The sequence below is a fragment of the Leclercia sp. GLN_9 genome, assembly GCF_043105735.1.
GTDB classification, from domain to species: Bacteria; Pseudomonadota; Gammaproteobacteria; order Enterobacterales; family Enterobacteriaceae; genus Enterobacter; species Enterobacter adecarboxylatus.
This window is the reverse complement of record NZ_JBICLV010000024.1, coordinates 1-57671: the sequence shown is the minus strand read 5'-3', so window position 1 is coordinate 57671 and position 57671 is coordinate 1. Positions and strand designations below refer to the sequence as shown.

General features: G+C 54.6%; 46 protein-coding genes and 9 pseudogenes (1 of these 55 running past the window's edge). 22 read left to right on the top strand and 33 right to left on the bottom strand.

What is annotated here, in order from left to right; genetic code table 11:
* A protein-coding gene (gene sul1, locus ACF8PE_RS16775; RefSeq protein ID WP_000946487.1) for a sulfonamide-resistant dihydropteroate synthase Sul1 crosses the window boundary here: on the bottom strand, positions 1-354 show its 5' end (the start). Its footprint begins 498 nt before the window's first position; only the first 354 of its 852 coding nucleotides appear in the window; it begins with the start codon at positions 352-354; its stop codon lies beyond the left edge, outside the window.
* A 101-nt stretch (positions 355-455) separates the two neighbouring features.
* On the opposite strand from sul1, the gene intI1 reads away from it, so the two are divergent.
* The 3 genes from intI1 to ACF8PE_RS16760 all read left to right on the top strand — a co-directional run bounded on the left by intI1 (position 456) and on the right by ACF8PE_RS16760 (position 5307).
* On the top strand, positions 456-1469 hold the full coding sequence (gene intI1, locus ACF8PE_RS16770; protein WP_000845054.1) for a class 1 integron integrase IntI1: 1014 nt from the start codon (positions 456-458) through the stop codon (positions 1467-1469).
* Positions 1470-1774: 305 nt separating this feature from the next.
* Positions 1775-2332 carry a recombinase family protein gene (locus ACF8PE_RS16765; RefSeq protein WP_001162012.1) on the top strand — a complete coding sequence of 186 codons (558 nt, stop codon included), beginning with the start codon at positions 1775-1777 and terminating at the stop codon, positions 2330-2332.
* A 2-nt stretch (positions 2333-2334) separates the two neighbouring features.
* Positions 2335-5307: a Tn3 family transposase gene (locus tag ACF8PE_RS16760; RefSeq protein WP_001138073.1), complete on the top strand. Its 2973-nt coding sequence runs from the start codon at positions 2335-2337 to the stop codon at positions 5305-5307.
* Between the two features lie 20 nt (positions 5308-5327).
* On the opposite strand, the pseudogene ACF8PE_RS16755 reads toward ACF8PE_RS16760, so the two are convergent.
* Positions 5328-6833: pseudogene (locus ACF8PE_RS16755) on the bottom strand (Tn3 family transposase); the annotation flags it as partial.
* A gap of 159 nt (positions 6834-6992) precedes the next feature.
* Between ACF8PE_RS16755 and ACF8PE_RS16750 the strand changes: the two are divergent.
* From ACF8PE_RS16750 to ACF8PE_RS16735, 4 genes are all read left to right on the top strand, one after another.
* Positions 6993-7283: a nucleotidyltransferase family protein gene (locus ACF8PE_RS16750; RefSeq protein WP_061351476.1), complete on the top strand. Its 291-nt coding sequence runs from the start codon at positions 6993-6995 to the stop codon at positions 7281-7283.
* Entirely contained in the window at positions 7280-7669 is a 390-nt protein-coding gene (locus ACF8PE_RS16745) for a DUF86 domain-containing protein (protein ID WP_061351475.1), read from the top strand. Before ACF8PE_RS16750 ends, ACF8PE_RS16745 begins: the two co-directional genes overlap by 4 nt.
* A gap of 150 nt (positions 7670-7819) precedes the next feature.
* The gene (locus ACF8PE_RS16740) at positions 7820-8179 is read left to right on the top strand and encodes a cupin domain-containing protein (RefSeq protein WP_061351474.1); all 360 of its coding nucleotides are present in this window, start codon (positions 7820-7822) and stop codon (positions 8177-8179) included.
* Between the two features lie 22 nt (positions 8180-8201).
* Positions 8202-8759: a recombinase family protein gene (locus tag ACF8PE_RS16735; RefSeq protein ID WP_061351473.1), complete on the top strand. Its 558-nt coding sequence runs from the start codon at positions 8202-8204 to the stop codon at positions 8757-8759.
* A gap of 35 nt (positions 8760-8794) precedes the next feature.
* Here the strand turns inward: ACF8PE_RS16735 and ACF8PE_RS16730 are convergent.
* Positions 8795-9670, bottom strand: a pseudogene (locus ACF8PE_RS16730) (IS5-like element ISKpn26 family transposase); the annotation flags it as partial.
* 53 nt (positions 9671-9723) lie between these two features.
* Here ACF8PE_RS16730 and ACF8PE_RS16725 point away from each other — a divergent pair.
* A complete protein-coding gene (locus ACF8PE_RS16725; RefSeq protein WP_024191312.1) occupies positions 9724-10035 on the top strand; it encodes a hypothetical protein in 312 nt (103 codons plus the stop codon).
* An 89-nt stretch (positions 10036-10124) separates the two neighbouring features.
* On the opposite strand, the gene ACF8PE_RS16720 is transcribed toward ACF8PE_RS16725, so the two are convergent.
* The 10 genes from ACF8PE_RS16720 to ACF8PE_RS16675 all read right to left on the bottom strand — a co-directional run bounded on the left by ACF8PE_RS16720 (position 10125) and on the right by ACF8PE_RS16675 (position 21883).
* Positions 10125-11210 carry an iron-containing alcohol dehydrogenase family protein gene (locus ACF8PE_RS16720; RefSeq protein WP_001148851.1) on the bottom strand — a complete coding sequence of 362 codons (1086 nt, stop codon included), beginning with the start codon at positions 11208-11210 and terminating at the stop codon, positions 10125-10127.
* A gap of 33 nt (positions 11211-11243) precedes the next feature.
* Entirely contained in the window at positions 11244-12401 is a 1158-nt protein-coding gene (locus ACF8PE_RS16715) for an alpha-hydroxy acid oxidase (protein ID WP_000217345.1), read from the bottom strand.
* Positions 12398-13564 (bottom strand): histidinol-phosphate transaminase, encoded by a 1167-nt coding sequence (gene hisC / locus ACF8PE_RS16710; protein ID WP_000135555.1) that lies wholly within the window; start codon positions 13562-13564, stop codon positions 12398-12400. The genes ACF8PE_RS16715 and hisC overlap by 4 nt, the downstream gene beginning before the upstream one ends.
* A 58-nt stretch (positions 13565-13622) precedes the next feature.
* Complete coding sequence (hutU, locus tag ACF8PE_RS16705) at positions 13623-15305, bottom strand: urocanate hydratase (protein ID WP_000993475.1); 1683 nt, start codon at positions 15303-15305, stop codon at positions 13623-13625.
* Positions 15306-15348: 43 nt separating this feature from the next.
* Positions 15349-16899, bottom strand: coding sequence for a histidine ammonia-lyase (gene hutH / locus ACF8PE_RS16700; RefSeq protein WP_000741484.1), 1551 nt, complete (start codon positions 16897-16899; stop codon positions 15349-15351).
* Positions 16900-17013: 114 nt separating this feature from the next.
* Positions 17014-17799 (bottom strand): ABC transporter ATP-binding protein, encoded by a 786-nt coding sequence (locus ACF8PE_RS16695; RefSeq protein WP_016240370.1) that lies wholly within the window; start codon positions 17797-17799, stop codon positions 17014-17016.
* Positions 17799-18680, bottom strand: a complete 882-nt coding sequence (locus tag ACF8PE_RS16690; RefSeq protein ID WP_001087990.1) for an ABC transporter permease — start codon at positions 18678-18680, stop codon at positions 17799-17801. Before ACF8PE_RS16690 ends, ACF8PE_RS16695 begins: the two co-directional genes overlap by 1 nt.
* Positions 18681-18691: 11 nt before the next feature.
* Complete coding sequence (locus ACF8PE_RS16685) at positions 18692-19678, bottom strand: ABC transporter substrate-binding protein (RefSeq protein WP_000069054.1); 987 nt, start codon at positions 19676-19678, stop codon at positions 18692-18694.
* A 238-nt stretch (positions 19679-19916) separates the two neighbouring features.
* Positions 19917-20513 carry a HutD family protein gene (locus tag ACF8PE_RS16680; RefSeq protein WP_000148344.1) on the bottom strand — a complete coding sequence of 199 codons (597 nt, stop codon included), beginning with the start codon at positions 20511-20513 and terminating at the stop codon, positions 19917-19919.
* The gene (locus ACF8PE_RS16675; protein WP_001112072.1) at positions 20510-21883 is read right to left on the bottom strand and encodes a formimidoylglutamate deiminase; all 1374 of its coding nucleotides are present in this window, start codon (positions 21881-21883) and stop codon (positions 20510-20512) included. The genes ACF8PE_RS16680 and ACF8PE_RS16675 overlap by 4 nt, the downstream gene beginning before the upstream one ends.
* 241 nt (positions 21884-22124) lie before the next feature.
* Here ACF8PE_RS16675 and hutC point away from each other — a divergent pair, with 241 nt between their 5' ends.
* From hutC to ACF8PE_RS16655, 4 genes are all read left to right on the top strand, one after another.
* Positions 22125-22925 carry a histidine utilization repressor gene (hutC, locus tag ACF8PE_RS16670; protein ID WP_001294851.1) on the top strand — a complete coding sequence of 267 codons (801 nt, stop codon included), beginning with the start codon at positions 22125-22127 and terminating at the stop codon, positions 22923-22925.
* 153 nt (positions 22926-23078) lie between these two features.
* Positions 23079-24341 (top strand): imidazolonepropionase, encoded by a 1263-nt coding sequence (gene hutI / locus ACF8PE_RS16665; protein WP_001515701.1) that lies wholly within the window; start codon positions 23079-23081, stop codon positions 24339-24341.
* Complete coding sequence (gene hutG, locus ACF8PE_RS16660) at positions 24338-25162, top strand: N-formylglutamate deformylase (protein WP_000058769.1); 825 nt, start codon at positions 24338-24340, stop codon at positions 25160-25162. The genes hutI and hutG overlap by 4 nt, the downstream gene beginning before the upstream one ends.
* A 231-nt stretch (positions 25163-25393) precedes the next feature.
* Complete coding sequence (locus ACF8PE_RS16655) at positions 25394-26071, top strand: carboxymuconolactone decarboxylase family protein (RefSeq protein WP_001181218.1); 678 nt, start codon at positions 25394-25396, stop codon at positions 26069-26071.
* Positions 26072-26116: 45 nt separating this feature from the next.
* On the opposite strand, the gene ACF8PE_RS16650 is transcribed toward ACF8PE_RS16655, so the two are convergent.
* The 3 genes from ACF8PE_RS16650 to ACF8PE_RS16640 form a co-directional block, all read right to left on the bottom strand.
* Positions 26117-27085, bottom strand: coding sequence for an IS5-like element IS903B family transposase (locus ACF8PE_RS16650; RefSeq protein ID WP_392495077.1), 969 nt, complete (start codon positions 27083-27085; stop codon positions 26117-26119).
* 125 nt (positions 27086-27210) lie between these two features.
* Positions 27211-27912: a DsbA family oxidoreductase gene (locus ACF8PE_RS16645; protein ID WP_008502228.1), complete on the bottom strand. Its 702-nt coding sequence runs from the start codon at positions 27910-27912 to the stop codon at positions 27211-27213.
* A gap of 65 nt (positions 27913-27977) precedes the next feature.
* Positions 27978-29084: an alkene reductase gene (locus ACF8PE_RS16640; RefSeq protein WP_006687059.1), complete on the bottom strand. Its 1107-nt coding sequence runs from the start codon at positions 29082-29084 to the stop codon at positions 27978-27980.
* A gap of 212 nt (positions 29085-29296) precedes the next feature.
* On the opposite strand from ACF8PE_RS16640, the gene ACF8PE_RS16635 reads away from it, so the two are divergent.
* The gene (locus ACF8PE_RS16635; RefSeq protein ID WP_008502229.1) at positions 29297-29626 is read left to right on the top strand and encodes a co-chaperone YbbN; all 330 of its coding nucleotides are present in this window, start codon (positions 29297-29299) and stop codon (positions 29624-29626) included.
* 29 nt (positions 29627-29655) lie between these two features.
* Here ACF8PE_RS16635 and ACF8PE_RS16630 read toward each other — a convergent pair whose 3' ends face one another.
* The 4 genes from ACF8PE_RS16630 to ACF8PE_RS16615 form a co-directional block, all read right to left on the bottom strand.
* Positions 29656-29994, bottom strand: coding sequence for a carboxymuconolactone decarboxylase family protein (locus ACF8PE_RS16630; RefSeq protein WP_000888080.1), 339 nt, complete (start codon positions 29992-29994; stop codon positions 29656-29658).
* 4 nt (positions 29995-29998) lie between these two features.
* Entirely contained in the window at positions 29999-30580 is a 582-nt protein-coding gene (locus ACF8PE_RS16625; RefSeq protein ID WP_008502230.1) for a TetR/AcrR family transcriptional regulator, read from the bottom strand.
* Positions 30581-30721: 141 nt separating this feature from the next.
* Positions 30722-31279: an OsmC family protein gene (locus ACF8PE_RS16620; RefSeq protein ID WP_000108589.1), complete on the bottom strand. Its 558-nt coding sequence runs from the start codon at positions 31277-31279 to the stop codon at positions 30722-30724.
* A gap of 184 nt (positions 31280-31463) precedes the next feature.
* Complete coding sequence (locus ACF8PE_RS16615; RefSeq protein WP_008502231.1) at positions 31464-32048, bottom strand: recombinase family protein; 585 nt, start codon at positions 32046-32048, stop codon at positions 31464-31466.
* A 159-nt stretch (positions 32049-32207) separates the two neighbouring features.
* Between ACF8PE_RS16615 and ACF8PE_RS16610 the strand changes: the two are divergent.
* The 3 genes and pseudogenes from ACF8PE_RS16610 to ACF8PE_RS16600 all read left to right on the top strand — a co-directional run bounded on the left by ACF8PE_RS16610 (position 32208) and on the right by ACF8PE_RS16600 (position 36507).
* A pseudogene (locus tag ACF8PE_RS16610) lies at positions 32208-34609 on the top strand (Tn3 family transposase).
* Positions 34610-34643: 34 nt separating this feature from the next.
* Positions 34644-35306: pseudogene (locus ACF8PE_RS16605) on the top strand (IS3-like element ISSen4 family transposase); the annotation flags it as partial.
* A 559-nt stretch (positions 35307-35865) separates the two neighbouring features.
* Positions 35866-36507: a DNA-binding protein gene (locus ACF8PE_RS16600; RefSeq protein ID WP_103181195.1), complete on the top strand. Its 642-nt coding sequence runs from the start codon at positions 35866-35868 to the stop codon at positions 36505-36507.
* A gap of 431 nt (positions 36508-36938) precedes the next feature.
* Here the strand turns inward: ACF8PE_RS16600 and ACF8PE_RS16595 are convergent.
* Positions 36939-38086, bottom strand: a protein-coding gene (locus ACF8PE_RS16595) for an IS3 family transposase (RefSeq protein ID WP_392495076.1) whose coding sequence is annotated in 2 segments (ribosomal slippage) — positions 36939-37849 and positions 37849-38086 — 1149 coding nt in all. Because the reading frame shifts where the segments join, the coding sequence is not laid out codon by codon here.
* Between the two features lie 764 nt (positions 38087-38850).
* Between ACF8PE_RS16595 and ACF8PE_RS16590 the strand changes: the two genes are divergently transcribed.
* Positions 38851-39843, top strand: a complete 993-nt coding sequence (locus ACF8PE_RS16590) for a tyrosine-type recombinase/integrase (protein WP_103181193.1) — start codon at positions 38851-38853, stop codon at positions 39841-39843.
* A gap of 489 nt (positions 39844-40332) precedes the next feature.
* Here the strand turns inward: ACF8PE_RS16590 and ACF8PE_RS16585 are convergent, their stop codons facing one another.
* From ACF8PE_RS16585 to ACF8PE_RS16575, 3 genes and pseudogenes are all read right to left on the bottom strand, one after another.
* Entirely contained in the window at positions 40333-42330 is a 1998-nt protein-coding gene (locus ACF8PE_RS16585; RefSeq protein ID WP_062779882.1) for a choline BCCT transporter BetT, read from the bottom strand.
* A gap of 148 nt (positions 42331-42478) precedes the next feature.
* On the bottom strand, positions 42479-42667 hold the full coding sequence (locus ACF8PE_RS16580) for a hypothetical protein (protein WP_062779880.1): 189 nt from the start codon (positions 42665-42667) through the stop codon (positions 42479-42481).
* Positions 42651-42917: pseudogene (locus ACF8PE_RS16575) on the bottom strand (IS5/IS1182 family transposase); the annotation flags it as partial. The gene ACF8PE_RS16580 and the pseudogene ACF8PE_RS16575, both read right to left, overlap by 17 nt.
* On the opposite strand from ACF8PE_RS16575, the pseudogene ACF8PE_RS16570 reads away from it, so the two are divergent.
* Positions 42916-43006 (top strand): annotated as a pseudogene (locus tag ACF8PE_RS16570) (helix-turn-helix domain-containing protein); the annotation flags it as partial. The pseudogenes ACF8PE_RS16575 and ACF8PE_RS16570 sit on opposite strands and share 2 nt — an antisense overlap.
* 274 nt (positions 43007-43280) lie before the next feature.
* Here ACF8PE_RS16570 and ACF8PE_RS16565 read toward each other — a convergent pair.
* Positions 43281-43370 (bottom strand): annotated as a pseudogene (locus ACF8PE_RS16565) (hypothetical protein); the annotation flags it as partial.
* Between the two features lie 744 nt (positions 43371-44114).
* On the opposite strand from ACF8PE_RS16565, the gene ACF8PE_RS16560 reads away from it, so the two are divergent.
* Positions 44115-44546 carry a hypothetical protein gene (locus tag ACF8PE_RS16560; protein ID WP_103181191.1) on the top strand — a complete coding sequence of 144 codons (432 nt, stop codon included), beginning with the start codon at positions 44115-44117 and terminating at the stop codon, positions 44544-44546.
* A gap of 342 nt (positions 44547-44888) precedes the next feature.
* Positions 44889-45077: a hypothetical protein gene (locus ACF8PE_RS16555; RefSeq protein WP_103181190.1), complete on the top strand. Its 189-nt coding sequence runs from the start codon at positions 44889-44891 to the stop codon at positions 45075-45077.
* A gap of 305 nt (positions 45078-45382) precedes the next feature.
* Here ACF8PE_RS16555 and ACF8PE_RS16550 read toward each other — a convergent pair.
* Positions 45383-46177, bottom strand: a pseudogene (locus ACF8PE_RS16550) (integrase core domain-containing protein); the annotation flags it as partial.
* A gap of 4 nt (positions 46178-46181) precedes the next feature.
* Positions 46182-46589, bottom strand: a pseudogene (locus ACF8PE_RS16545) (SDR family oxidoreductase); the annotation flags it as partial.
* 98 nt (positions 46590-46687) lie between these two features.
* On the opposite strand from ACF8PE_RS16545, the gene ACF8PE_RS16540 reads away from it, so the two are divergent.
* The gene (locus ACF8PE_RS16540; RefSeq protein ID WP_062779780.1) at positions 46688-47587 is read left to right on the top strand and encodes a LysR family transcriptional regulator; all 900 of its coding nucleotides are present in this window, start codon (positions 46688-46690) and stop codon (positions 47585-47587) included.
* A 278-nt stretch (positions 47588-47865) separates the two neighbouring features.
* Here the strand turns inward: ACF8PE_RS16540 and ACF8PE_RS16535 are convergent, their stop codons facing one another.
* The 6 genes from ACF8PE_RS16535 to ACF8PE_RS16510 all read right to left on the bottom strand — a co-directional run bounded on the left by ACF8PE_RS16535 (position 47866) and on the right by ACF8PE_RS16510 (position 56331).
* The gene (locus ACF8PE_RS16535; RefSeq protein WP_000851062.1) at positions 47866-48870 is read right to left on the bottom strand and encodes a LacI family DNA-binding transcriptional regulator; all 1005 of its coding nucleotides are present in this window, start codon (positions 48868-48870) and stop codon (positions 47866-47868) included.
* 29 nt (positions 48871-48899) lie between these two features.
* Positions 48900-50300, bottom strand: coding sequence for a sucrose-6-phosphate hydrolase (locus ACF8PE_RS16530; protein ID WP_062779778.1), 1401 nt, complete (start codon positions 50298-50300; stop codon positions 48900-48902).
* A complete protein-coding gene (locus tag ACF8PE_RS16525) occupies positions 50300-51670 on the bottom strand; it encodes a sucrose-specific PTS transporter subunit IIBC (protein WP_000345203.1) in 1371 nt (456 codons plus the stop codon). The genes ACF8PE_RS16530 and ACF8PE_RS16525 overlap by 1 nt, the downstream gene beginning before the upstream one ends.
* A 135-nt stretch (positions 51671-51805) precedes the next feature.
* Positions 51806-53323, bottom strand: coding sequence for a carbohydrate porin (locus tag ACF8PE_RS16520; protein WP_001393599.1), 1518 nt, complete (start codon positions 53321-53323; stop codon positions 51806-51808).
* A 165-nt stretch (positions 53324-53488) separates the two neighbouring features.
* Complete coding sequence (locus ACF8PE_RS16515; RefSeq protein ID WP_000992321.1) at positions 53489-54412, bottom strand: aminoimidazole riboside kinase; 924 nt, start codon at positions 54410-54412, stop codon at positions 53489-53491.
* 1124 nt (positions 54413-55536) lie between these two features.
* Positions 55537-56331, bottom strand: a complete 795-nt coding sequence (locus ACF8PE_RS16510; RefSeq protein ID WP_004958543.1) for a helix-turn-helix domain-containing protein — start codon at positions 56329-56331, stop codon at positions 55537-55539.
* Positions 56332-56418: 87 nt separating this feature from the next.
* Here ACF8PE_RS16510 and ACF8PE_RS16505 point away from each other — a divergent pair, with 87 nt between their 5' ends.
* Positions 56419-57609, top strand: a complete 1191-nt coding sequence (locus ACF8PE_RS16505; RefSeq protein ID WP_270736580.1) for an MFS transporter — start codon at positions 56419-56421, stop codon at positions 57607-57609.
* The last annotated feature ends 62 nt before the right edge of the window (positions 57610-57671 follow it).

Below are 57671 nucleotides of genomic sequence, written 5' to 3'. Positions count from 1 at the left end.
ATCGGGATAGAGCGCAGGGTCAGGAAATCCTTGGATATCGTTCAGGTAGCCCACGCCGCGCTTGAGCGCATAGCGCTGGGTTTCCGGTTGGAAGCTGTCGATTGAAACACGGTGCATCTGATCGGACAGGGCGTCTAAGAGCGGCGCAATACGTCTGATCTCATCGGCCGGCGATACAGGCCTCGCGTCCGGATGGCTGGCGGCCGGTCCGACATCCACGACGTCTGATCCGACTCGCAGCATTTCGATCGCCGCGGTGACAGCGCCGGCGGGGTCTAGCCGCCGGCTCTCATCGAAGAAGGAGTCCTCGGTGAGATTCAGAATGCCGAACACCGTCACCCTGCTGCGTAACATCGTTGCTGCTCCATAACATCAAACATCGACCCACGGCGTAACGCGCTTGCTGCTTGGATGCCCGAGGCATAGACTGTACAAAAAAACAGTCATAACAAGCCATGAAAACCGCCACTGCGCCGTTACCACCGCTGCGTTCGGTCAAGGTTCTGGACCAGTTGCGTGAGCGCATACGCTACTTGCATTACAGTTTACGAACCGAACAGGCTTATGTCAACTGGGTTCGTGCCTTCATCCGTTTCCACGGTGTGCGTCACCCGGCAACCTTGGGCAGCAGCGAAGTCGAGGCATTTCTGTCCTGGCTGGCGAACGAGCGCAAGGTTTCGGTCTCCACGCATCGTCAGGCATTGGCGGCCTTGCTGTTCTTCTACGGCAAGGTGCTGTGCACGGATCTGCCCTGGCTTCAGGAGATCGGAAGACCTCGGCCGTCGCGGCGCTTGCCGGTGGTGCTGACCCCGGATGAAGTGGTTCGCATCCTCGGTTTTCTGGAAGGCGAGCATCGTTTGTTCGCCCAGCTTCTGTATGGAACGGGCATGCGGATCAGTGAGGGTTTGCAACTGCGGGTCAAGGATCTGGATTTCGATCACGGCACGATCATCGTGCGGGAGGGCAAGGGCTCCAAGGATCGGGCCTTGATGTTACCCGAGAGCTTGGCACCCAGCCTGCGCGAGCAGCTGTCGCGTGCACGGGCATGGTGGCTGAAGGACCAGGCCGAGGGCCGCAGCGGCGTTGCGCTTCCCGACGCCCTTGAGCGGAAGTATCCGCGCGCCGGGCATTCCTGGCCGTGGTTCTGGGTTTTTGCGCAGCACACGCATTCGACCGATCCACGGAGCGGTGTCGTGCGTCGCCATCACATGTATGACCAGACCTTTCAGCGCGCCTTCAAACGTGCCGTAGAACAAGCAGGCATCACGAAGCCCGCCACACCGCACACCCTCCGCCACTCGTTCGCGACGGCCTTGCTCCGCAGCGGTTACGACATTCGAACCGTGCAGGATCTGCTCGGCCATTCCGACGTCTCTACGACGATGATTTACACGCATGTGCTGAAAGTTGGCGGTGCCGGAGTGCGCTCACCGCTTGATGCGCTGCCGCCCCTCACTAGTGAGAGGTAGGGCAGCGCAAGTCAATCCTGGCGGATTCACTACCCCTGCGCGAAGGCCATCGGTGCCGCATCGAACGGCCGGTTGCGGAAAGTCCTCCCTGCGTCCGCTGATGGCCGGCAGCAGCCCGTCGTTGCCTGATGGATCCAACCCCTCCGCTGCTATAGTGCAGTCGGCTTCTGACGTTCAGTGCAGCCGTCTTCTGAAAACGACACCATGTGCAAACGATGTCAGAATAGAGTTAAATTTCCTATTGATTGACATATTCCGTCAAAGGTAATAGATTTCATCCTGACACTTTTGCCTTTGGAGGCATCTTGCAAGGTCAACGCATCGGCTATGTCCGCGTCAGCAGCTTCGACCAGAACCCGGAACGGCAATTGGAGGGTGTTCAGGTGGCGCGGGTGTTCACCGACAAGGCTTCTGGCAAGGACACCCAGCGTCCCGAGCTGGAAAGGCTGCTGGCCTTCGTCCGCGAGGGCGACACCGTGGTGGTGCATAGCATGGACAGGCTGGCACGCAACCTTGATGACCTGCGCCGCATCGTCCAAGGGCTGACACAACGGGGCGTGCGCATGGAGTTCGTCAAAGAAGGGCTGAAGTTCACCGGCGAGGACTCACCGATGGCCAATCTGATGCTGTCGGTCATGGGAGCCTTCGCTGAGTTCGAGCGCGCCCTGATCCGCGAACGTCAGCGCGAGGGAATCGTGCTGGCCAAGCAGCGCGGTGCCTACCGGGGACGAAAGAAATCGCTGAACAGCGAACAAATTGCCGAGTTGAAACGGCGAGTTGCGGCAGGCGACCAAAAAACCTTGGTGGCCCGTGACTTCGGCATCAGCCGCGAAACCTTGTACCAGTACCTGCGGGAAGACTGACCATGCCACGCCGCTCAATCCTGTCCGCCACCGAGCGCGAAAGCCTGCTGGCACTGCCAGATGCCAAAGACGAACTGATACGGCACTACACGTTCAACGAAACCGACCTGTCGGTGATCCGTCAGCGTCGCGGCGCCGCGAATCGATTGGGCTTCGCTGTGCAGCTTTGCTACTTGCGATTCCCTGGCACCTTTTTGGGCGTCGATGAGCCTCCGTTTCCGCCCCTGTTGCGCATGGTGGCCGCGCAACTCAAGATGCCAGTGGAAAGTTGGAGCGAGTACGGCCAGCGCGAACAGACACGGCGGGAGCACTTGGTCGAGCTGCAAACGGTTTTTGGGTTCAAGCCCTTCACCATGAGCCACTATCGGCAAGCCGTGCATACATTGACCGAGCTGGCCTTGCAGACCGACAAAGGCATCGTGCTGGCGAGCGCACTTGTCGAGAATCTGCGGCGGCAGAGCATTATCCTGCCCGCCATGAATGCCATCGAGCGCGCAAGCGCCGAGGCCATCACCCGTGCCAACCGACGCATTTACGCGGCGCTGACCGATTCTTTGTTATCACCCCACCGTCAGCGCCTGGACGAACTTCTCAAGCGCAAGGACGGCAGTAAAGTGACGTGGCTGGCATGGCTGCGCCAGTCGCCTGCCAAACCGAACTCTCGCCACATGCTCGAACATATTGAGCGCCTGAAATCCTGGCAAGCACTTGATCTGCCCGCAGGCATCGAGCGGCAGGTTCACCAGAACCGCCTGCTCAAAATCGCTCGTGAAGGTGGCCAGATGACGCCTGCTGATCTGGCAAAGTTCGAGGTGCAACGACGCTATGCCACGCTGGTAGCGCTGGCCATCGAAGGCATGGCCACCGTCACCGATGAAATCATCGACCTTCACGATCGCATCATCGGCAAGCTGTTCAACGCGGCCAAGAACAAGCATCAGCAGCAGTTCCAGGCTTCCGGCAAGGCGATCAACGACAAGGTGCGGATGTATGGGCGCATCGGTCAAGCGTTGATTGAGGCCAAGCAAAGCGGCAGCGATCCGTTCGCCGCCATCGAGGCCGTTATGCCCTGGGACACCTTCGCCGCCAGCGTCACCGAAGCGCAAACATTGGCGCGGCCTGCCGACTTTGATTTCCTGCACCACATCGGTGAAAGCTATGCCACGCTACGCCGCTACGCGCCGCAGTTCCTGGGCGTGCTCAAATTGCGGGCTGCGCCCGCCGCCAAGGGTGTGCTCGATGCCATCGACATGCTGCGCGGCATGAACAGCGACAGCGCGCGCAAGGTGCCCGCCGATGCGCCAACCGCATTCATCAAGCCGCGCTGGGCAAAGCTGGTTCTGACCGACGACGGCATCGACCGGCGTTACTACGAGTTATGCGCCCTGTCGGAGCTGAAGAACGCGCTGCGCTCCGGTGATGTCTGGGTGCAGGGTTCTCGCCAGTTCAAGGACTTCGACGAATACCTGGTGCCGGTCGAGAAGTTCGCCACTTTGAAGCTGGCCAGCGAATTGCCGCTGGCAGTGGCCACCGACTGCGACCAATACCTGCATGACCGGTTGGAATTGTTGGAGGCGCAACTCGCCACAGTCAACCGCATGGCTGCGGCCAACGACTTACCGGATGCCATCATCACCACCGCGTCAGGCCTGAAGATCACGCCGCTGGACGCGGCAGTACCAGACGCCGCGCAAGCCATGATCGACCAGACAGCTATGCTGCTGCCGCACCTCAAAATCACCGAGTTGCTGATGGAGGTCGATGAATGGACGGGCTTCACCCGCCACTTCACACACCTGAAGACCAGCGACACGGCCAAGGACAAAACCTTGCTGTTGACGACGATCCTGGCCGACGCGATCAACCTGGGTCTGACCAAAATGGCCGAGTCCTGCCCTGGCACCACCTACGCCAAGCTGTCTTGGCTGCAAGCCTGGCACATCCGCGATGAAACCTATTCGACGGCGCTGGCCGAGCTGGTGAATGCGCAGTTTCGGCAACCCTTCGCCGGCAACTGGGGTGACGGCACCACGTCATCGTCGGACGGCCAGAACTTCAGAACCGGCAGCAAAGCAGAAAGCACTGGTCATATCAACCCGAAGTATGGAAGCAGTCCAGGACGGACTTTCTACACCCATATCTCCGACCAGTACGCGCCCTTCAGTGCCAAGGTGGTCAACGTGGGCATTCGTGATTCAACTTACGTGCTTGATGGCCTGCTGTACCACGAGTCGGACTTGCGCATCGAGGAACACTACACCGACACGGCAGGCTTCACCGATCACGTGTTTGGCTTGATGCATTTGCTGGGATTTCGCTTCGCGCCGCGTATCCGTGACTTGGGCGAAACCAAGCTATTCATCCCCAAGGGCGATGCCGCCTATGACGCGCTCAAGCCGATGATTAGCAGCGACAGGCTGAACATCAAGCAAATACGCGCCCATTGGGATGAAATTCTGCGGCTGGCCACCTCCATCAAGCAAGGCACGGTAACGGCTTCGCTGATGCTGCGCAAACTCGGCAGCTACCCGCGCCAGAACGGCTTGGCCGTGGCGTTGCGCGAGCTGGGGCGCATCGAGCGCACGCTGTTCATTTTGGATTGGCTGCAAAGCGTGGAGCTGCGCCGCCGCGTCCATGCGGGGCTGAATAAGGGCGAGGCGCGCAACGCGCTGGCCAGGGCGGTCTTCTTCTACCGATTGGGTGAAATCCGCGACCGCAGTTTTGAGCAGCAGCGCTACCGGGCCAGCGGCCTCAATCTGGTGACGGCGGCCATCGTGTTGTGGAACACGGTATATCTGGAGCGTGCCACCAGTGCTTTGCGTGGCAACGGCACGGCGCTGGACGACACATTGTTGCAATATCTGTCGCCGCTGGGGTGGGAGCACATCAACCTGACCGGCGATTACCTATGGCGCAGCAGCGCCAAGGTCGGTGCGGGGAAGTTTAGGCCATTGCGACCGCTGCCACCGGCTTAGCGTGCTTTATTTTCCGTTTTCTGAGACGACCCCAGGCTGGCGAACTTCGCGGGCGGCACCAGGTAGTCCTCGAAGTCCTTGAACTGGCGTGAACCCTGCACCCAGATGTCGCCCGAGCGCAGCGAGTTCTTGAGTTCCGACAGTGCGCACAGCTCGTAGTAGCGCCGGTCGATACCGGCGTCGGTCATCACCAGCTTCTGCCAGCGCGGCTTGATGAAGTTGGTCGGTGCATCGGCGGGCACCTTGCGGGCGTTGTCGCTGTTCATGCCGCGCAATACCTCGATGGCATCGAGCACATCCTTGGCGGCGGGCGCTGCCCGCAGCTTGAGCACATCGAGGAATTCCGGCGCGTAGCGGCGCAAGGTGGCGTAGCTCTCGCCAATACGGTGCAGGAAATCGAAGTCATCGGGCTGCGCGAGCTTCTGCGCCTCGGTGACGCTCTCGGCGAAAGCGTCCCAGGACATGACAGCCTCAATGGCGGCGAACGGATCGCCGCCGTTCTGCTTGGCCTCGATCAGCGCCTGCCCGATGCGGCCGAACAGCCGCACCTTGGCATTGATCGCCTTGCCGGACGCCTGGAATTGCTGCTGATGCTTGTTCTTGGCGGCATTGAACAGCTTGCCCAAGATGCGGTCGTGCAGGTCGATGATTTCGTCGGTGACGGTGGCCATGCCCTCGATGGCAAGCGCCATCAGGGTGGCGTAGCGCCGCTGCGGCTCGAACTTCGCCAGATCGGCGGGCGTCATCTGGCCACCTTCGCGGGCGATCTTGAGCAGGCGGTTCTGGTGAACCAGCCGCTCGATGCCTGCTGGCAGGTCGAGCGCCTGCCAGGCTTTGAGACGTTCGATATGTTCGAGCATGTGCCGCGAATTCGGCTTTGCCGGTGACTGGCGCAGCCAGGCCAGCCAGGTCGTCTTGCCGTTATCCCGGCGTTTGAGCAGATCGTCGAGGCGGCGGCGATGCGCGTCCGACAGCGGTTCGGCCAAGGCATCGTAGATGCGCCGGTTGGCGCGGGTAATCGCCTCGGCACAAACGCGCTCGACAACATCCAGCGTCGGCAAGATGATGTGTCGGTGTCGCAGAGCGTCGAGGACGCTGCTGGCCAGCACGATGCCCTTGTCGGTCTGCAAGGCCAAGTCGGTCGTGGCATGGACAGCCTGCCGATAGTGCGCCAGGCCGAACGGCTCCATGCCCAGGTACGTCCGCAGTTCGAGCAGGTGTTCGCGCCGGGTTTCCTCCCGCACGGCATACTGCGGCCAACACGTCGCGTCGAGTCGCAGTTGCCGTCCGATCCATTGCAGCAGAGGAACCGGCACGACGGCATCGGGCAGTAGGCCCTGACCGGGGAAGCGCAGTAAGCACAACTGCGCCGCGACACCCAGGCGGTTGGCGTCGCCGCGCCGCTGGCGGATCAGTGACAGGTCAGGCTCGCTGAACGTGTAGTGCCGGATGAGTTCGTCTTGGGTATCTGGCAACGCCAACAGACTGTCGCGCTCTGCGGCGGAGAGGATCGAACGGCGGGGCATGCGGTTTCCTTCTTCTTGAAAACGTTGGTTTGTGACAAGTCCGCCAAGGCAGCCGGCGCGGCACGGGAAATCAAGGCATTGCGCTTCTCGAAAATAGTTCTTGAAATTCTATTCTTGATTGCATATCATCTCAACGAGTTTCGATAAGAAAGGATGCCCATGCGACCCTCCGTTGTGCTTGACATGAAGCGAAGCGCAGTGCGTGAAGCGGTAGGCCGCTTCCGCACCGCGAACCCGCGCGTCTTCGGTTCGGTGCTGCATGGCACCGACCACGATGGCAGCGACATCGATCTGCTGGTCGATGCGCTGCCTGGTGCGACGCTGTTCGACTTGGGTGGTCTGCAAGTCGAGCTGGAATCGCTACTCGGCCTCCACGTCGATCTGCTGACCCCCGGCGACCTGCCGCCGAAGTTCCGGGCCAAGGTACTCGCGGAGGCGCAGCCGGTATGAGCGAGAACCACCGACTACCCGACTACCTGGACCACATGCAGCAGGCCGCAGCCGATGCCTGCGGCTTCGTGGAGGGCTTGGCCAAGGAGGATTTCCTTGAGGACAAGCGAACCCAACAGGCCGTCATCATGAGCCTCATCATCATCGGCGAGGCCGTCACGAAGGTGATGGATGGCTATGCCGAGTTCGCCCAGGCGCACGGGCAAGTGCCGTGGCGCAATATGCGCGGCATGCGCAACCGCATCGCCCACGGCTACTTCGACATCAACCTCGATGTAGTGTGGGACACCGTGCAGGCAGCACTACCTGAGTTGCTCAAGCAACTGCCCGCCGTGCGTCAGGATGCTGACGACGAAGACTGCAACGACTATGGGATGGATCCATGATGGAATCATGAAAGCCATCAGCGAGCGGCTGGAGCAACGCGAGAAGCAGGGCCTCGTTATCGCTTGTATCGCCGACATCTTCTCCGCGTAGGCCCTTGGCTCTGGCGTGTAAAAGAGTTTCCGTATACGTATGAAATGGAGGTTGTCACTATGTCTATTGCAGCAAGAATATTTGCGATTTCGGAGTTTGCCCGCCCATCTGATGGCGAGCCTATTCGATCGGTGGTGCTTGAAACTGAAGAGTCCACAATCGTTGTTTGGCATGTTCGTCCAGGGCAAGAAATTGCCGCTCACGTTCATCCCCACGGTCAAGACACTTGGACTGTTCTTTCTGGTTCTGCCGGTTACTACCAAGGAAGCGGTGTGGTTACCAAGATCCAGGCCGGAGAAATTGCCGTAGCGAAACCTGGGCAGGTTCACGGAGCCATGAACACCGACTCGAAGGAATCCTTCATCTTCGTTTCCGTCGTGGCTCCAGGCAATGCTGGCTTTGCCTTGGCTGAAAAATGATTGACCGGGCACGAGACAAGCCATGTTGATCGGCTATGCGCGCGTCTCGACGCAGGATCAGAATCTTGAACTGCAACGCGAAGCCTTGACCAAGGCTGGATGCCAGAAGGTCTTTGAGGACAAGGTGAGCGGCACGCGGGCCGACCGTCCGGGCTTGGCCAAGACGCTCGAAATGCTGCGCGAGGGTGACACCCTGGTGGTTTGGAAGCTGGATCGCCTGGGGCGCAGCGTCAAACAATTGGTCGATCTGGTCGGCGAACTGCACAAGCAGGGCGCCCAGTTCAAGAGCCTGACTGACGCCATCGACACCGGAACGCCCTCTGGCCGGTTCTTCTTCCACGTCATGGCCAGCCTCGCCGAAATGGAACGCGAGCTGATAGTCGAGCGTACCCGCGCCGGATTGGATGTCGCTCGTCAGCTTGGCCGCAAGGGCGGTCGCAAGCCCAAGATGACCGACAGCAAGATCGAGTCGGCCAAGAAGCTACTGGCCAGCGGCGTGCCGCCCAAGGACGTGGCCAAGAACCTCGGCGTGTCCGTTCCTACGCTGTACCGGTGGGTGCCGGCCTCAGCGCAGGCTTAGCGTACGATTTTTTCCGTTTTCTGAGACGACCCCTATCTGGCTTTCACGAAGCCGAACTGCCGCTTGATGATGCGAAACGGGTGCTCCACCCTGGCACGGATGCTGGCTTTCATGTATTCGATGTTGATGGCCGTTTTGTTCTTGCGCGGATGCTGCTTCAAGGTTTTTACCCTGCCGGGACGCTCGGCGATCAGCCAGTCCACATCCACCTCGGCCAGCTCCTCGCGCTGTGGCGCTCCTTGGTAGCCGGCATCGGCTGAGACAAATTGCTCCTCTCCATGAAGCAGATTACCCAGCTGATTGAGGTCATGCTCGTTGGCCGCGGTGGTGACCAGGCTGTGGGTCAGGCCACTCTTGGCATCGACACCAATGTGGGCCTTCATGCCAAAGTGCCACTGATTGCCTTTCTTGGTCTGATGCATCTCCGGATCGCGTTGCTGCTCTTTGTTCTTGGTAGAGCTGGGTGCCTCAATGATGGTGGCATCCACCAAAGTGCCTTGGGTCATCATGACGCCTGCTTCGGCCAGCCAGCGATTGATGGTCTTGAACAATTGACGGGCCAGTTGATGCTGCTCGAGCAGGTGGCGGAAATTCATGATGGTGGTGCGATCCGGCAGGGCGCTATCCAGGGATAATCGGGCAAACAGGCGCATGGAGGCGATTTCGTACAGGGCATCTTCCATGGCACCGTCGCTCAGGTTGTACCAATGCTGCATGCAGTGAATACGCAGCATGGTCTCCAGCGGATAGGGCCGTCGGCCATTGCCCGCCTTGGGATAAAACGGCTCGATGACAGCGGTCATATTCTGCCATGGCAGAATCTGCTCCATGCGGGAGAGGAAAATCTCTTTTCGGGTCTGACGGCGCTTAGTGCTGAATTCACTATCGGCGAAGGTGAGTTGATGGCTCATGATGTCCCTCTGGGATGCGCTCCGGATGAATATGATGATCTCATATCAGGAACTTGTTCGCACCTTCCCTGGAGCACCTCCACCAACAAGGGATTATCCAGCCCCATCCTGCCGGTGAGGTTGCTCTGTCCGCCGCCGAGTTTGAAGTGGAGAACCCGTACGCCACAGCCAGGCGCTGGAGCGCGCTCTTCGACCTCCCGATGACAACGCGCGCGGGCAATCCGGCGCTGCGTATTGGCGATAAGTATTTCCAGTTCAATCAAGGGAACAGCAACGCGCTGGTGCAACTCGATTTTCTCACCGACACGGCGGCGCTCAAGGGTCAAACCATTTTGGTGGGCGAAGGGCGTTATGCGTTTCACTGACTCACAATGGGCACCTGCGCGAACGAAGACCGACAACAGGGAAACAGCGTATTCACGTTTTCCACCATCGGGATACGCTGCTGAGGGTACTACAACAACCCGGCCTGATGTTCCACACGCGCAATGGCGCTATACAGTGCGCCCGCTGTGACCGGAGCCGGCATGTTCGCCATATCCGGCGCATGCAATGCCATATCAATAATCCCCGCCAGTTCCGTGCTGTCCAGTTCAGCAATTTCCCGCAGGCTGAGCGGGATAGCGCACGCGCGGGCCAGGCCAATGGCCTCCAGCAATTCCTCATCGCTGCGGTTCTCCAGCGCCAGCAGGCAAAGGTTGCCAAATCCCACCAATAAGCCATGACCAAATTCGCGGGTTTTATCGCATACGGTAAACCCCTCATAAATTGCATGAGCGGCAGCAGCATGTGCCCCACTGCTCATTAATGAGGTCAGTCCGGCAAACATAAATATCGCATCCAGTACTTGCTCCAGCGCAGCATCGGGCACCCCTTTGCGAACTGCATCGCAGGCGGCGGGGCCGTGGGTATTGATCAGGTCATAGCAGATACGGCTGTTGGCAATGGACGCCCGGGCGATACCGCTGTGATTGTCCAGCCCGGCGCTGATAGCGCGAAACTCGTACCATTTCGCCAGTGTATCGCCAAGGCCTGCCGCCAACCAGCGCAGCGGCGCGGCGGCTATGATTTCTGTGTCAATAATCACCACAGCAGGCGCCTGATTCAGTGGAAAGAGATCCCGAAAATGGCCGTCATCGTGATAACGGACAGTGAGTGGCGTCACCGCCGCGCAGGTTGCCGCAATGGTTGGCACGGTGACCACCGGGACACGGGTCTCCACGCCCACGGCTTTACTGGTATCCAGGGCTTTTCCCCCACCCACGCCAATGACCAGGTCTGCGCCGGTGGCCTGCACCACTTGCGCCAGACGATGAATATGGCTTTCGCTGCACACGCCGCCAAACCACTCCCGGCCAACCACCGTCACCGATGATGCCGCCAGTTGATAGCGGATATGCGCTTCCACCGCCGCCAGGCCACTATGGCCGCCGATAATCAGCGCCCGTGAACCCAATAATCCGCAGACCTCACCGATACGCGAAACCGCACCTGCGCCACGCAGGATCTGCGCCGGGAAGATAATATTTTGTGCCTGCATAACTGATGCTCCGTGATAACGATGGTGTACATATTAAAACCCCGCCATAGCAGGCTGAAAACGCAGCAAATGCGGCCCTAACTGGGCAATCGAAGTGCATCCCAGTTGCGCCAGCGTGCGATCCATCTCCTGCAAAATAATGTTCAGCGCTTGTTTCGCACCCGCCTCACCAAAGGCAGCGACGCCATAGAGCACAGGTCGGCCAATCAGCACGCCATTCGCGCCCAGCGCCAGTGCTTTCACCACATCGGTGCCACGGCGAAATCCACTGTCGATAAGGATGACAGCATCAGGACCGCAGCACTGACGAATCTCCTGCAGTACTTCCATGGGGCTGACTGAACCGTCCAGTTGTCGCCCGCCATGGTTTGATAACACAATGCCATCCACGCCCGCGGCAAAAGCGCGCCGGGCATCTTCAGGCGCCAGGATACCTTTAATTAACAGGGGACCTGACCACTGTGTGCGGATCCAGTGCAGTGTGGCCCAGTCCAGGTGGGTATCCATCTGTTCGGCAAAATAGCTCGCGCCACCTGCGCCTCGTTGTTTGTCAGCCGGAACATAAGATTTCAGGTTGCCAAAGCCAGGGATGCCTGCGGGCCTGATGGCTCGCCACACCCAGCCGGGATGCATCGCAATGTCCAGCATGCTCGGCAGAGATAGTTCCATGGGCCGTCGGTAATTCCGTTTGTCCTTTTCACGGTTGCCAAAGTGCACCGCATCCACAGAAACCACCAGGGTCGTACAACCCGCCGCCCGGGCCCGGGTCAGTAACCCTGTCGTGACGGCGCGGTCTTTCAGCACATAGAGCTGGAACCAGTGTCGGGGAATGTTTTCTGCGGCGATCTCTTCAATGGAGGCCGTCGAAACCGTACTCTGTATATAGCCGATGCCCGCCTCTCTGGCGGCCCGCGCCAGCATCACATCTGCGCCAAACCGCAGCATGCCGTTGTAGCCTGTCGGGGCGATAAACAAGGGCGCAGCCAGCTTCTGTCCACACAGCGTGACGGATAAATCCCGTTGCGTAGCATCTGTCAGCACAGGGGGAATAAAGCGCCAGCGGCCGAAAACACGGCGATTATCCTGTAACGTTTGTTCATCATCGGCCCCACCCTCCAGATAACTGAAAGCAAAACGGGGAAGCGTGCGCTTTGCCTGCCGACGTAAATCATCAATGTTCAACACTGTCACGCGGCATCCTCCGCCAGGATACGTTTCAGGCTCCGAATAAACTGCTGGTTATCCTGTTCATTCCCCACAGACACCCGGATCCAGTGTTCATACCCCTTCTCCCGCCATGGCTTGATAATGACGCCATCGCACAGCAGACGCTGCGCCAGTTCTGCCGCAGGCTGCCCGCAGTCAAAAAACAGGAAGTTGGCGCAGGATGGCGCAACGCGGAAACCCAGCGCCGTGAGCTGCGCCGACATCATGTCGCGCTGCGCACTGACCAGCGCAATGCTGTCATTAACATGTTGCTGATCCCCCAGAGCTACCACGGCCGCCGCTTGTGCCGAACGGTTAATATTAAACGGTGTGCGAACGCGATTGAGCAGATTGACCAGTTCAGGGTGACTGGCTAAGCCATAGCCCACCCGCAATCCCGCCAGGCCGTAGGCTTTCGAAAAAGTACGCAGCACAATCCAGGGGCGCGACTGCGCGGCCAGCACACGCTGGCTGTCCGGATAATCCGGGTTGTTCCGGCAATATTCGAAATAGGCCTCATCAATCACCAGCACACAGTCCTGAGGTGCCGCGGCGATGATGCGCTCAAAACCTGCATTGTCGAGCATGCAGCCCACGGGATTCGACGGGTTGCTGAAAATCACCATTTTGGCGGGCATCGAAAGTGCCTGAGTCCAGGCGGCGATATCGAACTGATGCTGCTTATTCACGTCAACCAGGGTGACGTCCGCGCCCATCATGCGCGGGAAAATCTCATGCAGACCAAATGAAGGTCGCAATGTGACCACGCGGTCCCCGGGGTTGAGAAAGGCCAGTGCCAGCATATGCAGGATATCTTCTGAACCATTCCCGATAACAATATTCCCGGCCTGCACACCGGTATACGTTGCCAGCGCATCGCGCAGCGCTGTACTGGCAGCATCCGAATAGACTGCGCTGAAACCGGCATCCGCCTGCAGTGCCGCGATGACCTGCGGGCTGGCGCCCAGCGGATTTTCATTACTGGCCAGTTTGGCGATATGGCTCAACCCATATTGCTGTCGTACCGCTTCCGCCGACAACCCGGCGTTATACAGGCTTAATGACCGCGCTGTGGGCCTGGCGAGGTTTTTCAGTATCTGCTGTTGTGAATCAACAAGTGAACTGGAAACTGCTACATCAGAAGCCATTGCATATCCCTCAAAAAAACGCCGGAGGCACAACACCAGGCCATCCGGCATTCAGGCATCAGATCATCGGCAAATTCAAATGATGACGTTCAGCACAGGCTTTTGCCTGTTCATAGCCAGCATCCGCATGGCGCATCACCCCGGTGGCAGGGTCGTTCCACAGCACACGCGCCAGTCGGGCATCGGCATCTTCAGTGCCATCGCACACAATCACCATCCCGGCATGTTGTGAAAAGCCCATGCCAACACCGCCACCATGGTGCAGACTGACCCAGGTGGCACCCCCGGCGGTATTGAGCAATGCATTGAGTAATGGCCAGTCGGATACCGCATCAGAGCCATCTTTCATCGCTTCGGTTTCACGGTTCGGCGATGCCACTGACCCCGTATCCAGATGATCACGGCCAATAACAATCGGCGCTTTCAGTTCGCCGTTACGCACCATTTCGTTAAACGCCAGCCCGGCGCGGTGACGTTCACCCAGGCCCAGCCAGCAAATACGCGCAGGCAGCCCCTGGAAGGCAATGCGCTCACGCGCCATGTCCAGCCAGTTGATCAGATTGGTGTTGTCCGGGAAGAGTTCTTTGAGTTTCGCGTCGGTCTTATAGATATCTTCCGGGTCGCCGGAAAGGGCAACCCAACGGAATGGCCCTTTGCCTTCACAGAACAGCGGGCGGATGTAGGCCGGGACAAAACCCGGGAAATCAAAGGCGTTTTCAACGCCCTCTTCTTTGGCGACCTGGCGGATATTGTTGCCGTAATCGACGGTGGGGATCCCCATATGGTGAAAATCGAGCATGGCCTGGACATGTTTTGCCATAGAAGCGCGGGCGGCTTTCACCACGGATTGCGGATCTGACTGACGGGCGGCCTGCCATTTTTCCAGGCTCCAGCCTTCCGGCAGATAGCCATTAAGCGGATCATGAGCGGAGGTCTGATCGGTCACAATATCCGGACGCAGGCCACCCGCTTTTGCCCGCGCCGCCAGTTGCGGCATCAACTCAGCGGCATTGCCCAGCAGGCCGACAGAGATGGCTTTTTTCTCCGCACAGGCTTTTTCAATCATCGCCAGCGCCTCATCGAGGCTGCGGGTCTTATAGTCCACATAACGGGTACGCAGACGGAAATCAATGTGGGATTCCTGGCATTCAATGGCCAGGACGCAGGCCCCTGCCAGCACGCCAGCCAGCGGTTGGGCGCCGCCCATACCACCAAGCCCTGCCGTCAGAATCCATTTGCCCCGCAGGTCGCCGTTGTAGTGCTGTCGGCCCGCTTCGGCAAAAGTTTCATACGTCCCCTGCACAATGCCCTGCGCACCAATGTAAATCCAGGAGCCTGCTGTCATCTGGCCGTACATCATCAGGCCCGCTTTATCCAGTTCGTGAAAGTGGTCCCAGTGGGCCCAGTGCGGCACAATATTGGAGTTAGCAATCAACACGCGCGGCGCATTGGTATGGGTGCGAAAAACACCGACCGGCTTACCGGACTGTACCAGCAGGGTTTCGTCTTCACGCAACGCCCGCAGGCTGTCCAGAATGGCTTCGAAGGCAGGCCAGTTGCGGGCGGCTTTACCAATACCGCCATAGACCACCAGGTCTTCCGGGCGTTCGGCAACATCGGGGTCAAGGTTGTTTTGGATCATGCGATAAGCCGCTTCGATCAACCAGTTTTGACAACTCAGCGCTGTTCCCTGGGGAGCGCGAACGACATGGGCGGCGGCATTTTTCTGTGGCGCGTTCATGGTCATATCCTTCTATAAAAAATGAAATTTATGTAAAGCGTTATCAGGCAAAGCTCGGCAGTAATGCTTCAATGGCCGCAGGCCAGTGTTCACGGGACGCCCACAAACGCATCATTTCGACATCCGGCGCCATCAGACGATCTTTTTCGAGAAAAGCGACATGTTGCCGAATCGCCTTCATTTCGCTTTCCAGTGTGGCGGAACTTTGCAACGGACGATGAAAATCAAGTCCCTGGGCAGCGGCCATGGCTTCGATACCGACAACCACACTGGTGTTAAAACACATATTGCCCAGACGGCGGGCGGCATAGGTCGCCATTGAAACGTGATCTTCCTGATTGGCGGAGGTGGGCAGGCTGTCGACACTGCCCGGATGTGCCAGCGATTTATTTTCTGATGCCAGCGCGGCGGCCGTGACCTGCGCAATCATAAAGCCGGAGTTAACGCCGCCATCGTTTACCAGGAAAGGCGGCAAGCCGGACAAACCGCTGTCCAACAATAAGGCCATTCTGCGTTCAGAAATCGCCCCCACTTCGGCAACCGCCAGCGCAATGATGTCCGCGGCGAAAGCCACGGGTTCTGCGTGGAAATTCCCGCCAGAAATCACGTCGCCATTTTCGGCAAAAACCAGAGGGTTATCGGATGCTGCGTTTGCTTCAATACGTAGAATGCGGGCCGCATGTCGCAGGTTATCAAGGCAGGCACCCATAACCTGAGGGACACAACGAATGGAATAAGGGTCCTGAACCCGGCCGCAGTTAGCATGGGATGTCACAATATCGCTACCGGCCAGGATCGCCGTCAGCGCAGCGGCGACAGCAATCTGGCCTTCCTGGCCGCGTGCTTCATGAATACGCGGGTCAAGCGGTTTAACTGAGCCTTTAATCGCTTCCAGTGATAATGCCCCGGCCACCAGGCCTGCGGAAAACACCCGTTCTGCTTCAAACAAACCTGACAACGCGAGGGATGTCGATACCTGGGTGCCGTTAAGTAATGCCAGACCTTCTTTCGGCCCAAGTTCAAAGGGGCTCAGCCCTGCGGCAGCCAGGCCTTCAACCGCGGACATCGTTTCGCCACCCAGTGTCACCTGCCCTTCGCCAATCAGCATCAATGACAAATGCGCCAGCGGCGCCAGGTCGCCCGAAGCGCCGACGGATCCTTTTTCCGGAATACAGGGGTACACACCCGCATTAAATAACGTTATCAGTGCATCAATCACCTCAATACGAATACCGGAATGACCCCGGGAGAGGCTGAGAATTTTCGTCGCCATCACCAGGCGAACAACGTTATCCGCCAGGTTTTTGCCTGTGCCCACACTGTGGGACAGCACCAGGTTTCGTTGCAGTTCGGTCAGACGTTCCGCCGGAATACGGGTTTGCGCCAGTTTGCCAAACCCGGTATTAATGCCGTACACCACGTTTCCCGATGCCACAATGCGGGTGACTGTTTCCTGGGAGGCCAGCACATCGGCACGGGCCTCTTCGGCCAGCGCAAGGCGGACATTACCCTGGTATATTTGTCGCAACATGGGCAAATGGACATGCCCGGGTTGCAGGCGGCAAAGGGTGTAATCGGTGGATGAAGCAGCCATAATCTATTCCTGTATATACAAGTAAAACGGGAAGTAAACCCGGTGTAACACCGGGTGTTTATGCACAACCTGACTCACGCTAAAACATGATTAACTGCGCTGCATACCGCGAACTTAGTGATCGATGGTTTGCAGGGTTTCCGTACGAATTTCTTCCGTGATACGCGCCTTCAATGCCATAAATTCTGGTGATGTTTTCAGGGTATAATCACGCGGGTGCGGAAAATCTACCGCCACTTCCGTTTTGATTCGCCCGGGGCGCGCACTGAAAATCGCCACTTTATTGGCCATAAAAATGGCCTCATCAATATCGTGGGTCACAAACAGGACTGTTTTGCGGGAAGATTCCCATATCGACAACAACAGTTCCTGCATCATGACGCGCGTCTGGTTATCCAGTGCGCCGAAAGGTTCATCCATCAGCAGAATTTTCGGGTCGTTGGCCAGGGCACGGGCAATGGCTGTGCGCTGTTGCATACCGCCGGACAACTGACGGGGGAAATGCTGCTCAAACCCACGTAAACCGACCTTATTAATAAAGTAGTCGCTGCGCTCTTTTTGTGCCGCTTTACTCACGCCGCGTTCCTGTAGGCCAAAGCAGATATTCTGCTCAACCGTCAACCAGGGGAACAGTGTGTAACTCTGGAATACCATGCCGCGATCCGCGCCCGGACCATCGACCAGCACGCCATCCAGCCAGACCTCGCCGCGGGTGGGCTGATCCAGCCCGGCAACAATGCGTAAAAGTGTGGATTTACCGCACCCGGAAGGCCCGAGAATGGTAATAAAGTCGTTCTCATTGACCTGATAATCCACGGGCAGTAATGCCTGGGTCTTCTCGCCTTTCGGGCCACTGAAGACGCGTTCCACCTGGCGAACACTCAGCTTCGGATAGCTCATCACAGCGAACTCCATACAAACAGGCGGCGATTCACCGCTTTAAACAACAGATCAGACAGCAATCCAATGCAGCCAATCACGATAATGCCGAAAATCATTTGCCCGGTATTGAGTAACGCCTGGCTATTGACAATCATGTGACCTATCCCGCTGGATGAACCAATCAGTTCCGCCACGATGACATAGGTCCATGCCCAGCCCAGCACCAGGCGCAGCAGTTCCGCAATTTCCGGCGCCGCCCCGGGGATTATCACCCGACGCACCACGCTCTTGTTGGTCGCGCCAAGGGTATACGCCGCTTCCACCAGATCGCGCCGCGCCGCGCCGACAGCCACCGCAACCATCAGGGTTATCTGAAAGAACGAACCGATAAAGATCACCAGTATTTTTTGCATTTCGCCAATCCCTGCCCACAGAATAAGCAGGGGGACAAACGCCGATGCGGGCAGGTAGCGGCAAAACGAAACGAAGGGCTCAAAAAACGCTTCGATCAGTTTGTATGAGCCCATCAGAATACCCAGCGGCACGGCGATAATGCACGCCAGAATAAAGCCGCCCAGTACACGCATTACCGTCATACCGATATCTGTTGTGAAATCAAAATCGGTAAATAACAGCCCCCCTTCCTGCAACATACTGGCCGGACTGGCAAGGAATGTCGGCGACACCAGCCCGGTAAAAGTCACCAGCGCCCACAGCGCGAAAAACAGCACAAAAAAGCAGAAGCCCAAAAACCAGCGATGACGGGACGCCACGGGGCGCAGTGGCACCATCATCGGGTTGTGCCAGACCTTTTTACTTGCCGGCAGAGGCGCCGGCTCACGTAAAACTGACTGCGTACTGGCGGGAAATTCCGCGGCCTGACTGACAGGACTGTTCATCTTGTGGTCCTTCATGGCTGAGTCACATACTTCGCGTCATACAACGTATTAATATCCGGCGTTTTATGCAGGATTTTCATTTCCGTCAGCAAACGCGCCGCTTCGTTGGTAAAGGTGACAATCTCGCCACTGAAGAACTTCTTGTTCGCATCACGGTCTTGCCAGCGCAGATAGCTGGACTCTTCAGCAAACTGTTTGCCGGTTTCTTTGACCGCCGCCCCCATAATCTCATTGGCTTTATCCGGATCTTTTTTGATCATATCCAGGGCTTCAAAGTAGCTATTTACCAGTGCCTGAGCCGCTTTGGGGTTTTTATCCAGCCAGGATGGCGTACAACCCAGGGTGTCCATCACCATGGGATAATCCAGTGTGGTGGTCAGAATTTTGCCTTTGTCCGGGCTTTGGCGGATGGTGGAGAGATACGGCTCGTACGTCACAGCGGCATCGTTCTGCCCGGCAATAAAGGCATGAGCGGCGGCATCCGGCCCCAGGGTTGCCAGTTTGACGTCTTTCATCGTCATGCCGTTTTTATCGAGGATCCAGGCCAGCAGAAAATAGGAGGAGGTTCCTGGTGCATCGACACTGATGGTTTTCCCTTTCAGGTCAGCCACTTTATTGATACCCCCACGTACGGCAATCCCATCCGCGCCATAGGATTTATCCAGTTGCACAATTTGCTTGATGGGCACACCGCTGGCATTCCAGGTGAGGTAGGTTTCCACCGTGGTCGCCGCGCACTGCAAAGAACCTGATGCAATGGCCAGGTGGCGTGATTGCTGGGGTACCATTTTCAGCGTCACGTCCAGGCCATTCTTTTTGAAAATGCCTGCCTTATCGGCCAGTGTCAGGGGAGCGAATCCTGTCCACCCGGAAATACCAATGGCCACCGGAGTCTCTGCCGCCATGGCGGTGTTTATTGCCCCGCAACCCAATGTCACTGCCAGCCCTAACATGGATAACGAACGCTTCAGCACAGTCCTGGAAATCATGTTGCTCATCTGCCACTCCTGCCAAATTACCTGTCTCGGGGAAATGCCTGGCCAGTGAACTGCCCGGGCAAAATACGCTACTGTATACTCTTGTCTATACAAGCAAGCCGAATAAGTAAAGCAAGCTTTGTGCCAGTTCAGCTATGCCTGCTTTCCCGGTTATTTCGGCCTGTGGCCAGTGGTTTTCTCTGCCTGTCGAATCAAATAAGTGCGCAGGATGCGCCAAACCAGTGCAGGACGCACCAACTCAGGCAATGACCGCCGCCCAAAGTAGCAGACTGCGCGTTTTTTGTGCATCCACAGTATGCAAGGCAGAAATCGGCCACTGTGTCGTCTGACAGCTGTCTGACGTCGGTGGCCACCAGATACCTTCACCCGCGCCCAGCCGGGTCCCATCCGGTAATTGCCAGTCACCCTGAATGGCGAAAAGCACACCGCCCTGCTCACGGGACACCGTGCCACTTCCCCTGAGGGCGACAACGCCGGGCAAACAGACAGTACGCCGGGTCATCAGGTTAAAATCCATCGTCTCGCCCCCCAGAAGATGTGCGTGGAGTGCAAGATCCCCGCTAAACTCGAAGGGTTCTCCCACGGTATTCAGCACATGATTCACCCCGATGCCGTCAGTCAGTTGCATGCCCTCGCCACTCAACAGCGTGATGGAACGCGCAATGCCGGGGAAAGCGGAAAACGGGCCATCCTGCGCGACAGTGGCAATGCTGGCACGCCAGTCAAAATCCGCCTGCCCTGGCGGCCAGCTGATAATTTCGCGGGTTTCGCCGCCGCCATTACGCCAGCGACTGACCGGCAGCCTGGTCTGGGAAAAACGCTGCCAGCCCGTCATGCTGTCGCCTCCGCCAGTTGGCGCAGTACCTGCAGAAAATCAGCGGCAACGGCCTGTTGCTGCGCATGTTGCCCATTGATAATGCGGGGGGTCCCGCCAACATACACATCGCGAATCTGCCCGGCGTGGCCGGCAAATAACCAGCGGTTGAGAATTTCAGGGGGGCGGGCTGCCGCCAGGTAAGGATCCTGTCCATCCAGCACCAGCCAGTCGGCGCGATACCCCACTGACAATCTCCCGACAGGCGCGCCACAGGCCTGCGCACCACCGGCAAGCGCCTGGGTGTACAACACATCGCCCACCACATTTTGGGTCGCCGTTGTCAGGCGGTTGCGGCGCTGATCACGTAAGCGCTGCCCATATTCGAACCAGCGCAGCTCTTCCACCACATTAAGTGAAACATGGCTGTCGGAACCAATACCCCAGTGACCGCGCTGTGCCAAATAATCGACGCCGGGGAAAATACCGTCGCCCAGATTCGCTTCTGTTGTGGGGCACAGCCCGGCAACCGCACCGCTTTGCGCCATGCGGGCCACTTCTTTCTCATCCGCATGTGTCGCGTGGACAAGACACCAGCGGGCATCGATATCCAGGTGATCATACAGCCACGCAATGGGGCGTTGTCCGCTCCAGCTCAGGCAGTCATTGACTTCTTTTTGCTGCTCGGCGATATGGATATGTACAGGCAATGCCGGGTCGCTGGCCTGTAAAACCTGCTGCATCTGCGTGGGGGTCACGGCCCGTAGTGAGTGAAAACACAGGCCCTGGTTTTGCAGTACTTTGCCCGTTATCTGCTGGCGGATAATCGCCTGCTGGCGCAAATAGGTGTCAGCGTCCTGAATAAACCGCACCTGACCCGCCTGAGCCGGTTGCCCGCCAAACCCGGCATAGCTGTAGAGCACGGGCAACAGCGTCAGGCCGATTCCCGCAAGGTCGGCAGCGGCGCTTAATTGGGCGGTCATCTCGCCGCGGTCAGCATAGGGGTTACCGCTGATATCATTGTGCAGATAGTGGAACTCAGCGACCTGGGTATAACCCCCTTTGAGCATCTCGATATACAACTGGCGGGCGATAATACCGACCTGGTCCGGCGTTAATCGCTGCACCGTGCGATACATCAGGTCACGCCAGGTCCAGAAACTGTCCTGCGGGTTTCCGGCCACCTCCGCCAGCCCGGCCATCACCCGCTGGAATGCATGAGAGTGTAAATTCGGCATACCCGGGATCACCGGACCTGAAAGCCGGACAGCATCCTGTGCTGTGCTGTCCGGCGTGATGGCGGTTAACATGCCGGCAGCATCGACATCCAGACGCACATTGTGAGCCCATCCTTCAGCAAGCAGGGCTTGTGTAGCAAAATAAGCAGGCATAACAACGTTCCTGAGCAGCGAAAAGAAACATAAAGGCAATTATAAGTAAACAATTGCAAAACTTTGGGGCGACTTGTCTATACATATACATATGCATGGTTTGGCTGTAAACTTGCGCCATTCCTTTTTTTATCATTTGAGTTTTTCACCACAGCTTTTCTGCTTACGCTTCGCGGTTGAAAATACGCCAGCGTCCGGGAAACGATGACCTTGTCTGTGGCACTTTTGAGAGGTAAGAAACATGTCTGAGCCCACCCTTTTTTCATCGGCCGGTACGGCGCAACAAGACGTGACCCGGCAGACACTATCTGAGCTGGCCGCCGCCATGAGCGATGCACCGGCGCCCATTTATCAGCGGGTGAAACAGGCCATCATTGGCCAGATTCGCGCCGGCGTCTGGAAACCCCACCAACGTATTCCATCGGAAAGTGAGCTGGTTAATGAAATTGGCGTCAGCCGTATGACCATCAACCGGGCGCTGCGCGAACTGACCAGCGAAGGTTTTTTAATCCGCATGCAGGGCGTGGGGACGTTTGTCGCCGAAGCAAAAGCCTATACACCGATGCTTGAGGTCCATAATATTGCTGATGAAATCGCCCAACGTGGTCATCGTCATGACAGTAAAATTTTAGTGTGCGAGGCCCGCCAGGCGGACGCCGATCAAGCGCTCCAGTTGGGGATTGCCATCGGTGATACGCTGTTTTACTCCCAAATTGTGCATTACGAAAATAACGTTCCGGTACAAATTGAAGACCGTTTTGTTAACCCGGAAACGGCGCCGGATTACCTCCGGCAGGTGCTCAATAAACAGACGCCATATACCTATCTGATGGATATTGCCCCGCTGACCGCAGGGGAGCACCGCGTTGAAGCCATCAGCGCCAGCGATGAACAACGCCACTTGCTGCAACTTGAGGAGCATGAGCCCTGCCTGTTGATTCACCGGCGAACCTGGAGCGGCAGCCGCGTTGTGACGTCCGCCCGCCTGATTTACCCGGGTTCGCGTTATCAGTTATTTGGCCGTTTTACCAGTCACGGCTAATCGCGTCTGGCGCAGGCGGCATTCACAGGCCGCCCGTCTTTACGCGACAGTTGGCGATAAGAAAAAACTATCTCTGGCCGCCTTGCCGCCCTTTCGGTTATGGGTTAGGTTGACTTTAATTGTCTATACAAGATAAATCATCCGGAGTCTGCTATGTCCTTAGCCTCGTCCCTTTGCCTTACTGTCACGCCCCCGGCGCACTGTGACAGTGTCTGGCGCGGCGCCACGCTGGTCACCATGCAGGATGGCCGTTACAACGTGATAGAAAACGGCGCATTGGCAGTGACGGAGGGAAAAATTGTCTGGCTTGGCCGTAATGCCGACTGCCCGGCGTTTCCCCATGCACAACAGCATGTATTCGACGGCGGGATAATTACCCCGGGATTTATCGATTGTCATACTCATCTGGTGTTCGGCGGGAACCGCAGCGCCGAATTTGAGCAGCGGTTAAATGGCGTAAGCTATGCAGAAATCGCCGCGGCGGGCGGTGGTATTTTATCCACTGTAAACGCCACCCGGGACGCCACGGAAGAGGAACTGCTCCGGCAGGCTTTATTGCGTTTGCAACCGCTGCTGGCCGAGGGGGTCACCTGCCTTGAAATTAAGTCAGGCTACGGGCTGACCCTGGACAGTGAATTAAAAATGTTGCGGGTTATCCGCAAATTAGCCACTCTGTTGCCTGTCGATATTCAGTCCACCTGTCTTGCCGCCCATGCCCTGCCGCCCGAGTACAAAGACCGGGCGGAGGACTATATCGACTTTATTTGCGATACCCTGCTGCCCATTGTCGCCAGAGAAAAACTGGCGGATGCCGTTGACGCATTCTGTGAGCACCTTGCGTTCTCCCCAGCACAAGTCGAGCGCATTTTTGATGCTGCACAGGCTTTGGGGTTGCCGGTTAAATTGCATGCGGAACAACTCTCTGCCCTGCATGGCAGTTCACTGGCGGCAAACTATCACGCCTTGTCGGCGGATCACCTTGAATACGCCACCCAGGAAGATGCTCACGCCATGGCGGCCAGCGGCACTGTCGCCGTCCTGCTGCCCGGCGCATGGTATTTACTGCGTGAAAAACAGCACCCGCCCGTGAATTTTTTCCGCCAGTATCAGGTGCCGATGGCCCTGGCGAGTGATGCCAACCCGGGGACATCCCCGGTGCTGTCATTGCGCCTGATGCTGAATATGGGCTGTACACTGTTTGGTCTGACGCCGGAGGAAGCGCTGGCCGGGATTACGTGCCACGGCGCGCGCGCCCTCGGTCTGGCCGCGTCTCACGGTACGCTTGCCGAAGGTAAGGTTGCCGATTTTATCCACTGGCCGCTGTCGCGACCGGCTGAACTGATCTACTGGCTGGGCGGTCAATTGCCCTGCACGGTGGTCTATCGCGGGAAAATACGAGGAAACGTTCATCCATGAGCCTTTCAGCTATGACTGACATTATCGATCCTTACCATTTCACGGCTGGCAGTGCACCGTTGCTTATCAGTATTCCCCACGCGGGAACACAACTGACGCCGGAGGTCGACAATGGTCTGAGCGATGCCGCACGCCCGCTTGGCGATACCGACTGGCATATTCCCCGCCTGTACGATTTTGCTCACGCCCTCGGCGCCAGTATGCTGGTCGGGAATTATTCCCGTTTTGTTATCGACCTGAATCGCCCTGCTGACGATACGCCGCTCTATACCACCGCCACCACAGGATTGTACCCGGAGACTTTATTTGATGGTCGGGACAGCTTTACGCCCGGCATGACGCCGACAGCCGCCCATCGTCGGCACTATCTGGCGCAAATCTGGCACCCTTACCACCAGCGTATCCAGTCAGAGCTGGCGCGGATAAAACACCAGTTTGGTTATGCACTGCTGTTTGACGCGCATTCTATTGCATCGGTTATCCCGCGTCTGTTTGATGGTCGGTTGCCTGATTTGAACCTCGGTACCAACGGCGGCGCCAGTTGCGCTGCAGCCCTGAGCGACCGTCTGGTCGATTGCTGTCAGAAACAGTCGCCATTCAGCCATGTGCTTAATGGCCGGTTTAAGGGCGGCTATATTACCCGGGCATACGGACAGCCTGACGCGAATATTCATGCCGTGCAACTTGAACTGGCGCAGGTCAATTATATGAACGAAATGGCGCCTTATGCGTATGCAGAGGAAAAGGCCCCTCAACTTCAGGCGCTGCTGCGATCCTTACTTGAGAATATGCTCGACTGGGCAGATAGCCACTATCAATAACCCTCACACATGCCATGAGGCAGGCACCCAATATCCGGTCTGCCTCAAGCCAAAATGCCATTAACCCGGGAGCCATCTTTGGTATTCTGCTGATGTCATCCCCGCATTAATGAGCGCCATGCATAAGTCCATGCATATTTACCCGTATTATCATTGAATCCTGCTTTGCATACACTGCCGGTATCAGGGCGCACGCCCTTCTCTTTTTCGCAATACACCCGGAGATTTGTTATGCAAAACAGGCTGGACAATAAACAGCAGGCCATTATTCCAATTGCGGCTTTCGCCGCAAAGGGCGACACAGAAAAACTCGCTGCTGAAATACAGCACGGGCTGGATACAGGCCTTACCATCAATGAAATCAAAGAAGTCCTGATTCAGCTCTATGCCTATGCCGGTTTTCCTCGCAGCCTGAATGCCCTTGGCGTGCTTATGGGCGTGGTGGAACAGCGTCAGCAGCAAGGAATTACGGATAATGCGGGAGAAGACGCATCCTCTTTTCCTGAGAACTGGAATGCCCTTGAAGGTGGCACGCAAAACCAGACGCGTCTTATCGGGAAACCCGTAACAGGCCCGCTATTTACCTTTGCGCCTGCAATTGACCAGTTCCTTAAAACGCACCTGTTTGGTGATATTTTCCAGCGTGACACCCTGAGCTGGCAGACGAGGGAGCTGGCCACCATTTCGTTTCTGGCTGCAATTCCCGGTGTCACCAGCCAACTGAAAAGCCATTATGCCATCAGTCTGAATGCGGGATTGACGGCTGAGCAGCTGTGGGCATTTACGGCAATTCTGGGTCAAAAATGCGGTGCTGATATGGCAGACAACGCCAGGCCCGTGCTGGGTGAGCTGCTGGATGAAACAAAAACGCCCCGGCACGGTGGCTTATCCACACCGTGGCTTTGTTGAATAAATCAGATTTCGGGTAAGTCTCCCCCGTAGCGGGTTGTGTTTTCAGGCAATACGCACGCTTTCAGGCATACCTGCTTTCGTCATTTTGTTCAGCGCTCGTACCAGGGCCATAGCCTCCGCAACCTGACCATCGTAGTCACGCAGCGTCAGTGCCCCCCCGAACAGCTGTTTTACCCGGTACATCGCCGTTTCCGCTATCGAGCGACGGTTGTAATCTGTTGTCCATTTCCACCGCGCATTACTCCCGGTCATTCGCTGATTAGCCACTGCACGGTTACGGTCTGCATATTCACCGGGCCAGTAACCCGCACCTTTTCGGGGTGGGATAAGCGCGCTGATTTTCTTACGCCGCAGTTCATCGTGACAGAGCCGGGTGTCGTAAGCGCCGTCTGTCGATGCTGCCCTGATTTTTCTGTGAGTCTGCCGGATAAGACCCGGGAAGGCTTCTGAGTCCGTCACATTGTTCAGCGACAGGTCTGCACAGATGATTTCATGTGTGTTGCTGTCAACTGCCAGATGCAACTTTCGCCAGATACGACGGCGTTCCTGGCCATGCTTTTTGACTTTCCACTTTCCTTCACCGAAGACCTTCAGCCCGGTGGAATCAATTACCAGGTGTGCGATTTCACCCCGGGTGGGCATTTTGAAACTGACGTTAACCGACTTTGCCCGCCTGCTGACACAGCTGTAATCCGGGCAGCGTAGCGGAACGTTCATCAGAGAAAAAATGGAATCAATAAAGCCCTGCGCAGCGCGCAGGGTCAGCCTGAATACGCGTTTAATGACCAGCACAGTCGTGATGGCAAGGTCAGAATAGCGCTGAGGTCTGCCTCGTGAAGAAGGTGTTGCTGACTCATACCAGGCCTGAATAGCTTCATCATCCAGCCAGAAAGTTATGGAGCCACGGTTGATGAGGGCTTTATTGTAGGTGGGCCAGTTGGTGATTTTGAACTTTTGCTTTGCCACGGAACGGTCTGCGTTGTCGGGAAGATGCGTGATCTGATCCTTCAACTCAGCAAAAGTTCGATTTATTCAACAAAGCCGTTTTTTACCTTTGAAAAATGTATTCATTTTCAGACTCCATTACTGGTGGGTAAGACGTTGCCGGCAGTGTGAAACTGCCGGCGGTTGACGGATTAAATGCTGCAGCCATCCGTTCCGCAGGTCTGACCCGCTGTGGCTGAAAATTCGGTTTGCTGTTCATCCCAGACCTGACGCAGGGCATTCAAAAAGTTGTCTGCCCCCTGAGCCCCGCTGATGGCGTATTTCTCGTTCATCACAAAAACCGGAACGCCGCTGAGGCCAATAGACTGTGCGTGGGCTTCATCGTCGGAAACGGTGGCGCGAAAATCGTCATTTTCCAGAGCGGCTTCGGCGTCAGCTTTCTCCATACCGGCTTCTACGGCCATTGCAACGAGCTGCTGACGGTCAAAGAGAGAGCGACCTTCGGTGATACTGCCGTGATAAAAACGTTCTTCCACCGCGTCCGCAATTCCGGCCTTACGCGCGGCAACCAGCAGGGTGTGTGCATCTTCTGTATCACCAAACATCATGCCGTCAAAGTTGTAGATCAGACCTTCAGATTTACCGGCGGTGCCCACCTGATTCATCATCAGCTCCGCTGAATGCTGACTGCCCAGTTTTTTAACGATGGCATCCTTAAAAGGCATAGCGGGAGTACCACCGGCCAGACGGTAGCTGTGATGACGGATCACCACCTGATCGCGAAATTCAAAGCGATTCAGACCCTGTTCAAATCTTTTCTTAGCAATCCAGCACCACGGGCAGACCAAATCTGACCAGATATCGATGGTGAGGGTGGGTTTCAGCGTTTGCATAATGATTCCTCAAAGACCTTGGGCGGTCGGGTCTCACTTATCAGAGAACCGCGACCGTATGGGATTTATTGCGCCTGCCAGACCGGGTAATCGGTATAGCCTTTTTCCGGGGAACCACTGACGCCGTAGTAGGTGGCGCGGTCACTTTCTGCCAGTGGCCAGCCGTTTTGCATTCTTTCAACCAGATCCGGGTTAGCGATGTAGGGCACACCAAATGCCACCAGATCCAGCTCATCATCTTCCAGAGCCTGCTCTGCGATATCACGGGTGAAACCGCCGGCAGCGATGATGGTGCCTTTAAACGTGTTGCGAAAACGGCGGCGGAATCCTTCCGGAAGTGGCGCTTTGGTGTACACCGGCTGATAGTAAAGGTGTACGTAAGCCAGCTCCCGCTGACCGAGCGCGTCGGTGATGGCTGACCAGGTTTGCTCTTCACCTTCATACGGCGCGAGGTCATAAATGCGGCCGAACGGTGACAGGCGCACGGCAACGTGGCTGTTACCCACGGCTTCCGCCACGGCGTCAATGGTCTCCAGCAGGAAACGCTGACGATTTTCCACCGAGCCGCCGTATTCGTCGGTGCGGGTGTTCAGTTCGCTACTGAGGAACTGGTCAAAGATGAATCCGTTTGCAGCCATGATTTCCACACCGTCAAAGCCGGCTTCCATCGCCAGGCGTGCGGAGTGCACGAAGTCTGCAGTGATGCGTTTCACTTCATGCGTTTCCAGCGCGCGTGGCTGGCTTGGTACAACCGGGCCCGGTTCTCCGGATTCGGTCAGCGCAAAAACGGTGGTATTGACCGCCTGAACGGTGCCCGCTGAAACCGGCGCTATGTGGCCTGGCTGAAGAGAGACGTGAGACATACGGCCGACGTGCCAGAGCTGCGCGAAAATACGGCCACCTTTGGCGTGAACCGCTTGTGTCACCTTACGCCAGCCCTGGACGTGTTCGTCGTTGTAGATACCAGGGGTATAGAGGTAACCCCGGCCTTCTTCTGAAACCGGCATCCCTTCGGTGATGAGCAGGCCAGCAGAAGCACGCTGTGCATAGTACAAAGCCACGACCTCATCCGGCACGTCATTCATGGTGCGGGTGCGGGTCATCGGTGCCATGACTACACGGTTTTTTAACGCCAGGCCAGACAGATTGTAGGGGGTGAAAAGCTTACTCATCGTATACCTCACAGAAACAAAAAGGAGTATCCCGGCAGGGATTTGCACAACCCGGAAGTATCATCGACCGGACGTCGCGCACTGGAGTTGCATAAACATCTGATGGATGGCAATATACCAACCATCTAGTAGGTAGGTCAACGGGTGTGCCGTATTTTTTTGTCATAACGCAGCCATTTCTGAATTGTCACTCATTTTGCGAGGTCATCACCATGCGTACATTAACAGCTTATAACGAAGATAATTTCCGCCAGATAGAGCAGTACAAAGGAATATCGGTGGTACGTTTCTCTGCACCCTGGTGTCCGCCCTGTCAGGCCAGCGAAGAAATGTTCAGTCAGTTTGCAGACCGGCTCGATGGAGATATTCAGGTGGGGAAAGTCAATGTAGATCAGGCGCCGGTGCTGACAACCAAATACGAGATCTGGGGGCTGCCGTCTGTGCTGATATTTCATGAAGGGCAATTAGTTAAACGCATACCGGGTGTGAAACCTGCATCGGTATATGCTCAGGCGATTGCGGACATAAAAAAAGGGCAGTAATGCCCTTTTAACGTGGAATTTATTAATGCTTAACCGCGTGCCTGACCGACGGCATCCAGAGTGCGGGCTGAATAAATGACCGCCGCGCCAGCGTTGAGGTTAATCGCCACGCCCAGCGCTTCAGCAATTTCAGCGTCGGTTGCACCGGCTTTCACAGCGGCGTCGGCGTGAAAAGCAATACAGCCGTCGCAGCGGGTTGTGACTGCGCACGCCAGGGCAATGAGTTCACGCACTTTTGCGCCCAAAAGGTCAGTTTTGTTACCTGCGTTGCCCAGGGCAACCACGCCTTTCATGGTCTCGGGGGTCAGTTTGCCCAACTCGCCTAAACGTTGCATTAACTCTGAGCGATAGTTGTTCCAGTCCAGCATAGTGTCATTCTCCTGAATGAGGGGTATTAAGAAGCAGTTTTATATACTTAAGGCTGTTGGCGAAGACTTCGGGTCTGGCCGTTGCATGCGCCACTACGCTTGAGCCTTCACAGACATTAATGATCATCAAAGCAATATCTGATGGTTCGGCATGGGATGAAAACTCACCTGACTCCATGCCCGCCCTGACGACTTTTGTGAGCCACTCGATTTGCATATCGAAATAAAGTGATGTCTGTACAGTAATTGCCTGAGGCAGATTGGCGGTCTCTGCTGACAACGCACAACACAGTGGCAGTAGTGAAGCTTTATGGCTTTGCGCGAAGATATCGATGTAGGCCGCAATTCTTTTCTCCGCGCTTTTCTCAGTAGCCTCTATCTGCTCAAATACGCGTTGCGTATCAGAGAACGCCTGTATTACCACCTGCTCACCCAGAATATCTTTGGTCGGGAAATGGTGATGAATACTGGCCTTGGTGATACCCACTATTTTTGATAAATCAGCATAGCTGAATGCTGAATACCCTTTTTCGCGCATCAGGTGTTCTGCTTCGCTGAGCAGCCGTTCCCGTGTCATGGTTGTCATAATTACTCCATATAATCTACTAGTTGATAGATTATATTGTTGCTATTTTTCCGTAGCAAGTTGTATCACTGACTCAGTATCGTGCAGAGCTGAACGTCACTGCCATCCTGCATTCTGAATGGCAGCATTACATCTCTGACATCACGCCAGGCGTGTAATCATTTCAACCGGATTAGCCAGAGTATCGTGGATTGGCGAATTCTTTTGCATTTCGCTGACCAGCGCTTCTAACTCCTCGCGACTGGCGGTCTTGCTCGTAAGGTGAACATCGACGCGAATAGATTTCGCACCTTTACGCACGTTGCTGTCCAGCCCAAGGAAGCCGTTGAGGTTGATATCGAAATTAAGATCCAGCTCGATACCGTCCAGGTCGATCCCTTTTTCAGCAGCCATCATGGTGAGGGTGGCGGTATAACAGCCAGCCAGCGCCTGCATGATGTATTCAGTCGGGCTCATGCCGGTATCGGTGCCGAGTAAACCTGCGGGTTCATCACCGATATTAGAAAATTTCCCCACGCGGCTGGTATCGATAACGCCGTTCTGGATTGTGGCGCCGGTCTCTGTGCGAACGGTTAATCCGCCGCTGGAACGGGCTTTCATCTGGAAAGTCAGGTTACCCAGGCCAGGCTGGCTGCGAACTGCTTCACGGGTATTGTGGATCGCAGCTGCGTCTGCAGAAGGTTTAACGGTAGTAGACATAATGGCTCCTGTAATTTCTTGATAAAAGTTATAGCTGGTGTAATCAGTGCCAACCATCTAGTTGGTAGGTTAATATCGCGAACCTCTTTTGTCTACTCTTTTATAAAAAATAGGGGGAAAAGAACCCAGAAGGCTGTTTTATTTCATAATAACCATTTGATTTTTTTATAATCTTCCCAGCCGCTCACTCTTGCAGCAATCCAGCCTTTACCCGAAGGATAGTCTGGCGGGTGGTATTAAATTCCCGGGCAATAGCACTGATACTGATGCCAGCATTTAGGCGCTCTGTCACTGTTTGCTTTTGTTCCTCGCTCAGGATGGGAGGGCGACCGAAGCGTTTTCCAGCCGCTTTTGCCCTCGCAATACCTGAATGCGTTCGCTCAAGCAGCAAATCCCGCTCAAACTCCGCTACAGCAGAAATTACCTGCATAGTCATTTTTCCGGCCGGACTGGTCAAGTCAACGCCTCCGAGTGCGAGACAATGAACGCGAATATCTAAAGCCGCCAGTTGCTCTACTGTTTTTCGGATATCCATCGCATTACGACCCAGACGGTCAAGTTTGGTGACAATCAGTACATCCCCATTTTCCATGCGATCTAGCAACCGGATAAATCCGGGGCGTTCGCTGGCAGCAACCGAGCCACTGATATGCTCCTCAATAAGTCGTTGGGATCTGATGGCAAAACCCGCCGCTTCAATTTCACGACGCTGGTTTTCTGTGGTCTGTTCCAGAGTTGAGACCCTGCAGTAGGCAAAAACACGTGACATGGGAAACTTTCCGTACGAAATAGGTGTCCGAATTATAACGTGTGTCCGAAATTAATTTCACTAAGTTTCGGACATGTGCTGTAAGCGGTGTACGAAACCGACCGGTTTCGGTCAGTGTAAAGCGATAACCAAAACGAACTATATGCAGAGGAAGCATTTATGCCACGGAGACAAATACTCAGCAGTGAAGAAAAAGAGCGCTTGCTGGTTGTGCCGGATGATGACGTTCTTCTGGCGCGCATGTGTTTTTTGAGTGAACATGACCTCGCTCTTATTAATAAACACCGCAGACCTGCAAATCGCCTGGGCTTTGCTGTTTTACTCTGTTATTTGCGAGGGTCGGGGTTTCCTCCCGACAAAAATATTTCCCCTCACGACGGGGTTGTTTCCCGGCTTGCGGCTCATTTGAAACTTCAGCCTGATTTGTGGGCCGAGTATGCATCAAGAGAGGTCACCCGCTGGGAGCATCTGGCTGAACTATACCGCTATCTGGAATTATCCCCTTTCAACCGGGCGCTGCAAAAAACCTGCATTCGCCACCTTTATCCCCACGCTATGCGGACAGACAAAGGTTTTTTGCTTGCGGAAGAAATGCTCTCCTGGCTTCACAATAAGAATGTCATTTTCCCCTCAGTTGATGTCATTGAGCGGACCCTGGCTGAAGCAGCAACGCTTGCAGACAGGGCGGTTTTTTCTGCGCTTACCGCGCAGCTTGAACCAGGGCACAAAGCGGCACTGGACCGTCTGCTGAGATCTGAGGGTGAGCAACCCTCACGGCTGGCCTGGCTGCTCCAGCCTCCGGGAAAAATTAATGGCAAAAATGTCCTGCAACATATCGACCGGTTAAATGCGATTGAGGCGCTGGCACTGCCTGACGGTATTGCGCTTTCCGTTCACCAGAACCGGCTCCTGAAACTGGCACGCGAAGGCAGGAAAATGAGTAGCCGGGACCTGGCAAAATTCACGGATGTTCGCCGTTATGCCTCGCTGGTTTGTGTTATATCGGAAGCCAGGGCTACCGGAATTTCGATGATTATCTGATCCCGTCTGACGATTTTGAAAAATCACTCCGTGATAATCAGCTATCCCTTGCCATTCCGACCGATTGCCATGAGTACATCAAGAACCGTATGACACTTCTGGCATCGCGCCTGGAGGAAGTGAATGCGATGGCGCTGGTCGGTGATTTACCTGATGTTGATATATCGGATAAAGGCGTGAAAATAACCCCGCTGGATAATAGTGTCCCTTCAGCAGCATCCCCTTTTGCCGATTTGGTTTATGGCATGCTGCCTCAACCTAAAATTACTGAAATTCTGGATGAAGTGGACGGCTGGACCGGTTTTACCCGCCATTTCACGCATCTTAAAAATAAACACGTCAGACCAAAAGACAGAAAGTTGTTACTGACCACCATCCTGGCCGATGGCATCAATCTGGGGCTGACGAAAATGGCCGAATCCTGTCCGGGAGTGACAAAATCGTCACTGGAGGGCATTCAGGCCTGGTACATCAGGGATGAAACATATTCAGCCGCGCTGGCTGAGCTGGTTAATACTCAGAAACAGCGGCATCTGGCTGCATTTTGGGGCGATGGTACAACGTCTTCGTCTGACGGGCAGAACTTTCGGGTGGGGAGTCACGGGCGTTATGCGGGTCAGGTCAATCTGAAATACGGGCAGGAACCAGGCGTGCAGATTTACACGCATATCTCGGATCAATACAGCCCATTTTACACCAAAGTGATCAGTCGCGTGCGCGACTCCACCCACGTACTTGACGGTCTGCTATACCACGAAAGTGATCTGGAAATTACAGAGCATTACACTGATACCGCTGGTTTTACGGAGCATGTTTTCGCGCTGATGCATCTGCTCGGATTCGCTTTTGCCCCAAGGATCCGGGATCTTCACGACAAGCGGCTTTTTATTAAGGGAAAGGCTGAGCGTTATCCGGGACTTCAATCTGTGATATCCACAACACCACTGAATCTTAAAGACATTGAGACGCACTGGAATGAGGTACTTCGCCTCGCAAGCTCGATAAAACAGGGGACTGTTACCGCATCGCTCATGATGAAAAAACTGGCCAGTTATCCTAAACAAAATGGCCTTGCAAAGGCATTGAGGGAAATCGGACGCATCGAACGGGCACTGTTTATGCTGGACTGGTTTCGCGATCCATCACTGCGCCGACGCGTACAGGCTGGGCTGAATAAAGGTGAGGCCCGCAATGCGCTTGCACGAGCGGTCTTTATGCACCGGTTGGGTGAGATCAGAGATCGGGGGCTGGAGAATCAGAGCTACCGGGCCAGTGGTCTGACATTGCTGACTGCGGCGATCTCCCTGTGGAATACGGTATATATAGAAAGAGCCATAGATTCCCTGAGACGAAAAGGGATCCCAATTAATGAGCAACTGATTTCTCATTTGTCCCCTCTGGGATGGGAGCACATCAATCTGAGTGGGGATTACGTCTGGCGGACAAACCTTAAGCTGGGGCAGGGTAAATACCGTTCATTACGCTCAGTGGATAGTGGTCTGTACAAAAAACAGGCTTAGCGTAGGATATTTTCCGTTTTCCAAGCGGACCCCTATTTGGCAGTTGCTGCGCCGTGAAGGGCTTCATGTTAATCATAAGCGCGTGTACCGGCTTTATCACCTCAGTGGCCTGGGTGTAAAACGCAGAAGACGTCGTAAAGGGCTGGCAACAGAACGTCTGCCGCTGCTCCGTCCGGCGGCGCCCAATCTGACCTGGTCGATGGATTTCGTCATGGACGCACTTTCCACCGGTCGCAGGATCAAGTGTCTTACCTGCGTCGATGATTTCACAAAGGAATGCCTGACGGTCACTGTTGCCTTTGGGATTTCAGGCGTTCAGGTCACGCGTATTCTGGACAGCATTGCACTGTTTCGAGGCTATCCGGCGACGATAAGAACTGACCAGGGGCCGGAGTTCACTTGCCGTGCACTGGATCAATGGGCCTTTGAGCATGGTGTTGAGTTGCGCTTAATCCAGCCGGGCAAGCCAACGCAGAACGGATTTATTGAGAGCTTTAACTGACGATTTCGCGATGAATGTTTGAATGAGCACTGGTTCAGCGATATCGTTCATGCCAGGAAAATTATTAATGACTGGCGGCAGGATTATAACGAATGCCGCCCGCACTCCACGCTGAATTATCAGACACCGTCTGAATTTGCAGCGGGCTGGAGAAAGGGTCATTCTGAGAATGAAGATTCCGACGTTACTAACTGAGTGTTGTATCTAATCGTGGGGGCAGGTCAGCCAGGATGTCGATTGGATCGAACGACTCTGCCCTATCGGACGTACCGCATACAAATTCTGTATTTTTTGTTGACTAAGGATTATGAGTTTAACTTGCAAGTTAGACGGACACTTTTCTTCGTGTGATAGAAACGGGAAGTTTTTCCTACGAAATTAATAATAAAATAGTATTTATTCAACAAGTTACATCAAAATATTAAGTTAGACGGACACTTTTCTTTTTGGTTAAAGCCATCCTCAGGGTGAGCAATGTCCTTTTAGTCCTAATGCATTGATATTTATTATTAATTTACCCATACATCCAAGTCGGACAGACATATTTTTTTGTCTGAGCTGCAGGCATCTGTAAAAAACCTCTTAACCTTGACGGACAAATTACTTATAGAGCAATTCAAAACCGCCGCAGAAAGTGGCCCCTAGCATTTATTACGTAATTGATTCTAAATATAAATGAGTCTGCGGGTTTATCACCAGAAGTTTGACCATTACAAAAACGCAAAATAGAATAAATGTCAAACTGAGGTAACTTATGAACAAACATACCACAACAGAACTAGAGCTGAGCGCAAAAGTGACGCTGGCTGATTTTCAACTAAGTCTTCTGAAAAGGATTAATAACATCGCGGTCTCACTGATGCCTGAGTTTGAAGATAAAAACCAAGCATTGGACGCAATCACGCTGGATGATGGTTCACTGATGCAACTGCTCTGCTCCATTCAGATGGAACAAAAGACGCGTGCTTCAGAACAAGAGATGCGTAAAGTACGCCGTCGCCGCGAAAATCTGGAGGCTTTTTACAAGAGCCTCCAGGAGCTTGGTGGCACCCTTAAGGTTAACGACGTGGCCGATAAGCTGGGCATCACCCGCCAAGCAGTAAATGTCCAAGTAAAAAAGAATCAGCTCATTGCGTTTAAACAAAACACCGATTATATCTTCCCGGCCTTCCAGTTTACCGATAAAGGCCTGGTGCCCGGGTTTAAAGAAGTCATGAGCGCGTTTGATGAAGACACGCATCCAATGCTTCGTCTCGGTGTGCTGAAAACGCCGATTCAACTCAGTGAAGACGTGACAAAAACGCCGATTCAGATCATGCAGGATGGCGCAAAGCCCGACGAACTGGAGCTCGCAATACGTTCTGCGAGATTGTGCGGCAACCATACTGCCAACTAACCTGTAATGTGGGGGAATGCTCAAAATATTAGAGCATTCTCAGTGAATTATAGTCAGAATACCTTTGAAGTATACCTTTAACACTGCATGTAACCTCGCCGAATATCAGTAACAGCCTGCCCGGAAACAACAGGAATACGAGGAGATTTTACAAGCTGCCTTCTATGAGGGAAACAGTAGTAGATGAACTGTAATTTATAATTATTGGACTGATACTTAGCATGTGTCTCAAGTTAACAAGGGCGTTCATAATGATTAGCAATGAGGCAGATAATGATATGCAGAAGGAAGTTCAGGTTATGCTCTAGTACCCATTCACTAATAACTTTCCATCCATCAATTACGGTCCACAGTCCATCTTTGATAGTTTTCCGCTCATTAATCACGGTTCATAGTCCATATATAATGGATTTTGAATCGCCACGGATAATCTAGACACTTCCGAGCCGTTGATAATACTGGTTTTTATATTCTGTCGGTGACATCTGATCGCTGGAACCATGCCGACGCTTACTGTTATAAAACATTTCGATGTAATCAAAAATATCGCTGCGGGCTTCTTCCCGCGTTCCGTAGATCTTTTTCTTTATCCGTTCACGTTTCAACAACTGGAAAAAGCTTTCTGCAACCGCATTATCATGGCAGTTACCGCGACGGCTCATGCTGCCCTCCAGGCCGTGTGATTTCAGGAACGACTGCCACTCATGGCTTGTGTACTGACTGCCCTGATCCGAATGAACCAGCACCTGTTTTTGGGGATTACGCCGCCATACAGCCATCAGCAGTGCGTTCAGGACAATGTCCTTTGTCATCCGGGATTGCATGGACCAGCCGATAATTTTGCGTGAGAACAGATCAACAACCACGGCAAGATACAGCCAGCCTTCGTGGGTCCTGATGTAGGTTATGTCCGTTACCCAACGCTCATCCGGAGCATCCGGATTGAACTGTCGCTGGAGCCTGTTGGGCGACACGATACTGGCCTCGCCTTTACGTGCCCGCGGGCTCCGGTATCCGACCTGAGCCTTTATCCCGACACGTTTCATCAGTCGCCAGACTCTGTTCACTCCGCACTGTTGCCCGCTGTCCCGCAGATCCAGATGGATTTTGCGATAACCATAGACGCATCCCGATTCCAGCCAGAACTGTTTAATCTGCCCTGTCAGCCTCAGGTCTGCCTGATGGCGTTGTGAATGCGGCTGCTGAAGCCAGGCGTAAAAACCACTGGGATGAACATCCAGCACCCGACAGAGCAGGCGAACAGGCCAGCAACAGGAGTTGTCACGGATAAAGGCGTACCTCAGTCGGACAGCTTTGCGAAGTACGCCGCGGCTTTTTTTAATATGTCCCGTTCGTCGGTAACCCGCTTCAGCTCTTTCTGGAGACGGCGGATCTCGGCCTGAGCATCTGACTCTTCTTTATTAGTGGAAGAATCTGCACCGTACTTCTTTATCCAGGCGTAAAGGTTGTGGGTGGTGATATCGAGACGTGTTGCAACGCTGGCAACAGAATAACCGCGATCAACAACCTGTTTGACTGCTTCAGTTTTAAACTCTTCGGGATAACGCTTACCGCTCATGGGCACCTCTCTTTAAGCCATCTTAAATGACTCTGAGGTGTCTGTTAAACCCGTGGCGATTCAAACTTAGTGAAGGTCCGAGTGTCTTGTTAGTAGCGCAACTTTCAACCTAGGTACAAGTAGCAAGCAGAAAGATGGCATGGACTCCTAATAGTAAAATATAATTTGTGTAAGTATTTTACTTAATCTAACCAGTTACTGTTAGATATCTCCATATATATCATTTCTCCGTGTTTCAGTATGGAATGCCTAGACTGTAAACTGCAATCGATACATGCTCTAAAACCATCGATAATGCATAAGCCCATTAACCGCCTGTTATGCACTTTGCTATGAGCATATGCCAGACATGCGAGGAGGGTTGCCAAGAGTCGCCTATTTATATGCGCCCTATTTTCTCACCAATTTCTTGAATAAATGACATAACGTTTTTTTGAATCGAAGTTCGATAAACTCGATTAACTATTTATTATTTAATATGTGCCAACATAAAAATCAGAATGGTAAAAGCTAATCAATCCCACAATAAGTTTAATGATGCTTATTGTAGAATCATCCTCTTCCATTTTTGCATTGCTTTTAGATAAAGCTATTGGCTTATCAAAAGCATGTTGTAATCGTACAGCTAAGAACAAGTGCTTCAAGTCTACTTATTAAAATGTACCTTTGAAAAAGTAGTCTTTCTGCGGTACGCTTCACGGGACCATTTCCCCTGAGTTTTCGCACAGCGCGCCGGACGTTTTCCGGCCGGACCGGAGCCTGACATGAGCCTGATGCCTGATGACGAACAGGAACGTAATCTTCTGGCAGCAGCGATCCCGCTGGATGAGACATTTCTGCCGGCGCTGTCCGGCAATAACGTTCCGGTAAATCCGGCCCGGGCTTACCTATTGTCCCTTAATTCCCAACGTAGCCGGCAGACCATGGCTTCGTTCCTCGGGATTGTCGCCAAAATGCTTGGTGCCGGTAGCGCTGACACCTGCAACTGGGGCAGCATTCGCCGGTATCACGTCATGGTAATCACCGAGTTACTGCGCGATACTGGCCGGGGGATGGCAACTATTAACACCTATCTGTCGGCTCTTAAGGGCGTAGCGAAGGAAGCCTGGATGCTCCGCCTGATGGACGTTGAGAGCTTCCAGCACATCCGGGCGGTACCGAACCTGCGTGGCAGCCGGCTGCCAAGCGGTCGGGCCCTGCCGCCGGAGGAGATCCGCGCGTTGTTTGCCGTGTGTGAGGCCGATCGCAGCTGCCTCGGGCCGAGGGACGCGGCGATGCTGGCGGTTATCCTGGGATGTGGCCTGCGGCGGTCCGAGGCCGTGGGCCTAGATTTACGTGACGTTGTCACGCACAATCGGGCGCTACGGGTGCTGGGGAAGGGGAACAAGGAGCGTCTGGCCTACGTCCCGGCCGGGGCCTGGCAGCGGCTGCAGATCTGGATCGATGAGGTCCGGGGCGAAACCCCGGGGCCGCTGTTCACGCGGATCCGCCGCTTCGGGGATGTGACACTGAACCGGCTCACCGACCAGGCGGTGTACCATATCCTGCAGGTGCGTCAGGGGCAGGCCGGGATCGGTAAGTGCTCGCCACATGACCTGCGCAGGACCTTCGCAACTGCCATGCTGGATAACGGTGAGGACTTAATTACGGTTAAAGATGCGATGGGTCACGCCAGCGTTACGACCACCCAACAGTACGATCGTCGCGGAGAACAGCGTCTTCGAGATGCCCGCGATAGGCTCAATCTTGTCAAATGATTTAGTCGACAGGATCAACCTTGATGCCTTCGCCATCCCTGGCTGTGACGTTTTTTACCTACTGGCAACGATCTAAAGCATCATTAAAGATGAGTGTTTAAGTTCCAGGAAATTATTGATATATATAGAAAAATATATAATAACTTTAGGGTTTATGCATGTCTATTTCTCCCCCCTCGGGATTGGTTTTAACAGTTGCCAAGTGGTTATGGGGAAAGCTAACGCAACGGTTATTAATGTCTACCTATATGCATTCTCATGAGAAATGGGCATTACGGCACCGCTTGGGAGTGAATCACTCGCAGAACGGTTCAGTAAGTGTGTTGCGTCCATCAGTTGAAATCCAGCTCAAAGCTGCCTGTCATGCCTGCTTAAAAAACAGGCTTAATGTAGGATGTTTTCCGTTTTCCAAGCGGCCCCCTATATACCCGCCTGGAGGAGATCCCGGCAGAATAAAGAAAAACACCGCCGAAAGGCGGTGTTTTTGTATTAGCGAACCAAATGTAAGAAGTGAAGATGCTTTTCATACTGGTCGAGAATATCGTTGATAATCTGTTCCTGATTCCAGCCCATCACATCGTAATCCTGACCGCCTTCTTTCAGGTAGATTTCAGCCCGATAGTATTTATGCTGTTCTGCCTGCTGCTCCTCATTATCCAGCCCGGAGATCGCAAAGGTAGGAGCAACATAACCGCGGAGTCTGACTTCGTAGATGAAGTTAAGCTCATTGCCTAAATCCACTTCGAAGCGAATACGGTCTTCGCCACTGTTGTTGATATGGCTTACGGTGCTCTGTTTGTTCAACTCATCCTGAACCATTGTCATGGCAGGCTGAATGACATCATCCATAAAACGTTTAACCAACGAACGTTTTGGCAGATGGGCGATATTGCGCAGTCTGCGCTGCCACGGAATAGGATTACGCGCAGCGGTAGGTGCAATGGTGGTCATATTCTGGCTGTCGCGCTTGGTGATGTCCCGTCGCAATGCTTTCAGCAATCCGTATATCGATATCAACAAAATCACCGAGAACGGCAGGGCGCTGGCAATGGTCACCGTCTGCAAGGCGCTAAGGCCGCCCGCAATCAGCAACGCAATGGCGACCAGCCCCATCAGTGCAGCCCAGAAAATACGCTGCCAGACGGGCGTATTGCTGGAGCCCCCGGAGGCCAGGGTATCCACCACCATCGCTCCGGAATCTGCCGAGGTGACAAAAAATACGATGACCATCGCCATGGCGATGAACGACAAAATGCTTGAGAACGGGAAGTGCTCAAGGAAATTAAACAGCGCCAGGGCCACATCCTGCTGGACGGTATTGGCGAGGTCCGTCGCCCCTTTCTGCATGATCAGATAAATCGCGCTGTTTCCGAAGACGGTCATCCATAACAGGGTGAAACCCGCCGGGACGAAGAGCACGCCGGTCACAAATTCGCGGATGGTTCTGCCGCGCGAGACGCGGGCGATAAACATGCCGACAAACGGCGACCAGGAGAGCCACCAGCCCCAGTACAGCAGCGTCCAGCCACCTAGCCAGTTGCTCGATTTAGGCTCGTAGGCATACAAATTAAAGGTTTTACTGACCATTTCGGACAGATAACCGCCAGTGTTCTCAACGAACGATTTCAACAGCAGAACCGTAGGTCCCAGCAACAGCACCAGCACCAGCAGCAGCAGCGCCAGGCTCAGGTTGATCTCGGACAGAATACGAATGCCCTTATCCAGTCCCGACACCACCGAAATCGTTGCCAGGCCAGTGATGACCACGATCAGGATCACCTGCACCGTTTCACTAATTGGCACGCCGAAGAGATGATTAAGCCCGGCGTTAACCTGCAGCACGCCATAACCGAGGGAGGTGGCCACGCCAAACACGGTGCCGATAACCGCAAAGATATCGACCGCATGGCCAATCGGTCCGTAAATGCGATCCCCGATAATCGGATACAGCGCCGAACGCAGAGTCAGTGGCAAGCCGTGACGATAGCTAAAGAAGGCCAGTATCAACGCCACTATCGCGTAAATCGCCCATGCATGGAGTCCCCAGTGGAAGAAGGTCAGGCGCATGGCCTGCTTGGCGGCTTCGACCGTTTCCGGGGTACCAACCGGCGGAGAGAGGTAATGCATCACCGGTTCTGCCACCCCGAAGAACATTAGGCCGATCCCCATCCCGGCGGAAAACAGCATTGCGAACCAGGAGTGATAGCTGAAATCAGGTTGGGCGTGGTCGGGCCCAAGTTTAATATCGCCGTAGCGCGACAGCCCGAGGAACGTCACGCTCAGGAGGATCAGCGCTACGGCCAGAATGTAAAACCAGCTGGCGTTGGTGAAGATTTGATTCTGCAGAAGTTTGAAGTTTTTATCGGCCAGATCGGGGAAAGCCGCGGCAAAGGCGACAAGAAGAAATATTAACAACGCCGAGGTGAAAAACACCGGCTTGTTAATATGGTTTTCAGACTTTTTTATTGGGGTTTCATTCTCACTCATAAGCTCATTTATTCCATTGTGTGTTCATTTCGCCCTGGATGGATGAATTTTGTCACAGCCCGATTCTAACAAAAGAAAAGGAGTGATGCCTAATGACCTTAAGAATAAGCTGAATCGCTTCTACGATACCTATAATGATAATCGCTGTTCAGGCTTGTGCCAGGATTTGCTCCGCCGCCGCCAGATCCGCCAGCGTATCAATGTCGTGCACTACCCCGACATCGCAGAGCGACAGCTCCAGAACCTCCCCCTGACGGCATGCGCGGGGCTTTGTTGAATAAATCGGATTTAGATAAAAGCGCTCCTCGTGGCTGACTTCCTCAGGCAATCTGTACACTTTCTGGCATGCCTGCACACGTCATTTTGTTTAAGGCACGGATCATGGCCATAGCCTCTCCAGCCTGCGCATCATAATCCCGAAACGTAAGATGCCCGCCAAACAGCTGTTTGACACGGTACATTGCCGTTTCTGCCACCGAATGTCGATTGTAAGCCGTGTGCCATTTCCAGTACGCATCACTTCCCGTCAGCCATTGCCGGGTAACGGCCTGATTTCTGTCGGCATATTCAGCCGGCCAGTAACCTGCCCGGGTTAACTCCGGGATCAGTATCAGCGCCATTGCGTGAATTTAATACCACCCGGCAAACCATACACAGGGTAAAGGCAGGGCAATAATGATCCTGCGTTCACAGCTGGACGGTCTGCTATAAAGTGAGGTGCAGACATTGTCACAGACTTCCGCGCCTCGCTCATAGCAGTCAGAAAGCGTTGTTGCTGGCTGCTCTGTGCTGTGAGTTCAACTGTTCGATGCAACGCTCAGACGCGCTCAGCGCGTTTCTGACATGTCCTCGTTAAAAACAGTAACAAACCACCCGAAAATGCACGCCAGAAACGCTACGTAAGAATCTATCCTATGCTGGATATGCACTCAACTGAATAACGCCTGGTTTCAGTCTGTTTTATCGGCATCAGCCTTCTTTCTGGGTAATTTCGGAGAGGTCACTTGCTGATTACTTTGCGTGCGTCGCGTGAGCCAGGGCAACCCGATATGGCCGTATCCGCCCGCAAAAAAGTGGCCCTCATCGTCGACTTTTATGAGCAGGACTCTTTCAGAGCTGCCTTGCGAAATGCCTTATTCTGAGGGTGTGCCCCGGTCCATGTCGGACCCTGATCAACCTGCTTCGTTAAATCCGGCCAAGTGATGAAACGCCTGTGCGCCCTGGCTATTTCATCGCGTGGGACCAGCCTGTCGGCAGCCACCATCACGGCGTGACCTTTACAATCTAAAAAAGTGCCGAATATCACTTTTACGGGTATTTCCCGTGCCACATTGTCAGGGCACAAATAGCTTATACGTGATCTGAATTCGGTTATCTCTAAACGTCGCGGCGCATTGTCCCCGATAAACACAAGTATGGAGAGCATATTTTTCTCCTGTTTTATCCGGACGTAAGACTAAATATCAGTATGGTTTTTAATAGTTACAGCCCTAAATAATATATATTATATCAAAATTACTTTGACAGGATAACGTACAGTCATACAGAAAATGACTCCCTGAGTCACAAATTTTCACCTCAGGCTCCGCTTCCATATAGGATATATAACGCTTTCTCTGTAAATGTTCATAAATACAGGAAGATGTCTTTACCCAAAATAAGCGGAAGATAATATTTTGCCTGATATCACCGGGCGCCTCGGGGCTTTTTCAGGCTTACGTAGTACGGATTTTCCCGGCTGGATGGCTTATATATTGCTTTTGATAGGCGCAACCGGAGGCCCTATGTCTGTGGATATGCAGTCACTTTATAAGCACGTTGCATGGTGTGTCTGGCATGAGGGCTTACGCCTTTATGATAATGGCGTTCCGGGCCAACTGAAGGAAGTCAGTTTTCTGCGGAGCAGTTGCCTGAAACTGCTGGCGCATCATGGGGCTGCGGGAGCGCTTATCTCTGCTGCATCTGATAACGAACTGACAGCTGTCATGAGCCAGATAGAATCCCGCGTCGATCGTGAACATAACCTGTCCGGGCATGTCCGGTGGGTGGCTTACCATGCGGCACGGCACGCGGAACTGCAGAACCTTTTGTCAGAGGGCAAACATAATGAAATCCGGTCAATTTATTACCGGCACCTCAATCACAACAGTAACGCCAGGTACCTTTTATCCTGCGTCAGTCACGGTTATCTGACTGTTCTGATAAAGGGGTTATAACAGCAGCCATGTATTACGGGCTCTCTCCTGCGCTGTCCGGACAGCACTACACCGGTAAGCCCGGGATGATATGGCGTGTTCTTGCAAGGATCCAGTGCGTGCCGGGAAACCCCACTGTCCTCCGCTTATGCTCCATACAACCCGGACCGGGTGAACCGCCATGACAACACCGGTTCATGGCCTGACTGGCAGTGGGGCCTGTTGTTGCCGCTCCACGTACGCCAGTTGCAACTTCCGGCCGGTATCACGCGGTGTGATCCTGCTCCCCGCTTTCATCAGAAAATACCCTATATTATTAAGGATGTGTTATGTGGCTATCAGCATTCAGATAAGGCAGGACTTATGCAAGAAGGTTTCTACTGGATACGGCACAACGGCAGGGTTCAGGTAGCTTACTACACCGATGGCGAAACGGAAGACCTGCAAACGGGGCGGATCGTCAGGGGGATATGGTATCTGACGCGGGGTTTCGATATCTGCGATGACGGTGAGGCTGAGGTATTACAGGGTCCGCTGTCGCCACCTCTTTGACAGACACGGGAACTGGCGTTTCGCTTTGAGCCTGACTAGATTTAACTGTGGTGGATCCCCCTGTGCGGCGGGACAATCCGGTTGATGTATGTAAATATGCTTGCGGCTCGTATAACCGGTAACGAGCCACCGGGAGGCACCCGGCACCTGTTTCAGAACCTGGGAAGTGCGTTTTGAGCCCATCCGTCCGGACAGGCTTTTTTATACCCGCTTCGAAACCGGTGCTATGCTTAAACTGTAACCAGGCCATAGCACCTACCCCTTATCCTCATCGGTGTACGGTCCGGGGACATGGTGAACACTTTTTAACATCCTTTACCCATGGTGATCGACTTTTTCTTCAGGTCGATCACCCACACTTTCGTGTTGTACCACCACACTTCGTAATAACCGTCCTCCTGTGTCTCCCTCAGCCCTACCTGCTCGCCCCTGAACGCCTTGCCTGCGCTCAGACTGACACCCTTCACGCTCAGCTTCCCGCTGATATCCACCTTCCTGACCATCACACCCCCGTCGTATTCCGATGGCGTTGTGTGGCTGTTGTACTACCGCGCGGATGGCTGGTAGCGCGAGGCCGGAACCGTCATATCCAGCCCCTCATGGGGCTGTTCGAGGTTATAGGCTGTCCGCCAGTGGTCGAAGGCGCGCTGCAGCTCGCTGCTGTCCGCGAACCACTTACCCTGCAGGACTTCTGCCTTCAGGCGGTGGTGAAAACGCTCCAGCTTGCCCTGGGTCTGCGGGTGATAAGGCCTTGAGTGGCTCACCCGGATCCCCAGGCGCATCAGCCACAGCTCGAGCGCCGTCCAGGTGCCGGTGGTGTCGCCCCAGGGTTCGCCGTTGTCCATGGTCATCCGGTCCGGCAGGCCGTAGCGTTCAAACACCCCGACCAGCTGCTGCTGCACGGTCTCACGCCGTTCATCGGGGCAGTGCATCAGGCATAGGGAAAGCCGGGTGGTCTTCCAGCCAGCGTTTGATCTTGCGGGCCCCCAGCGTTCGTGACGGGAATGGGCCATGCGCAACAGGTCAGCGATGTCGTCTGATGAACGGTTCGGGGAATGACGGGGTGTGCGGGGACGGTCATGAAGACCGGATAAACCGTCGTCAAAGGTTAATTATCTGGCCAGAACCCTGAGCTTCCATCACTGGAAGCACAGCCCCAATTCCCCACAGCACGCCCTTGATGTTAACGTCAATCGTACGTTCCCATTCATCCTGTTTGCCGGCCGCAAGCGGTGAAAGTGGCATGATGCCCGCATTGTTAATCAGAACGTCAACACGCCCCCAGTTATCAAGCGCTGACTGCACGAAATGAGCCATGGACAGTCTGTTTGTGACATCCAGCTCACGCGCTTCAGCCATACCGCCGGCGCTGCGGATTTCTGCTGCAATGGCTTCGATACGATCCAGTCTGCGCGCCCCTAATAGCACTCTCGCACCTGCTTTTCCAAGCTCTCTGGCAATGCCTTCCCCAATGCCACTTGACGCGCCGGTAATTAATATAACTTTATCCATGATGTGCTCCTTCAGTTGAGTTCAGAGAGATGATAGACCTTTATGATTAGTTCCAGTATCCTGCTTTTACTGGACTCAGTGATTAGCAGAATTAAACAATGAAAATTGATCTCAATCTTTTACCTGTTTTTATCGCGGTTGCTGAAGAGCGTAATTTCACCATAGCCGCAGCCCGGCTGGGGGTTACGCGCTCGGCGGTTAGTCAGGGAATACGGCGGCTTGAGGATACTTTCGGCACAATGCTGGTAATGCGGACAACACGTTCAGTAAACCTGACTGAAGCGGGAGAACGACTGCGTACATCCCTGTCATTATCTTTATCCAGCATTGACGCTGCGTTCGAAGATATTGCATCCGACAGCACGCCACGTGGACTTCTGAGGATCGCGGTGACCTCCATAGCTGAAGAGTTTCTTTCAGGTCCGCTGATCGCCTCGTTTGCGGCTGCTAATCCAGCCGTGACGATCGATATTGTCGTGATAGATGAGGAATTTGATATTGTGGCCGCTGGTTATGATGCTGGCGTAAGGCTCGGAGATGTGATCGAGAAGGATATGATTGCCGTCCCGCTTACAGAAAAGCAACGTGAAATGGTGGTTGCGTCCCCATCCTATCTCACTGCTTGTAGCGCCCCTCTTCATCCGCGTGAGCTTGTACATCATCAGTGTATCGGCTGGCGTCCTTCCCCGGATGTTGCTCCTTATCGCTGGGAATTTGAGGAGAACGGGAGAGCTTTCGACGTGGCGGTAGAACCGCGAATAACAACTAATGACCTGCGTCTCATGCTGAGGCTGGCTCTTGCCGGTGGAGGTATAACATTTGCCCCTGAGGAAACATTCAGGCCGTATATTGAAAATGGTCAACTTGTTTCAATGCTTGATGATTTTCTTCCCCATTTTCCTGGCTTTTATCTGTACTTTCCTCAACGCCGGAATATAGCGCCAAAACTACGCGCCCTAATCGAACATGTCAGGCAATGGCAGCAACCGTATGCTTAATGGTAAGCGCTAAATACTTTGTAACGTAAACCAGTTTTCTGAGGACTGACTCATTTAGTTATATGTTATGTTCGCTTCTGGCACAAAACGGACTGTCATTGTCAGGCATTTTGTCAGCGGTCAGTTAATCCAGTCTCCCTGCGTGAGGCCAGGCAACTGCTCAAACGCCCTAATATGGTCGTTACCAGCACGATGCCGGCGCCAATGGTATGCCCGGCGATCGCCGGGCCGTTCAGACCAATCGGCATCCAGCGTCGCTATTCAAAAATACTCAGTTATTACTGATGCCGAAACTGCAGCGTTGCGGGCAGGTAGCGTTGTAGCGTTTCGGGCGTATCGCCCTCGATCAGCTGGCTTATCAGATCGTAGCAGTGCCAGGCCAGCTGGCGATTATCCTGCTGGACAGTGTCGATACGCAGCGACAGCGAATCATAAAGATAGTGATCGTCAAAGCTCGTCAGATGAATATCGGAGTCGAGTAAATGGTGCTGGCTCATATAGCGCAGAACCCCTTCGAGCAGCCCGCAGGCGGCGGTGAATAGCGCCTTAGGCGGCCGCCCAAGGCGCGCGCAGAGTGCGGCAAACATCTCATAGCCGGAGCTGGGATGGTAATTGCCGTTGATCACCCATTCCGGGCGCAGGGCAATACCCGCCTGAGCCAAACCCTGCGTGAACCCGGTCAGACGATCGCGGGAGGGCGACAGACGCGCCTGACCGCCTAAAAACCAGAACTCATCGCTATGCTGAGGCGCGATGCGGGAAATCAGTTCCGCCGTTGGGGTAATCGAATCGGTCATTACCAGCGGCAGCGCGCTTTCATTGGGGCACCGGTCAAACAGCACCACTGGCAGCTGTTGGCTGAGTTTGAGATAGTCGGCATCGTTGTGCATACAGGAAGCGACGATCATCCCGTCGACCTGGCGGGCAATCATATTATTGACCACCACGCTCTCCTGACCGGGGTTTTCATCAGTACAAGAGATCAACAGCTGGACGCCCGCCTCGCGGCACAGCATCTCCAGCTCATGGGCAAAGACCGCAAAGCCGTGGTTGGTGATCTCCGGCACCACCAGCCCGATGGTGTGGCTGCGGTTGTTGCGCAGCGAGCGGGCATGAATGCTTGGCTGATAGTGATGCTTACGGGCAATCGACAGTACGCGCTCACGCGTTTCCTGCGCCACGCGCAGCTCCTTGCCACGACCATTCAGTACCAAGCTGGCGGTCGCTTTGGAGACGCCAGCCTGTTCGGCTATATCTTTAATGGTTACGCGTTTGGTTTTCATTACGACGCCATGAGCCTGAAGCAAAACGCTTATTCTACCATGCAAGTTCGCAGCGGCCAGTAGCAGAATGCGTCCGGCGTGATGCCGGAGAATGTTAGCTGACCGGAGCAGGCCGGGAAGTAGCGGCTGCTCATCACCCCTTCACCGCCGTTTATGAAAATCTCCACGCTCGACTGGTCGATGAAAACACGCAGCGAGCGGACGTTTCCGCGCCAGTAACGATAATGCATCTCGTCGCTGGCGAGACTGCGTCGGGCCAGGCGGAGTCCGCTGGCATCGCACTCAAGGGTTAATACGCCGCCAAAATCGAGGCTCAACATATCGTCCCCGCGGGTTTGCAAATCGATTTCCATCGGTGCCAGCGGCAGGGCGTTCCCCGACCAGCCGTTCGCTTCACCGCGCAGGGCGCTCAGTTCCCGTAGCGGACGCTGATAGAGCTGACCGTTGATAAACTCCAGCTCACGCAGGCAGGTCATCTGATGGATCCAGCCGTTGATGAGGGTCGGCTGAAGCATCTCTTCGCCCTCCGGCACGCCCATCCAGCCGACCAGCAGACGACGGCCATCACTGGTAAGCATGGTTTGCGGGGCGTAGAACTCAAAGCCGGCGTCCAGTTCGTGCAGTTCGCCATGGCTGAAAGCGCCACTAGCGTAATCAAACTCGCCCGCCATCCATACTGCCGGGTAGGTGTTCAGGTAACACTTTTCCTCGCGGGCAATCCCCTGCGGACAGCAGATTAGAATATGCTGGTCGCCGAGAGGAAAAAGATCCGGACACTCCCACATATAGCCGACGTCGTCGAGGCCATTGATGCCGTGGCCGGCGATTTCACTCATACTCGTCCACTGATGGAGATCCGCAGAGCTGAACAGCAGCACCTTGCCGCGCTTTTGCCGATCCTGCGCACCCAGCACCATGTACCACAGGTCTTCGTGTCGCCAGACTTTTGGGTCGCGCACGTGGCCGGTGTAGCCCTCCGGCAGCGGCAGGACCGGGCCGATTTTGCGGAAGGTGCCGTCGGCGCTTTCCCTTGCCAGGCATTGCCAGGCGGTTCGCCCTCCGTCGGCAAACTTCACGTTGCCGGTATAGCACAGGGTAAGCGTACCGTTGTTATCCACCGCGCTGCCGGAGTAGCAGCCGTTACGGTCATACTCTTCGTCCGGCATCAGCGCAATGGGCTCATGCTGCCAGTGCAGCAGATCGGGGGAGCTCCAGTGCGCCCAGCACTTAAACGTATGATCGCAGGCGAGCGGGTTCCACTGATAAAACAAGTGATAGCGTCCGGCAAATTCGACAAAGCCGTTGGGGTCGTTCATCAGCCCGGTGACCGGCGCAAGGTGCCAGCGCGGATAGTGGCTATCGGCCAGCGCACGTGGCTGGCCCTGTATTACGGCCTGCAAAATCGCAGGCAGTCGTGATGGAAGAGACATTATTCAGCGTCCGTTTTGTATTTCAAAACCAGGGAGACCGTAAAGGCGACGCCAAAGGCGATAACCATCCCGATAATGTAGTTCAACAGCGAACTGGCCTGCACGATGGCCATGCCGGGGATCGCTGTCAGGCCGACCGCGGTCATGTAGACGTGTACAGATACCACCCATGCGCCGCCCGCCGCACCACCAATCAGCGCCGCAATAAATGGCTTCACAAAGCGCAGGTTAATACCAAAAATCGCCGCCTCGGTGATGCCCAGCATGGCGGAAAACGCCGAGGGCAGAGTAATGGCTTTAATTTTTGCATCTTTGGTTTTGAACCACACCGCCAGACAGGCTCCGCCCTGAGCGACGTTGGCCATCGCCCAAATCGGCAGCAGGAAGTTGACGCCGATGGAGGGATTGCCCAGCAACCCGGCTTCAACCGCATGGAAGCTGTGATGAATACCGGTAATGACGATAACTGAATAGAGACCGCCAAACAGTAACCCGGCGAGCCAGCCGGCGTGGCTAATCAGGGTGCTGAGGACAAACGAGATACCGTCGCCCAGTGCGCGACCGGCCGGGCCGATAATCAACAGGGCTATAAAACCGGATATAATCACCGTCAGGAACGGCGTCAGGATCAAATCCAGGGCATCGGGGATTGCGCGACGCAACTGCTTCTCAACGATGCTCATAAACCATACTGCCAGCAGTACCGGGAACACCGTACCCTGATAGCCGATCATGGCAATTTCGAAGCCGAAAAAGTTCATGGTGTGGAAACCCGCGGCCACGCCCCAGGCGTTAGTCAGCGCTGGATGAGTCAGAATGCCGCCAAGCGTCGCGCCGAGATAAGGATTACCGCCGAATTCGCGGGCGGCGGTAAAGCCAATCAGAATCGGCAGAATGATAAATGCCGCCGAGCTGCACATATCCAGCATGATGTAGATGGCGTTGCCCGGGTCAACCCAGCCGTATGTTTTGACCATTCCCAGCAGGCCCATCAGCAGACCAGAGGCGACGATGGCAGGGATTATCGGCACGAAGATGTTTGATAGCAGGCGGGCGATGCGCTGGAACGGATTGAGCTTTTTTGCCGCGATGTCGGCGGCTTCCGATTTGCTGGATTCGCTAATACCCGCCGCCTGAGTAAAGGCAGCGTAGACCTTATTTACCACCCCGGTGCCGAAAATAATCTGCATCTGTCCGGCATTACGAAAACAGCCCTTCACCCCTTCAACTTTGCCGATGGCCTGCTGGTCGGCCAGCGAATCATCGACCAGCACCAGGCGCAGGCGCGTGGCGCAGTGCGCGGCGCTGGCGATATTTTCTTTGCCTCCAAGAAGCGGAAGCAGCGAGCAGGAAATCTGTTCAAAATCCATAGTACCCTCTTAAGGCTTAAACATTTTTATGTTGTCGTCCCGCGTTCACGGGAGCGCTTTTTCTGCGTCTTAGCTGAGCCCGGGGTGACAAAGATGCTCTGACCCCCGGCTATTCCTGTCATCAGGCGTAAGCCGTCAGAACCAGGTTTCCATCTGCACACCGAAAGACCATTCGCCGCCCGAGTTAAAACCGTCACTGCCCAGGGCGTCATCGCTGGCGTAATTATTCAGTTTTTTGCTCCAGTCCATCCAGGAGGTATAGAAACGAATCTCCGGGCGACTGAAGAAATCACCGATACTGCCGACCTTAAATGTCGGGGCGAAGGTGAGCTTGTAGAAGCTACCGTTCACCGCCTGACGATCGTTATAACCTTCGGGTTTAAGATCCATGTACTGGTAGCTGCCTTCGTAGGCGAGAGCGAAATTCTGATTGATTGCCTGAATCAGACGCAGGTTGAATGTTGCCCACTGATAGCTGTCGCCATCGGCATAGCGGTCTTTACTGCGTTGCGCCAGCATTGCCGGGGCAACAGACCAGTTTTCGCTGAGCGGCGTGGTGCCGTAACTGGCAATGCGCCATGTGTCGGCTCCCGGACGAAGTGCGCCATCAGATCCGATACCTTTAACCTCTGCGCCCAGACCATGACCATAAAGCAGAGCGGTTTTACTGCTACCGTCGCGCAGGCCGTAGAAACTGTCGTTATGCAGGCCGAGCAGCGCATGCACGCCGGTGTTTGCCGCATCGCCTTTTACCAGATTGCCGTTGCTATCTTTACGCTCGTCGTTATCCTTCGCCCGCAGACCGCTGACCATCATCTGCAGCGGACCTGCGAAGTGATTCATGGTGAGGATATAGTTCTGCACGCTGTTGCTGGAATCATCAATGTCGCCGAAGTTACGCCCGTACAGGGAGAAATTACTCCGCAGGCCGTCGTTCCACTTCACGTCATAGATACCACCACCGGTACCGGCGAGGAACACGACATCAGAGTCAATCCAGTGAATATCGAAATTGTCGCGGTCGAAACGTTTCCCGGCCCACAGGGTGGAGCCCTTAAATGGCCCAGCGAACGTCGGCAGGTTACCCAATTCGACAAAGGCCTGACGAACGTTCAGATCGCTGGTGCTTGCAGTCCAGTCGTTATAAGAGGTTTGCCCGTCGGCGACCATCACCTTAAAGCGGGTCGTGGCCCCATTATCCAGGGTCTGCTTATGTTCAAGATTCATTTCAACATAGGTATCGGCCTGGTTTCCCAGACGGCCGATAGCTCCGCCGGTTTCACCTGCCGGCGTTATGTAGGCTCCGGATTTGGTGCTGGCGCCGGAATCATTCATTATCACGCCGGAGCGGGCGTAACCGTGAAACTCAAATCCGCTTTTGTCATCGGCTTTTTTCTCAAGTCTGGCGGTACGCTGAGCCACTTCCTGAGTCGAGTTCTGGTTTTTTTGCTGCTGCGCGGTGAGTTGCTGAACTTTTTTCTCCGCCGCCCCGGCGCGGTTTTCCGCCGTTTGCGCCCTGTTTTCTGCCTCCTGCAGGCGTTTTTCCAGCGCGTTGAGTCGGGCTTCAATGGTGCTTATATCCGTTTGCGCATGGGCTGAGGCAGCGCTGGTTAGCAAAGCGATAAGCATCGCAAGTGTGCTTTTTCTGTACATGCTGTTGGCATCCCAAAAGTAAAAATGGAAAATTATAATTTTTGCTAAACCGGTTTAGGCGCTATGTTAAGCCCGACCTTTGTTTTTCTTAAAACAAATATGCTAAACCGGTTTAATAAATGTGATGCATGCAACAAAGTGAGCCGCGCAAAGCGGCTTTAAGGATTAAAACTGACGGTTGAGATCGCGCTGATAGGGCAAGGCGGTCATCGCACCTTTGGCTGTGGTGGCCAGGGCGCCGCAGGTCTGTGCAAGCGTGAGTGTCGGTTCCAGTGCGGTCATGTCCGTTGGCATCCCGTTAGCCGCAAGGCTGGCGAGCAGTCCGGCGACAAATGCGTCTCCCGCGCCGGTGGTGTCCACGCTGGCCACAGGCCGGGCGTTGAAATGGGTAAACTTCTGCTGAAACGCGGCAAGCACCCCCGCTTTGCCCCGGGTCACCAGTAGCAATTCTGGCTGATAGCGCTCCGTTACGCTGGCGATTCCGTATGCTAAATCATTACTGCTGCTGATGAAGACCAGCTCCTCTTCCGATAGCTTTACCACGTTGGCCATGTGCAAAGCGCGATCGAGGCAGGCTAGCAGCAAAGCCTGATCCTGCCAGAGATCGGGACGAATATTAGGGTCAAAGCTGACCCGACCGCCGGCAGACCTGATGCTCTCCATCGCCGCGAAGGTAGTGCTACGGCTGGGCTCGGCGCTGAGCGCGATGGAGCAGACGTGCAACCACTGTCCGGCGGCAAACTGTGGCAGGTCTTCTTCAACCAGGAACAGGTCCGCGCTGGGGCGTACCATAAAGGTAAAGGTGCGTTCCCCCTGGTCGTCAAGGTCGACGACCACAGTGGACGTGCGGTGCTGATCGTCGAGATACATATGGCTGACGTCGACCTGCTCCTGTTGCAGGGTATGACGCATGTAGCGGCCAAACGGGTCACCGCCGACGCGGCCGATAAATCCGCTGTTGCCGCCAAGGCGGGCAACCCCTACCGCCACGTTAGCCGGCGCGCCTCCAGGGCACTGCAGCAGGCGCCCTTCGCTCTCCGGCAGCAGGTCCACCACCGCGTCGCCCAGAACCCAAACTTTTGCATTCATGCTAAAACCCTCCAAAGCTAAACTTAATTAAACCGGTTTAGCATATTAAATCACAGTGACCGAGTGGGTGGAACGTTCCAGCCGGAAAAGCGCGGCTCATGACATAAAAACGTGAGCCGCCTTATGAAATAGCGTTGATTTGACAGCTGTGAAGACTGACGTCCTGGACACAAAACGTTACTGAGCGAAGAAGGCCAGACGTTATCAGGTCGGTCATGTATGACTGCGGGCACTGCTTGCCAGAGCCGTTCCCGGATGAACTGGCGGATGAATTCAGATTAGTGAATTCGATGAATTCGGTTTTTTTTAGAATTATCGGTAAACCAATGAGTCGCGATATTTCCCCTGCTAATGAGTTCTTCTGAAGGCGCCATCAAACCTGTCGAGGTTTAGATACCTTGAACCGGCATAGAGGCGCGGCCGCTAGCCTAAACTGGATTTATTCCGTTCGGTGGCACCGTAGCCCGGTGAAGCCGGTAAAGGAGCAGAAGGGATCACCTGTCCCCACCCTTGCCCTATAAAGCGTTAATCCACTTAAAGCTATTCAGACGCTGAATTACGCGGCCGGAGTGGTCCCGACAAGGCGAAGCCGCTGCCGGGGCGTATCTCCGAGTTAGCGCCGATTGAGGCGCTTACGAGCGTGTATTCCTATACTTACCGGTGCACTATTTACAGCGGCTCATAACCTAGTTACAACATCCATCATTAAAAGCGACACTACTCCCGGGCTTCGCCCGGGGCGGCGGCGCTATTCAGGGTTAGTCTGGGCTCAGTTGTTGCCGCTGTGCACGGAATTCGATTATTGGTTGAGATGGGCTCTCTGATTCATATTTGTGAGGGTATTTCAGGTTGCAAGGGATGTAACTCTATTCTTATGTATGTTGTAACTATAATTTAAAAAAACTCATGGTCTTCTTAGGATCGTCAACAAAGTTATCGGTCCTGATTAATCTATGCGTCTTGTTTTTCCCGCCTCGGATTGAGCGTGATGCTATCTGGGGGCCGCTTGGAAAACGGAAAATATCCTACGTTAAGCCTGTTTTTTAAGCAGGAATGACAGGCAGCAATGAGCGAACAGCGGACGTTGACGTTCTTTATAAAAATTCGGTTTGTGTTGTTTTGCATTAGTTTAGAGACGAAAAATATTGCGTCGGTGATTTACCCAGCGCTTTTCTGAACATCGTAATAAACGCGCTGACCGAATCATATCCCAGCGTTCCGGCTACACGCTGCACGGACTGACCTTCAGCCAGATGGCTCAGGGCAATCATCAAATGCAGTTGCTGACGCCAGCGACCAAAGCTCATTCCTGTCGCCTCTTTTATCAGCCTGGCCAGCGATCGTTCGCTGGTGACCAGATGTGCAGCCCACTGCTTTAACGTTCGCCGATCATCAGGCTCATTAAAAAGTGCCTCCGCCATATTCCGGATTTTAGGATGATCGGATACGGGAAGATGGAGCGCTTCAACCGGCACATCCGGAATATGCTCCAGCAGCACCGCTGCGAGCCTGGCAGTTTTACTGTCAGGAGAATAAGCCTGTCCCTGCTCTGCCAGATACAGAACAAGCTCGCGGACCAGAGAAGTCATCGCCAGGGTACAGCAGATTTCCGGCATCGCTGCCGCGCCGGGTTCGATGAACAAAAAGCAGGTATCTGCATTCTTCGTGACCCGGCAACTGTGGGGAATTTTACCCGGAACCCAGACAGCATGTCCCGGTGGAACAAGCCACAGCGCATCCTCAACCTCACAGCTCACTGCACCGCGCAAAGAGATAATAAGTTGTCCCTTACGGTGAGAGTGCGGACTCTGACCTGCATACTCGCCTGACGATGATACATGCAGCGCGATAGCAGCCTGACTGAAAGCATCGGCATTAAACTCATCCGGTGAGGTCACCGGTTTTTTATTAACTGGCATGATTTAGTTATATGTTGTCAGATTATCTATATTCTGTAACTCATGCGTCCTTTAAAGTCTTTCTTTTTACCAGAAAAAGCAAAATTTATGTCCCACACTACGAACAAGTGGTCTTCAATCATACTTGTGACCGGCATCCTTTTTATAGCTATCAACCTGCGTGTTCCTTTTACCGCTATCGCACCCGTTTTAGAGTCTATTCGCCATGATTTTGGGCTAAGTATTACTGCCGTTGGGTTGCTTAACTCGCTGCCTTTGCTGGCCTTTGCCGCCTTTTCACCGCTGAGCGCATCCATCTCACACAAGTACGGTCTTGAACGCACCCTTTTTGGTGCCTTGGCCGTGATTTCAGCGGGCATCCTGCTTCGCTCCGCAGGCAGTGTCTGGGCGCTTTATGGCGGAACCATATTGATAGGTATCGGGATTGCCCTCGGCAATGTCCTGCTGCCTGGCCTTATCAAACGTGACTTTTCTGGCAACGTGGCTTCCGTGACGGGGGCATATTCCATCACCATGAGCGCGGCTGGTGCTATTGGTTCAGCCATTGTCATTCCTCTGACGCAGAGCTGGGGCTGGAACATCGCGTTAGCCATGCTGGTTATTGCACCGCTGCTTGCGTTGCTTTTATGGTTGCCCCAGTTAAAGATGAAGCATCAGTTGCCAGGAGAGGGTGAGAAAAAAGCGGCGACCGTCGCGGTCTGGCGCTCGCCTCTGGCATGGCAGGTCACCTTGTTTATGGGCCTGAATGCGATGCCGTTTTATGTTGCTGTCGGCTGGCTACCCGCCATTCTAACGGACAGTGGACTCTCCTCAGCCCAGGCCGGTGAAGTACACGGCATTCTTCAGCTGACCACAGCTATTCCCGGCCTGATTCTGGCGGCCACGCTGCGTCGCCTCAACGATCAGAAAGCAGCCGCTGCCGGCGTCAGCCTGTTAACCGCTGCGTCCTTTATCGGCATCCTATACCTGCCAAATCTGGCGATGCTGTGGGCTGCTCTTCTCGGCTTCGGCTCGGGTGCCAGTATGATGCTGGGCCTGACCTTCATCGGGCTACGTACCAAAAATGCCGGTGACGCCGCCGCGCTGTCAGGCATGGCGCAGAGCGTCGGTTATCTGATGGCGGCGATGGGTCCGCTGTTGCTGGGCAAAGTACAGGAGTTGTCCGGAGGCTGGACATTGCCATTACTGATGACCGCAGCAATCGCGGTCGCTGGTGCCTGCACAGGAATGGCTGCCGGACGAAATGCACACCTGGAACCGGCACAGCAGCCGGGCTGAATTTGCTGACACTGCAGGAGAGCGCTCTGTTCTCCTGCTGTGGATACTCTCCATTATCGTTC

Bases quoted from the DNA above. Each gene is read 5' to 3' on its own strand.
- ACF8PE_RS16760 (WP_001138073.1), top strand. From the start codon at position 2,335: ATGCCACGCCGCTCAATCCTGTCCGCCACCGAGCGCGAAAGCCTGCTG.
- ACF8PE_RS16685 (WP_000069054.1), bottom strand. From the start codon at position 19,678: ATGAGCAACATGATTTCCAGGACTGTGCTGAAGCGTTCGTTATCCATG.
- ACF8PE_RS16535 (WP_000851062.1), bottom strand. From the start codon at position 48,870: ATGAAAACCAAACGCGTAACCATTAAAGATATAGCCGAACAGGCTGGC.
- hutC (WP_001294851.1), top strand. From the start codon at position 22,125: ATGTCTGAGCCCACCCTTTTTTCATCGGCCGGTACGGCGCAACAAGAC.
- ACF8PE_RS16680 (WP_000148344.1), bottom strand. From the start codon at position 20,513: ATGACGGGCTGGCAGCGTTTTTCCCAGACCAGGCTGCCGGTCAGTCGC.
- ACF8PE_RS16520 (WP_001393599.1), bottom strand. From the start codon at position 53,323: ATGTACAGAAAAAGCACACTTGCGATGCTTATCGCTTTGCTAACCAGC.
- ACF8PE_RS16620 (WP_000108589.1), bottom strand. From the start codon at position 31,279: ATGTCTACTACCGTTAAACCTTCTGCAGACGCAGCTGCGATCCACAAT.
- ACF8PE_RS16555 (WP_103181190.1), top strand. From the start codon at position 44,889: ATGCAAGAAGGTTTCTACTGGATACGGCACAACGGCAGGGTTCAGGTA.
- hutI (WP_001515701.1), top strand. From the start codon at position 23,079: ATGTCCTTAGCCTCGTCCCTTTGCCTTACTGTCACGCCCCCGGCGCAC.
- ACF8PE_RS16590 (WP_103181193.1), top strand. From the start codon at position 38,851: ATGAGCCTGATGCCTGATGACGAACAGGAACGTAATCTTCTGGCAGCA.
- ACF8PE_RS16530 (WP_062779778.1), bottom strand. From the start codon at position 50,300: ATGTCTCTTCCATCACGACTGCCTGCGATTTTGCAGGCCGTAATACAG.
- ACF8PE_RS16720 (WP_001148851.1), bottom strand. From the start codon at position 11,210: ATGCAGGCACAAAATATTATCTTCCCGGCGCAGATCCTGCGTGGCGCA.
- hutU (WP_000993475.1), bottom strand. From the start codon at position 15,305: ATGAACGCGCCACAGAAAAATGCCGCCGCCCATGTCGTTCGCGCTCCC.
- ACF8PE_RS16750 (WP_061351476.1), top strand. From the start codon at position 6,993: ATGCGACCCTCCGTTGTGCTTGACATGAAGCGAAGCGCAGTGCGTGAA.
- ACF8PE_RS16740 (WP_061351474.1), top strand. From the start codon at position 7,820: ATGTCTATTGCAGCAAGAATATTTGCGATTTCGGAGTTTGCCCGCCCA.
- ACF8PE_RS16560 (WP_103181191.1), top strand. From the start codon at position 44,115: ATGTCTGTGGATATGCAGTCACTTTATAAGCACGTTGCATGGTGTGTC.
- hutH (WP_000741484.1), bottom strand. From the start codon at position 16,899: ATGGCTGCTTCATCCACCGATTACACCCTTTGCCGCCTGCAACCCGGG.
- ACF8PE_RS16615 (WP_008502231.1), bottom strand. From the start codon at position 32,048: ATGTCACGTGTTTTTGCCTACTGCAGGGTCTCAACTCTGGAACAGACC.
- ACF8PE_RS16690 (WP_001087990.1), bottom strand. From the start codon at position 18,680: ATGAACAGTCCTGTCAGTCAGGCCGCGGAATTTCCCGCCAGTACGCAG.
- ACF8PE_RS16635 (WP_008502229.1), top strand. From the start codon at position 29,297: ATGCGTACATTAACAGCTTATAACGAAGATAATTTCCGCCAGATAGAG.
- ACF8PE_RS16505 (WP_270736580.1), top strand. From the start codon at position 56,419: ATGTCCCACACTACGAACAAGTGGTCTTCAATCATACTTGTGACCGGC.
- hisC (WP_000135555.1), bottom strand. From the start codon at position 13,564: ATGGCTTCTGATGTAGCAGTTTCCAGTTCACTTGTTGATTCACAACAG.
- ACF8PE_RS16525 (WP_000345203.1), bottom strand. From the start codon at position 51,670: ATGGATTTTGAACAGATTTCCTGCTCGCTGCTTCCGCTTCTTGGAGGC.
- ACF8PE_RS16540 (WP_062779780.1), top strand. From the start codon at position 46,688: ATGAAAATTGATCTCAATCTTTTACCTGTTTTTATCGCGGTTGCTGAA.
- ACF8PE_RS16655 (WP_001181218.1), top strand. From the start codon at position 25,394: ATGCAAAACAGGCTGGACAATAAACAGCAGGCCATTATTCCAATTGCG.
- intI1 (WP_000845054.1), top strand. From the start codon at position 456: ATGAAAACCGCCACTGCGCCGTTACCACCGCTGCGTTCGGTCAAGGTT.
- ACF8PE_RS16675 (WP_001112072.1), bottom strand. From the start codon at position 21,883: ATGCCTGCTTATTTTGCTACACAAGCCCTGCTTGCTGAAGGATGGGCT.
- ACF8PE_RS16695 (WP_016240370.1), bottom strand. From the start codon at position 17,799: ATGAGCTATCCGAAGCTGAGTGTTCGCCAGGTGGAACGCGTCTTCAGT.
- ACF8PE_RS16515 (WP_000992321.1), bottom strand. From the start codon at position 54,412: ATGAATGCAAAAGTTTGGGTTCTGGGCGACGCGGTGGTGGACCTGCTG.
- ACF8PE_RS16645 (WP_008502228.1), bottom strand. From the start codon at position 27,912: ATGCAAACGCTGAAACCCACCCTCACCATCGATATCTGGTCAGATTTG.
- ACF8PE_RS16625 (WP_008502230.1), bottom strand. From the start codon at position 30,580: ATGACAACCATGACACGGGAACGGCTGCTCAGCGAAGCAGAACACCTG.
- ACF8PE_RS16735 (WP_061351473.1), top strand. From the start codon at position 8,202: ATGTTGATCGGCTATGCGCGCGTCTCGACGCAGGATCAGAATCTTGAA.
- ACF8PE_RS16600 (WP_103181195.1), top strand. From the start codon at position 35,866: ATGAACAAACATACCACAACAGAACTAGAGCTGAGCGCAAAAGTGACG.
- ACF8PE_RS16630 (WP_000888080.1), bottom strand. From the start codon at position 29,994: ATGCTGGACTGGAACAACTATCGCTCAGAGTTAATGCAACGTTTAGGC.
- ACF8PE_RS16510 (WP_004958543.1), bottom strand. From the start codon at position 56,331: ATGCCAGTTAATAAAAAACCGGTGACCTCACCGGATGAGTTTAATGCC.
- ACF8PE_RS16585 (WP_062779882.1), bottom strand. From the start codon at position 42,330: ATGAGTGAGAATGAAACCCCAATAAAAAAGTCTGAAAACCATATTAAC.
- ACF8PE_RS16640 (WP_006687059.1), bottom strand. From the start codon at position 29,084: ATGAGTAAGCTTTTCACCCCCTACAATCTGTCTGGCCTGGCGTTAAAA.
- ACF8PE_RS16745 (WP_061351475.1), top strand. From the start codon at position 7,280: ATGAGCGAGAACCACCGACTACCCGACTACCTGGACCACATGCAGCAG.
- hutG (WP_000058769.1), top strand. From the start codon at position 24,338: ATGAGCCTTTCAGCTATGACTGACATTATCGATCCTTACCATTTCACG.